Below are 46914 nucleotides of genomic sequence, written 5' to 3' on the forward strand. Positions count from 1 at the left end.
ACGTCCAGCGGTGCCTTGGGGATGTGCAGGATGTCCAGCTCGCCACGGCGCACGCAGTCGAGCAGGGCGGCGCATTCGATCAGATCGTCGCGGGTGGTGGCGAACAACCGGCCCTTGGGTGTACCGCCGACGTGGTGCCCGGAGCGTCCGACCCGTTGCAGGAACGCCGAGATCGAACGGGGCGAGGCGATCTGGCACACCAGGTCGACATCGCCGATGTCGATGCCCAGTTCCAGCGAGGCGGTGGCGATCAGCACCTGCAATTCGCCGCGCTTGAGCCGTTGCTCGGCGTCGAGGCGAAACTCCTTCGCCAGGCTGCCGTGATGGGCCGCCACCGCGTCTTTGCCCAGGCGCTCGCTCAAATGCCGGCTCAAGCGTTCGGCCAGGCGTCTGGTGTTGACGAATACCAGGGTGGTGCGGTGTTCCCGGGCCAGTTCGGCCAGACGGTTGTAGACCAGCTCCCAGACATCGTTGGCCATCACCGCCGACAGCGGCACCGGTGGCACCTCGATGTCCAGATCCCGCGGGCGCGCATGGCCGATGTCGACGATGTCGCAGGTTCGCCCTTCGCCCACCAGGAAACGCGAAACCGCTTCGATGGGTTTCTGCGTGGCGGACAGGCCGATCCGTACCAACGGTTCAGCGCACAGCGCTTGCAGGCGTTCCAGGCTCAAGGCCAGGTGGCTGCCGCGCTTGCTGGCGGCGATGGCGTGGATTTCGTCGACGATGACTGTGCGGGTGCTGGCGAGCATCTGCCGACCGGAATCCGAGCCGAGCAGCACGTAGAGCGATTCGGGCGTAGTCACCAGGATGTGCGGCGCGTTCTTGCGCATGGCCGAGCGGTCTTTCTGTGGGGTATCGCCGGTGCGCACGGCGGTGGTGATGTGCAGCGGCGGCAGGTCCATTTGTCGCAGCTGTTCGGTGATCCCGGCCAGCGGGTTTTGCAGGTTGATCTGGATGTCGTTGCTCAAGGCCTTGAGCGGCGAGACGTAGACCACCAGGGTCTGGTCCGGCAAGCCGCCCTGTTCCAGGCCGCGATGCACCAGATCGTCGAGCACCGCGAGAAACGCCGTCAGCGTCTTGCCTGAACCGGTGGGCGCGGCCACCAGGGTCGAACGGCGCTGACTGATCAACGGCCACGCCTGGGCCTGGGCGGCCGTGACCGCCGGGAATGTCTGGCTGAACCAGGCGCGCACGGCAGGGTGAAAGCCCGCCATGGCGTGGTCGGCTGCGAGGGGCAGATTCATAGGAGCAGTTATGCGGGTGGGGTGGGGAAGATGCAAGTACCGATCGGGATCTCCGTTACCAGGTAGGGCCTCATCGCGAGCAAGCTCGCTCCCACAGTCAACCGAGTTTCGTCAGACAACATGCAGTCGAATGTGGGAGCGAGCCTGCTCGCGATAGGGCCGTCGAGCCGAACCCGAACCCACGATCTGCACTTTACGGATGACGGTTGCGCACTAAACCCGCAAAATGCAACGATTCCGGCGACGCCTGTGGGCGTTGTCGATCCAAATTCTTGTGCCAATAGACTGGGCCTGCTGATTTTATGCGAATGCGCCTTATGTTACTGGGCGGCGGAAATGCCCTTGGGCAGGCGCTGATTCGCCTCGGTGCAGAAGAAGACATCGGTTTTCTTGCCCCCCGCCCGCCCGAAGACGGTTGGGATGCCGCGAGCCTGACGCAACTGCTCGACGACACCCGGCCGGACGCCTTGATCAACCTGGCGTATTACTTCGACTGGTTCCAGGCCGAGGCCGTCAGCGAGCAGCGCCTGGCCAGCCAGGAACGCGCCGTCGAGCGCCTGGCCGAACTGTGCCAGCACCACAACATCGTCCTGGTGCAACCGTCCAGCTACCGGGTGTTCGACGGTTCCCGTGCCACCGCCTACAGCGAGAAGGACGAACCGGTGCCCCTGGGCCTGCGTGGCCAGGCGTTGTGGCGGATCGAGCAAAGCGTACGTGCGACCTGTCCGCAGCATGTGCTGCTGCGTTTCGGCTGGCTGCTGGACGACAGCGCCGACGGCATCCTTGGCCGTTTCCTGGCCCGCGCCGAACAGCCCGAGGAGCTGCCGCTGGCCGACGACCGCCGGGGCAATCCGACGCCGGTGGACGATGCGGCACGAGTGATCATCTCGGTGCTCAAGCAACTCGATTGCGCGGCGCCGCTGTGGGGCACCTATCATTACGCCGGGCACGAAGCGACCACGCCACTGGCGCTGGGTCAGGCGATCCTCACCGAAGCCCGCGCCCTGCATCCGCTGGCGATCGAGTCGCCCACCGCCCAGGCTCACGCCGCACGGCCGGACGCCGCCGAAGAACCGCAGCATGCGGTGCTGGCCTGCAAGAAAATTCTGCACACTTTCGGGATCAAGCCCCGCGCCTGGCGCGCCGCGCTCCCGGGCTTACTGGATAGGTTCTATCGCCATGGCTGAAGGTCCTGTTTTAATCACCGGCGGTGCGGGTTTCATCGGCTCGCACCTGACCGACGCCCTGCTCGCCAGGGGACATTCGGTGCGCGTCCTCGATGACTTGTCCACCGGCAAGCGCAGCAACCTGCCATTGGATAACCCGGCGGTCGAACTGATCGAAGGCGACGTCGCCGACGCGGCGCTGGTGGCCCAGGTCATGGCCGGTTGCAGCGCTGTGGCGCACCTGGCGGCAGTGGCCTCGGTGCAAGCCTCGGTGGATGACCCGGTACGCACGCACCAGAGCAATTTCATCGGTACCCTGAATGTCTGCGAAGCCATGCGCCAGACCGGCGTGAAGCGCGTGTTGTTCGCCTCCAGCGCCGCGGTCTACGGCAACAACGGCGAAGGCCAGTCCATCGACGAGGACACGCCCAAGGCACCGCTTACACCCTATGCCTCGGACAAACTGGCCAGCGAGTTCTACCTGGATTTCTATCGCCGCCAGCACGCCCTGGAGCCGGTGGTGTTCCGCTTCTTCAACATCTACGGTCCACGTCAGGATCCGTCTTCGCCGTACTCCGGGGTCATCAGCATCTTCAGCGAGCGGGCACAGAAAGGCTTGCCGATCACCGTGTTCGGCGATGGCGAGCAGACCCGGGATTTTGTCTATGTCCAAGACCTGGTGGACCTGCTGGTGCAGGCCATCGAAAAGCCAGAAGTGGAAGTCGGCGCAGTGAACGTCGGCTGGAACCAGGCGACGACCCTCAAGCAAATGCTCCAGGCCCTCGAGCAAGTGGTCGGCAAGTTGCCGCCGATCAGCTACGGCCCGGCGCGCTCTGGTGACATTCGCCACTCGCGGGCGGACAACCAGCGGCTGTTGCAGCGCTTCAGTTTTCCGACGCAAACGCCGATGAGCGTGGGGCTGGCGCGGTTGCTGGGCCGCTGAACCACGGACACCGGAACCTAATGTGGGAGCGAGCCTGCTCGCGATAGCGGTTTGTCAGCCAACATAGAGGCTGACTGATCTACCGCTATCGCGAGCAGGCTCGCTCCCACAGGGATTTGCGCAAGTTTGAAAGTATGGGTCAGAACTTGTAACCCAACCCCACCATATAGATCCACGGATCCACATCGACATTCACCTTGGCCCGTGTCCCGCCGGCCACGGCGTTGTTGTCGACGTAGGCGCTGGTGTCGATGTCGATGTAGCGAATCTGGCCGTTGATCATGATGTTATCGGTCAGCATGTAGTCGGCGCCGACCTGCCACGCCATGCCCCAGCTGTTGCTTGCACGGAAGTTGCTGAAACCGTTGGCGCTGGCGCCACTGCCGACGTGTTCGTCGTAGATCCAGGTGTAGTTGATACCGGCGCCGACGTAGGGTTGAAACGCCGACTTGGCGTCGAGCGGGTAGTAGACCAGGCTCAGGGTCGGCGGCAGGTGCTTGAGGGTGCCGAGTTTGCCGTTGGCCGCGCCGAGAGCGGTGCCTTTGAGCTTCACGTCATGCTCGAACGGCGAAGCCGCCAGCAGTTCGATCCCCAGGTTGTTGGTCAGCATGTAGGCGAAGTTCAAGCCCAGTTGGGTGTCGCTGCTCATGGTCGCCTTGCCGCCCAGGTCGGCGCCGGCCAGCGGGCCACGGTCGACCTTGACGCTGCCGCTGTCGGCCTCTGGATTGACGGTAATGGCGCCGGCGCGAACGATGATATCGCCGGCCGTATGGGCCTGGGCGAGCGGGGCGGCGAGCGCGAGGGCAACGAGCGAAGCGCTGAGCAGAGACTTGTGCATGGGAGCTCCAAAGGGCATTCAAAAAGGATGGCCTATGGTACGAAGCGCTCTGGGGCGGTCTTTTGACTCAGCTCAATGAAAGTGTGATGAGACTTCAGAGGCCTCATCGTCGGATCGCCGCCCGGAGCAAGCTCGCTCCCACCGGGACGGTGCATGCCGATCCAATGTGGGAGCGAGCCTGCTCGCGATGACTATTTAACTGGCGATACGATAATTACCGGACTCACTCCGGCAGCTCATACACATAAATCTTCTCAGCCTCCATCTGATACCCGGCATCGGCCAGTTCGCTGGTGGACGGCTTGACCTGCATCGGCCCTTCGACCCAGTACGGCTGGTACAACTCATCGAGCTTGACCCCGACTTCGCTCTTCACATGCACGATCTGGTTCGACGGCGGTGGTGGTACATGGATGCAGGCGCCGAAATACGGTACCAGCAAGAAATCCGTGGTGCGGCCTTCCTCGCTGACTTCCAGCGGCACGATGTAACCCGGCAAACGAATCTGCTGCCCATCGAGCGCCTTGACCACCGGCGCGTTGGGCATCTCCTGCCTGGCTGCCGGCGCGGACTCGGCGGCCAGGGCGTCGCTCATCTTCGACAGGTCGTGCAGCGGGGTCATGTTCGGCACTTCCGGCGGCGCGTCGGGCGGGATCATTTCCGACCAGGCCAGGTCCCTCGGCTCGGCCGCCCACAGCGGCAGGGCGACCATCATCAACAACGCAAGCAGGGCGCGGAGCATCTTCAATGTCCTCATAAACGGATCGACAGACCATCGGCCAGCGACTGGCGATAGGCGCGCCAGGCCGGCACGCTGCCCATCAGCAGGGCGGCGAGCAGGATGCCAGCCATTAGCGTCCATTCATACTCGCTCGGCCAGCCCAGCGGCAGATACAAGCCATAGGCCGACTGCACATAGCCCTGGGCTGCAGCGATCCCGACGTACAGCAGCGCCAGGCCCGATGCGACGCCGGCCAGCGCCAGCGCGAAGGCTTCAAGCACCAGCAGGCTTGCAATGTGCCACGGCGGCGCACCCACCGAACGCAGGATCGCCATTTCCCGGCGGCGCTCGTTGAGGCTGGTGAGGATCGCCGTGAGCATGCCGATCAACCCGGTCAGCACCACGAACAGCGAGATCACGAACAGGGCTTTTTCCGCCGTGCCCATCAGGCTCCACAGTTCCTGCAACGCCACGCCGGGCAGGATCGCCAGCAACGGTTCGCCGCGGAACTCGTTGATCTCGCGTTGCAAGGCAAAGGTCGAAATCTTGCTGTTGAGGCCGAGCATGAACGCGGTGATCGCCTGAGGCGTGAGGTCCATGTTGCGGGCCTGGTCGGCGCTGATGCGGCCGTTGCCCTGGGCTGGCGCACCGTTTTTCCAGTCGATGTGAATCGCCTCCATGCCGCCGAGGCTGATGTGCAAGGTACGGTCCACCGGGGTGCCGGTGCGCTTGAGGATGCCGACCACGGTGAACGGCTTGTCGTCGTGCTTGACCAGGCTGATGGCCGCTACGCCGTGAGCCAGCACCAGTTGGTCGCCGAGCTTGTAATGCAGCGCTTCGGCCACTTCGGCGCCGAGCACCACTTCGAACGGATCGGTGGCGAACGCCCGGCCATCGGCGAGCGCCAGGTGTTGTTGGCGACCGTATTGGTAATGCTCGAAGTAGGCTTCGGTGGTGCCCATCACCCGATAACCGCGATGGGAATCGCCCAGGGACATGGGGATCGCCCATTTCACTTTCGGGTTGCTGGCGAAGTGTTCGAAGCTGTCCCAGCGGATGTTATTGGTGGCATTGCCGATGCGAAACACCGAGTACAGCAACAGGTTCACCGAGCCCGAGCGGGCGCCGACGATCAGGTCGGTGCCGCTGATGGTGCTGGCGAAACTGGCCCGCGCCTCGGTGCGCACCCGCTCCACCGCCAACAGCAGGCAAACGGACAGCGCAATGGCGAAAACGGTGAGGATCGCGGTGAAGCGGCGGTTCGCCAGGCTGGCCATGGCTAGACGGAACAGATACATCTCAGACCTCGAGTGGCTTGGCGGTGCGATTGAGATCGGCCAGCGAGAGGTTGCGGTCAAACAGCGCTGCCAGGCTCTGGTCATGGCTGACGAATAGCAGGCTCGATCCGGCGTCGCGACATTCAGCGAACAACAACCGCAGGAAGTTTTCCCGGGCGTCATAGTCCAGGGCCGAGGTCGGTTCGTCGGCGATCACCAGTTCCGGTTGGCCGATCAAGGCCCGGGCGGCGGCGACCCGTTGCTGTTGGCCAATGGACAGCGAGTCGGCGCGCCGTCCGAGCAGGTTCGGATCGGTCAGGCCCAGGTGGGCCAGCAAGGTCGCGGCGGCCTGATCGACACTGCCGTGGCGCTGTACGGCCCGCTGCGCCCGTAGCTTGGAAAAGTGGCAGGGCAACTCGACATTCTCGCGTACCGAGAGAAACGGCAGCAGGTTGAACTGCTGGAAGATGTAGCCGGTGTGATCCACGCGAAACCGGTCGCGACGGCCGGCGCCCAGCGCGCTGAGCTCCTGGCCAAGCAGGCGGATGCTGCCGCGATCCGGCACCTGCACCCCACCCAGAAGCCCCAGCAGCGTGGTCTTGCCACTGCCGCTGGGCCCCTTGAGAAACAGCGTTTCACCGGACTCCAGCCGAAACGCCGGGATGTCCAGTAATGGCGGATGCCCGGGCCAGCTGAAAACCAGGTCGGACAGTTCGATGAGAGCTTGGGTCATGTTGGCCGATGTCAGGATGATGGGAATAGCCCCTTGTGGGAGCGAGCCTGCTCGCGAAAGCAATGGGTCAGGCGACATCTATGTTGGATGTGCCGGCCTCTCGCGAGCAGGCTCGCTCCCACATTGGATATGTGGTGAATGCAGATTCTGCTTCACATCAGATCCCACAGGGTTTTGCAGTGTACTCAGAACTTCAGGGCCGGTGCCTCGGCCGTCACTTCCCCGCCTTGCTGGCCGTTCGGGCCGATCAGTTGTACCAGGATTTTCCGAGTGGCCGGGAAGGCCTTGAACAGGGGCGCCAGGTCCAGATGCGTCAAGGCGCCGGGCGCGACACAACGGAACTGGTAGTGGGCGTGGATTTCGCTGTGTTCGTGGTGCTCGTCGCCATCGTCATCGGCGTCTTCGGCATGGTCCGCGTGTCCCGGTTCGTCGCCGAACAACGGGCTTTCCAGTTCCTGCTGCTCCAGGGAGCACTTGGCATCGGCGAGGTTGATCAACGCCGCCGGTTTCTCCAGTTTCGCCCGCACCGCGGCCACCTTGGCTTTGTCGGCGGCGCTGGTGGCGGCGTGTTCGAAGCCCACCAGGTTCATCGCCGGGCTGTCGAGCTCCAGCTCCAGGGTCTCGCCGTCCAGTGAGGCATTGAGCCGGCCAACGCCATGTTCATGGGCGCCCAGGCTCCCGTGCTCATGGTCGTGATCGTGATCATGCTCGACAGCCGCATGGGCGACAGCCAATGGCAGCAGGGCGAACGGCAGGGCGAGAAGCAGACGGCGCATGACGGATCTCCGGAAATACATGACGTGTTATGTGATCTTATAACAAAACTGCGCAGAGTTTGACCGTCTGCTTGGCGTCGCGCAAGGCCCATGGGAGCATGGGCAGATGAAATTTTCAGGAGCACGGTAATGTTGCGGATACGCGGAACCGTCGGTGATTGGCCGGTGGACTTGACGATTGAAATGGATGAGGGCGACTGGGCGCAGCTCGGCGCGCAACTGCAGGCGGTCAAGCCCGAGAGCGCTGCAACACCGATGGCCAAGCCGGTAAATCAGGATGATGCCCAGTGGCAGATCGCCAAGGAACTGCTGCGCAAGGCCGGGCAGTTGAGCGGTCCGGACCTGCTCGAACAGCTCGAAGGCCTGACCGGCAGCGCCTCGGCGGGCAAGCGCCTGCTGGTGCGCTTGCGCCATTGTGCCGAGGTCAAGGTGCTGAGCGGCGGGGATACGCCGCTCTATAGCTGGATCGAAGCGACGAGCTCCAAGCCGCAAGCTGCAAGCTAAGACAGTCTTGCAGCTTGAAGCTTGAAGCTTGAAGCTTGAAGCTTGAAGCTTGAAGCTTGAAGCTTGCAGCTGCTCCTCTAATACAGCGCCGCAAACAGCTTGCGACGATAAGTCGTCACCAGCGGATGATCATTGCCCAACAGTTCGAACACTTGCAGCAAGGTCTTGTGGGGCAGGCCTTCGCTGTAGCTGCGGTTGCGCATGAACAGCTTGAGCAGCGCGTCGAGGGCCGGTTCGTATTGCTGACGGGCCAGTTGCTGGATCGCCAGTTGGTACACCGCTTCGTCGTCTTGTGGGTCTTTTGCCAGGCGCGCCTTGAGCTCGGCGGCATCCGGCAGGTCTTTCGCCAGGCCGAGGAACTGGATCTGCGCCTTGGCACCCGCCAGGGCGGCCTTGTGTTCGTCGCTTTTCACCGCGTCGAGCACCGCCTGGGCTTCACCCAGTTCACCGCGTTCAGTCAGGCAACGGGCATACAGGATCAGCGCCTTGGCGTTGGTGTTGTCTTCGCCCAGCAACACCGTGAGCAGCGCTTCGGCGTCCGCGAAACGACCGTCGTCGAACAGCGCCTGGGCCTGCTCGAACGGGTCGGCGGCGGTTGGCGGAGGCATCTGCACGTGCGGCTCGAGCATCGCCCTCACGGCTGATTCCGGCTGGGCCCCGGCGAAGCCATCGACCGGTTGGCCGTCCTTGAACAGCACCACGGTCGGCAGGCTGCGGATGCCGAAGCGCGCGACGATGTCTTGTTCGATGTCGCAGTTGACCTTGGCCAGCAGCAATTCACCCCGATAGCTCTCGGCAATGCCTTGCAGCATCGGCATCAGCGCCTTGCACGGTGCACACCACTCGGCCCAGAAATCCACCAGCACTGGTTTGTGGAAGGAGTTGGCGATCACCGACTGGTCGAAATCGGCGGTGGTGGCGTCGAAGATGTAGGGCGTGTCCTGGGTCATGGGAATCTCGTAGAACGCTTGGATGGGGCAACTATAAGGCTTGGTGGGATCGGCTGAAAGCGCAGGCGATGCTCAGGGATATGTGTCGACTGGCAGGGCCTCATCGCGAGCAAGCTCGCTCCCACAGAAGGAGCGTCGTGCGCAAATGATGTGAACAACGGGAAACCCTGTGGGAGCGAGCTTGCTCGCGATGCTTTTGGAGCTAACGCCGCGCGTGATACAGGCTCACATGCCGAAACTCCTCAGGCTCAGCCAGGTCCGGCAAGGTCATGGCCTGGAGCATCTCGATGCGTCGGTACAGCGGATGCTGAAAATCGCGCACCCGGGAATCAGCCACCAAGGACTCGCGGCCGCGACTGAGAAAGTGGTCGAGTAACGGCAGGTTGGCCCGGTCGTAGAGCACGTCGGCGACCAGGATCAGGTCGAAGCGGTCGGCCTCGGCGAAAAAATCCGCCGAATATCCCAGCTCCACGCCATTGAGCGCGGCATTGGCTTGGCAGGCTCCAATCGCCAGCGGATCGAGGTCGCACGCCACCACTTCCAGCGCTCCGGCCTTGAGCGCCGCGATGCCCGCCACGCCGGAACCGGCGCCAAAATCCAGCACGCGCTTGCCCGCCACCCACTGCGGCCGCTCGGCCAGGTAGCGCGCCATCGCCAGGCCGCTGGCCCAGCAGAAGCTCCAATAGGGCGGCTCATGAAGGATGCGCCGGGTTTCTTCCGGGCTGAAGGCGCGGTCCATGTTGTCGCCGTCGATCAACCACAGCTTCAGGTCAGTGCCGGGCAGCGGGCAAGCCACCAGGCGCGCATCGCCGAGCAACTCGCCCAAGGCGCGTTGCAGGTCGTGTGGTGCATTCACGGTGCTTTGACGAATTGCAGGGCGCCCAGGGCCTGGGTGGTCGGTTGGCTGATGCGTTGTTCCGGCAGATGCAGGATCAATTGGCCGGATTGGCTGGCGCGACCGCGCAGTTCCACCCGGGCGCCGGCAGGAAAGGCTTCGGGGTTGAAGCGCAGGCGGAAGGGCAGGGCCTGGTTGGTACCGATCAGGCTGGAGCTGGCGAGCAACTGTTGCGGACGGTCCTTGTCGTCGATCACCAGCAGCGCCAGTTCAACTTCCGCGCCGGCCGGGACGCCTTCGAGGGTGCCGCTCAATTCACGCTGATATGCTGGCAATGGCCCCAGCTCAGCGGCGTGGCGGGCTTTTTCCTGGGCCTGTTTCGGCGCCGGTGCCGGTGCCGGTGCGGGCGCGGCGGGCTTGGGCGCGTCGCTGCTGCACGCCATCAGCAGGCTGAAAAGACTGAGCAAAACGAGCGATCGTAGCGGCATGTGTGGCTCCGGCAAGGTAAATTCCATGGATCAGGTGGTAAGCCCGTCTGTATACCGTAAACCCTATGGCTTGTCTTGCCAGTGGGATGCGCTACCATGGCCCTCCCTTTTTTTGTTGCCTGCCACCATGCACTGTCCCTTCTGCGGTGCCAACGACACCAAAGTCATCGACTCGCGACTGGTCGCCGAGGGCGAACAGGTCCGCCGCCGCCGCGAATGCCTGGCCTGCGGCGAACGTTTCACCACGTTCGAGACCGCTGAACTGGTGTTGCCGCGCCTGATCAAAACCGACGGCAGCCGCCAGCCGTTCGACGAAGACAAACTGCGCGCCGGCATGCAGCGCGCCCTGGAAAAACGCCCGGTGAGCGTCGAGCGCCTGGAAGCGGCGCTGGTGCACATCAAGCACAAGCTGCGGGCCACCGGCGAGCGCGAGGTCAAGTCCCTGGTGGTCGGCGAGCTGGTGATGGCCGAGCTGCAGAAGCTCGACGAAGTCGCCTACATCCGCTTCGCCTCGGTGTACCGGCGCTTCCAGGACCTGAATGAATTCCGCGAGGAAATCGACCGCCTGGCCCGTGAACCGGTGAAAGAATGACCGGCCCGGCGCAACAGGCGGTGCTCGACGCCCACTACATGGCCCGCGCCCTGGAACTGGCGCGGCGCGGCCATTACACCACTCACCCCAATCCCCGGGTCGGTTGCGTGATCGTGCGCGACGGGCAGATTGTCGGTGAAGGCTGGCACGTGCGTGCCGGTGAACCTCATGCCGAAGTCCACGCCTTGCGCGCAGCCGGTGAGCTGGCCCGAGGCGCCACCGCCTACGTCACGCTGGAACCTTGCAGTCATCACGGGCGCACGCCGCCCTGTGCCGATGCGCTGGTCAACGCTGGAGTGGCACGGGTAGTCGCGGCGATGCAGGACCCGAACCCGGAGGTCGCCGGTCGCGGCCTGCAACGGCTGACCCAGGCCGGTATCGCCACCCAAAGCGGCGTGCTGGAGGGCGAAGCGCGCCAGCTCAATCCGGGCTTCCTCAAGCGCATGGAGCACGGCCTGCCGTTCGTGCGGGTCAAGCTCGCCATGAGTCTCGACGGTCGCACCGCCATGCAAAGCGGCGAAAGCCAATGGATCACCGGTCCGGCTGCGCGCTCGGCGGTGCAACGGCTGCGGGCCCAGGCCAGTGTGGTACTGACTGGCGCCGACACGGTGCTGGCGGACAACGCCCGGCTGACCGTGCGTGCCGATGAACTGGGCCTGGACGCGGAGCAAACCGCGCAGGTAATGAGCCGTCCGCCGTTGCGGGTGCTGGTAGACGGACGCCTGCGGGTGCCGCTGGACGCGCCATTCTTCAAGGCCGGCCCGGCGCTGGTCGCCACGTGCATGGCGGTGGAAGAACAGTACGCCAATGGCCCTGAATGCATGATCGTTGCGGGAGATGACGGCCAGGTCGACCTGCACCGTTTGCTCAAGGAACTGGCGGCCCGTGGCGTCAACGAGGTGCTGGTGGAAGCCGGTCCGCGCCTGGCGGGAGCCTTTGCCCGGCTGGGGCTGGTGGATGAGTTCCAGATTTTCTTCGCCGGCAAGTTCCTGGGCTCCACCGCGCGACCGTTACTGGACTGGCCACTGGCGCAGATGAAGGACGCCCCGGCGCTGAAAATCACCGAAATCCGCGCCGTGGGCGATGACTGGCGAGTCATCGCCGTTCCCGTCTCGCCGGCCAGCGTATAATTCCCGGCCTTCGCTCAAGCGGCGGCCCGTTCTCGAGGAGGACTCCATGTTTACCGGCATTATCGAATCCATTGGCAGCATCCGCGCACTCACCCCCAGGGGCGGCGATGTGCGGGTCCACGTCGAAACCGGCAAGCTCGACCTGAGCGACGTCAAACTGGGCGACAGCATCGCGGTCAACGGTGTATGCCTGACCGCGGTGGAACTGCCCGGCAATGGTTTCCTGGCCGATGTCAGCCGCGAAACCCTCGACTGCACCGCCATGAATGACCTCAAGAGCGGCAGCCCGGTCAACCTGGAAAAAGCCCTGACCCCCACCACCCGTCTGGGCGGCCATCTGGTCAGTGGCCATGTGGACGGCGTCGGCGAAGTGGTGTCGCGTAGCGATAACGCCCGGGCTGTGGAGTTTCGTATCCGCGCCCCGAAAGAGCTGGCCAAATACATCGCTCACAAGGGCTCGATCACAGTCGACGGCACCAGCCTGACGGTCAACGCGGTGGATGGCGCCGAGTTCCTGCTGACGATCATCCCGCACACCTTGAGCGAGACCATCATGGCCTCGTACCGGCCGGGGCGCCGGGTCAACCTGGAAGTCGACCTGCTGGCCCGCTACCTGGAGCGCCTGTTGCTCGGTGACAAGGCCGCAGAGCCGGCCTCCGGCAGCAACATCACTGAAAGCTTTCTGGCCGCCAACGGCTATCTGAAATCCTGACCCAAGGGGGTGCCGCGTGGCGCTCAATAGCATCGAAGAACTGGTTGAAGACATCCGCCAAGGCAAGATGGTCATCCTCATGGATGACGAAGACCGCGAGAACGAAGGCGACCTGATCATGGCCGCCGAATGCTGCAAGGCCGAGCACATCAATTTCATGGCCAAGCACGCCCGTGGTCTGATTTGCATGCCGATGACCCGCGAACGTTGCGAGCTGCTGAAACTGCCGCTGATGGCCCCGCGCAACGGTTCGGGCTTCGGCACCAAGTTCACCGTGTCCATCGAGGCCGCCGAGGGCGTGACCACCGGTATCTCCGCAGCCGACCGTGCGCGCACCGTGCAGGCTGCGGCCGCCCGGGACGCCAAGGCCGAGGACATCGTCAGCCCCGGTCACATCTTTCCGCTGATGGCCCAGGCCGGCGGCACCCTGGCCCGCGCCGGCCATACCGAAGCGGCGTGCGACCTGGCGCGCATGGCCGGTTTCGAGCCTGCCGGCGTGATCTGCGAAGTGATGAACGATGACGGCACCATGTCCCGTCGCGCCGAACTGGAAACCTTCGCCGCCGAACACAACATCAAGATCGGCACTATTGCCGACCTGATCCACTACCGGATGATCCACGAGCGTACCGTTCAGCGGATTGCCGAGCAGCCGTTGGACAGCGAACTGGGCCAGTTCAACCTGGTGACCTACCGTGATTCGGTGGAAGGCGACGTGCACATGGCGCTGACCCTGGGCACCGTGTGTGCCGAAGAGCCGACCCTGGTGCGCGTGCACAACATGGACCCGCTGCGCGACCTGCTGATGGTCAAGCAGCCCGGCCGCTGGAGCCTGCGGGCCGCCATGGCCGCGGTGGCCGAGGCCGGCAGCGGCGTGGTGCTGCTGCTCGGGCACCCGCTGGATGGCGACGTGTTGTTGGCGCATATCCGCGAAACCGGCGATCAGGCGGCGGTGAAAAAACCGACCACCTACAGCATCGTCGGTGCCGGTTCGCAGATCCTCCGCGACCTGGGTGTGCGTAAAATGCGCCTGATGAGCGCACCGATGAAGTTTAATGCGATATCCGGTTTCGACCTGGAAGTTGTAGAATACGTGCCCTCCGAATAATGGCCCGGGATTTCGGCATCGTTGTTCAGACTTGTGATTGATTGTGGCGAGGGAGCTTGCTCCCGCTTGGGTGCGCAGCGCCCACAAGAAGGGCCGCTTCGCAGCCCAGCGGGAGCAAGCTCCCTCGGCACGACTTACGCAAGTGAACGACATGGCGCAGTCGAGGCTCTGTATTCAAGGCTAAATATCACCAAGGAGCGCGTACCGAAACGCGCTCTGGCTCTTTAAGAGATCTGACGAATGACCCTGAAGACCATCGAAGGTACCTTCATCGCCCCTAAAGGCCGCTACGCTCTGGTAGTGGGCCGTTTCAACAGTTTCGTGGTCGAGAGCCTGGTTGGCGGTGCGGTCGATGCCTTGGTTCGCCATGGCGTGAACGAAAGCGACATCACCATCATCCGCGCCCCTGGCGCCTTCGAAATTCCGCTGGTTGCGCAGAAAGTCGCTCAAAAGGGCGAATTTGCAGCGATCATCGCCCTGGGCGCGGTCATTCGTGGCGGTACTCCGCACTTCGAATACGTGGCCGGCGAATGCACCAAGGGCCTGGCCCAGGTGTCCATGGAGTTCGGCGTACCGGTCGCCTTCGGTGTACTGACCGTCGATTCCATCGAGCAAGCCATCGAACGTTCCGGCACCAAGGCCGGTAACAAAGGCGCCGAAGCTGCCCTGTCCGCCCTGGAAATGGTCAGCCTGCTGGCGCAGTTGGAGGCCAAGTGATTAGCGACGAAAGCGATCGTTTCAACCCGCGCGATCCCAAGCCGGCCGATGCCGGCAAGCCATCGAAAAGCGCCAAGCGCCGCGAAGCCCGTCAGCTCGCGACTCAGGCGTTGTATCAATGGCACATGGCCAAGCAGTCGTTGAACGAGATCGAGGCGCAGTTTCGCGTCGACAACGATTTCGCCGATGTCGACGGTGCGTATTTCCGCGAGATCCTTCATGGGGTACCGCAGTTCAAGACCGAGATCGACACCGCGCTCGCGCCTTGCCTGGACCTGACCATCGAAGAGCTGGACCCGGTCGAACTGGCGGTCCTGCGCCTGTCCACCTGGGAACTGCTCAAGCGCGTCGACGTACCGTATCGCGTGGTGATCAACGAAGGGATCGAACTGGCGAAAGTCTTCGGCTCCACTGACGGCCACAAATTCGTCAACGGCGTCCTCGACAAGCTCGCCCCGCGCCTGCGTGAAGCCGAAGTGAAAGCGTTCAAGCGCTGACCGACGCTCGCACCGGTGTCCTGCCTCGCCAATGCGTTCGTTTTTGTCGAGTGACTGTTGGTGCCAGGCAACGCAGTATGGCGCCAACAGGCGCCGACAAAAAAAAGAACAGCATGGGTGAGACAGGATACTTGATGGGCGAATTCGAGCTGATCCGCAACTACTTCGCTGCCGCGGCCTGCGCGCAGGGCGGCGAGGGCGTTGCGCTGGGGATCGGCGACGACTGCGCATTGCTGGCCGTTCCTGCCGGGGAACAGTTGGCGGTGTCCACCGACACGCTGGTGGCCGGTGTGCACTTTCCCGACCCTTGCGACCCGTTCCTGCTCGGCCAACGTTCGTTGGCCGTGGCGGTCAGTGACCTGGCTGCCATGGGCGCTACGCCCCTTGCCTTTACCCTTGCCCTGACCTTGCCGACGGTGACCGCCGATTGGCTGCAAGCCTATGCCCGTGGCTTGAATCAAATGGCCCAGGCCTGCGGCGTGGCGCTGATAGGGGGGGACACCACGCGTGGGCCGTTGAGCCTGACCATGACCGTGTTTGGCCGCGTGCCGTCCGGTCAAGCCTTGACCCGCAGCGGCGCACAGCCTGGCGATTTATTGTGTGTCGGCGGTGAACTGGGCAATGCCGCCGGTGCCTTGCCGCTGGTGCTCGGCCAACGCAGCGCTGAACCGGATGTCGCCGAACCGCTGTTGGCCCACTACTGGTCACCGCGCCCGCAGCTCGACCTGGGCCTGGCGTTGCGCGGCAAGGCCAGTGCGGCGATGGATATTTCCGATGGCCTGCTGGCCGATTGCGGCCACATCGCCCTGGCGTCCGGTGTCGCATTACAAGTGGAACGGGACCGGCTGCCGCTGTCCAACGCTTTACAGGCGTTTCTTGGTCGCACGCTCGCGCAGGACGCCGCCCTGAGTGGCGGTGATGACTATGTGCTGTTATTCACCGTGCCGCCGGTCCCATTGTCGGTATTGCAGGCCGAGGGCTGGCCGGTCCACGTAATCGGCTCGGTCATGGCCGGAGAGGGCGTCACACTGGTTGACGGCTCCGGGCACGACATCACCCCGACCATTCGGGGTTATCAACATTTTCGGGAGACACCGTGACAGATCATCCCAATCAGGTCCCGGCAGAGTTCGTTCCGCCCTCGGTCTGGCGCAACCCATGGCATTTCATGGCATTCGGCTTCGGTTCGGGCACCTTGCCCAAGGCTCCGGGCACCTGGGGCTCGCTGGTTGCGCTACCCTTCATACCGTTGTGGCAGATGTTGCCGGACTGGGGCTACTGGCTGATGCTGGGCATCACCATGCTGTTTGGCTTCTGGTTGTGCGGCAAAGTGGCGGATGACCTGCGAGTGCACGATCATGAGGGTATCGTCTGGGATGAAATGGTCGGTATGTGGATCACCCTATGGCTGGTGCCTGAAGGCTGGTACTGGCTGTTGACGGGTTTTGTGGTGTTCCGCTTCTTCGATATCCTCAAGCCGTGGCCGATCCGCTGGATCGACCGGCATGTGCATGGAGGTGTCGGGATCATGCTCGACGATGTACTGGCCGGGGTCTTTGCCTGGCTGGCAATGCAAGGATTGGTGTGGTGTTTCACCTGAGGGAGTCAGGAATGGGCGTGAGTCGCGCACTGTTGCTGTTGCTGTTGTTGTGTCTGGGGATCTGTCTCGGTGTTCGGGCGGCCGACCAGGCGCCGCTGCCGGGCAAGGTCCGCGCCGCCAGCGAAGAGTGGGCGGCTTATACCCAGGCCGACGGCCAGGGCATGGGCTGGGATATCTTGCGCGAGGTGTTCGAACCCGAAGGCGTCAAGCTGGAGATCCGCAGCGTGCCCTATACCCGTTCCACAGGGCTTGTGCAGCGTGGCGAAGCCGACGTCCAGGTCGGCGCCTACCGCGATGAAACCGAAGGCGTGCTCTATCCGAAGTGGCATTACGACGTCGATCACATCTACGCGCTGGGGCTGATGAGCAAGCCGGCGCCCACGTTGGCGACATTGGGCAATTACCGCCTGGTCTGGATGCGCGGCTACGAGTACAACAGCTACCTGCCCAATGTCCGTCGCTTCAATGAAATCCACCGTGCCGTGGGTATTCTGCCAATGCTGGTGCACGATCGCGCCGACTTCTATATCGATGCGTTGATGGAAATCCAGGACGTGCTCTCCAAGACCGACAACCCTCAGCAGTTCAGGCTCACGCCGCTGATCAATCTGCCGCTCTACCTGGGGTTTGCCAACACCGAGAATGGTCGGGCATTACGGGCGTTGTATGACCGGCGCATGGAGGTACTGGTCAAAAGCGGCCAGTTGAAGCCGATTTTCGAGCGTTGGAAGCAACCTTACCCATTCGACGAGAACGGCAAGCCACCCAAGCCGTAATCAAACTTTTCGATGGTAATGGACGACAATTCAGCCTAAGCGTCCGCCCGGACCTGCTGTTACAATGCCTGCCTCTGCGAATCTCCAGTACTAGATCAGGAGCACACCGGTGCCTGTCGTTTTTGTTGCCGCTTCCAAGCTGCCAACGCCCTTTGCGCAATTCACCATGCATGGTTTTCTCGATGAAGCCACCGGCCGCGAGCACGTGGTGCTGAGCCTGGGGGATATCGCCGATGGCGCGCCGGTGCTTGGCCGCCTGCACTCCGAATGCCTGACGGGCGATGCCCTGTTCAGTCAGCGCTGCGATTGTGGTTCGCAACTCGAAGCCGCGTTGCAGGCCATCGCCCGTGAAGGCCGTGGCGTGCTGCTGTACCTGCGCCAGGAAGGGCGTGGCATCGGCCTGTTGAACAAGATCCGCGCCTATGAGTTGCAGGATGGGGGCGCCGATACGGTGGAAGCCAACGAGCGCCTGGGCTTTGCCGCTGATTTGCGCGACTACAGTATCTGCCTGCCGATGCTGGAACATCTGGGTGTCAAGTCGCTGCGACTGATGACCAACAACCCGCGCAAGGTCAAGGCGATGACTGACATGGGCATCGTGGTGGCCGAGCGCGTGCCGCTGCACACCGGGCACAATCCCCACAACAAACTCTACCTGGCGACCAAGGCCAGCAAGCTCGACCACATGATGGGCAACGAGCATCAGGGCGAGGTTGACCGGGCGTGACCCGTGGTCAGGTCCGGCGGCGATTGGCCGTCAAATGGTGGCAATACCTGGCGCTGGCCTTGCTGCCGTTGTTCGTGATCAACGCAGTGTTCGGTCAGGGCGAAGCGATTCTGCCAATGTTGGCGATGCCGCTGTTCATCGCGGGTCTGGCCTCGATGTTTGTCAGCCTGCGATTTTTCGGGCCTTACAAGAATGCCTTGGTGTCCACCCAGAAAGCCCTCGACACCCCCCAGGAGCCTGAAGCCTGGATCACCCTGGCAGCCCGTCGCCGCGCTGCGCTCCTGGTTGCGGGGCTGCCGGCCTGGATCGGTGCGCTGGCGGTATTCGTGGGGTTGGAAGCGGTGCCGTTGATCCTGTTGGCGCTGTCGACGGCGGTGCTGTTCTACCTGTATCGCATCCCGCGTCAGCTCGGCTGATAGCACAACTCCTGTGGGAGCGAGCAGGCTCGCTCCCACAGGTTTTTTGTTGCTTGAAAATTATCGGCCCAGCAACTGCAACCGCTGGCGCACGGATGCTTCGATCCCGGCTTCATCCAGCCCACATTCCGCCAGCATCTGCGCTGGCTTCGCGTGTTCGACGTAGATATCCGGCAGCCCCAGGTGCAGCACGGGCTTGAGAATGTTGTCGCGGGCCAGGAATTCGCTGACCGCCGCGCCGGCACCACCCATGATGGCGTTTTCCTCGATGGTCACCAGCAGTTCGTGGCTGCCGGCGATCTCGCGTACCAAGGCTTCGTCCAGGGGTTTGACGAAACGCATGTCCACCACGGTGGCGCCCAGGGTCTCGGCGACTTTCATGGCTTCGGCCAGTTGTACGCCAAATACCAGCAGGGCAGTCTGCTTGCCTTGGCGGCGAATGACACCCTTGCCGATCTCAATGGGTTCGAGGTCGGCGTCGATGGTGGCGTTCGGGCCGGTGCCGCGTGGGTAGCGCACCGCCGCCGGGCCATTGAACAGGTGGCCGGTGGTGAGCATCTTGCGCAATTCGTTCTCGTCGCTCGGGGTCATCACCAGCATGCCGGGGATGCAGCGCAGGAACGACAGGTCGAAGCTGCCGGCGTGGGTCGGGCCGTCTTCGCCCACCAGGCCTGCGCGGTCGATGGCGAACAGCACGTCGAGGTTCTGCACCGCCACGTCATGTATCAACTGGTCATAGCCGCGTTGCAGGAAGGTCGAGTAGATCGCCACCACCGGCTTGGCGCCTTCGCAGGCCATGCCGGCGGCGAGCGTCACGGCGTGTTGCTCGGCGATCGCTACGTCGAAGTAGCGCTGCGGGTAACGCTCGCTGAAGGCCACCAGGTCCGAGCCTTCCTTCATCGCCGGGGTGATGCCCACCAGGCGCGGGTCGGCGGCGGCCATGTCGCACAGCCACTGGCCGAACACGCCGGAATACTTCGGTCCACCGGCCTTTTTCGGTGCGGCGGCGGGGGCGTCCAGCGGTTCGAGCTTGGTGATGGCGTGGTAACCGATGGGGTCGACTTCCGCCGGGGCGAAGCCTTTGCCCTTCTTGGTGACCACGTGCAGGAACTGCGGGCCCTTTAGATCGCGCATGTTGCGCAGCGTGGCGATCAGCGTCGGCAGGTCGTGGCCGTCGATCGGGCCGATGTAGTTCCAACCCAGCTCTTCGAACAGCGTGCCGGGCACCAGCATGCCCTTGGCGTACTCCTCGGTGCGGCGGGCGATTTCCCAGGCACCGGGCAGGCGCGACAGCACCTTCTTGCTGCCTTCGCGCATGCTGGCGTAGGTGCGGCTGGAGAGGATCTTCGCCAGGTAGTTGGACAATCCGCCGACATTGCGCGAAATCGACATGTCGTTGTCGTTGAGGATCACCAGCATGTTGGCGTTGACTTCCGGCGCGTGGTTCAGCGCCTCGAACGCCATGCCTGCGGTCAGTGCGCCATCGCCGATCACCGCAATTGCCTTGCGCTCGCTGTTCTGCAGGCGGGCGGCAATCGCCATGCCCAGGGCGGCGCTGATGGAGGTGCTGGAGTGGCCGACGCCAAAGGTGTCGTATTCGCTCTCCGAACGGCGCGGGAATGCAGCCACGCCATCCTTCTGGCGCAGGGTGCTCATGCGCGCACGGCGGCCGGTCAGGATCTTGTGTGGATAGGCCTGGTGCCCGACGTCCCACACCAGCCGGTCGTCCGGGGTGTCGAACACGTAATGCAGGGCGATGGTCAGCTCGATGACGCCCAGGCCCGCACCGAAGTGCCCGCCGGTCTGGCCGACCGTGTAGAGCAGTTCCAGGCGCAACTCATCGGCCAGGGTTTCCAGCTCGGCTTCACCCAGCCGGCGCAGGCCGTCCGGCGTGTTGGCGCGGTCCAGCAGCGGCGTGGTCGGGCGTTTGCGGGGAATCTCTTGAAACGTCGTGGGCATCAGGCGAATCGTTATAGGTATAGAAAGAGGCGGCAGTTTACCCTATGCATCGCAAGCTGCCCACGCGTTGGCCGGAACTTGGCCGATACGCACTTATGAATGGGTTGACCCTGTATCAGCTGCGTCGTTCGACGATATAACGCGCCAAGTCGCGCAACGGCTCGGCCGCCGCGTCAAACGGTCGCAATGCTTCCAGGGCCTGGTCGCGCAATTCCAGGGCGTAGGCCTTGGCGGCATCGAGGCCCAGCAGGGCCGGGTAGGTCGGCTTGTCGCGGGCGATGTCGGCACCCTGGCGTTTGCCCAGGGTCTGGGTATCGCTTTCCACGTCGAGGATGTCGTCCTGCACCTGGAACGCCAGGCCAATGGCCCGGGCATAGGTCTGCAAGGCTTTCAACTGGACGGGCGTGGCCCGGCCGCTGGCCAGGGCGCCGAGTTTGACGCTGGCCTCGATCAGCGCGCCGGTCTTGTGCCGGTGCATGTATTCCAGGGCGCTCTGATCCAGCTTCAGGCCTACCGAACCCAAGTCGATGGCCTGGCCGCCGACCATGCCAGCAGGGCCTGCCGCCAATGCCAAGGCGCTGACCATGTCCAGGCGAATCTGCGCCGGGCAATCGCTAAGGGTCGGGTCCAGCAAGGCGCTGAAGGCCAGGCTCTGCAAGCCATCGCCGGCGAGGATTGCGCAGGCTTCGTCGAATTGCTTGTGGGTGGTCGGCTGGCCGCGACGCAGGTCGTCATCGTCCATCGCCGGCAAGTCATCGTGAACCAGCGAATACGCGTGAATCAGCTCCACCGCGCAGGCCGCGCCGTTGGCCTGTTCGGCCACGCCGCCCAAGGCTTCACAGGCGGCGTAGGCGAGCAGTGGACGTACACGCTTGCCGCCGTTCATCACGCTGTAGCGCATGGCTTCGTACAAGCGCCCCAGCTCCGGACTCGGGGCGGTGAACAGGGTGTCCAGCGCAGCATTGACCCGGGCCTGGCTGCTGGCCTGATAAGCATCGATCATTCAGGCTGTTCCGCGTCGAAAGGCTCTTCGGTCAGTTCACCGTCGCGCTCGAGCAGCAACTGCACCTTCTGCTCGGCCTGGGCCAGCGCCGCCTGGCAGTCGCGAGTCAAGCCGATACCCTGCTCAAAGGCGGTCAGCGAGTCTTCCAGCGACAATTCGCCGTTCTCCAGCCGTTCGACCAGCGCTTGCAGGTCGGCCAGAGATTGTTCGAAATCCAGTGCAGCTTTTTTGCGGGCCATGGCGGCTATTCCGGTTGACTGTTAAACCGGCGCGACACTAGCAGACATGGGGTATTGGGGCAAATCAGGGGCGGGGACAAATCATCTGGATCTTGAAGCTGCGAACCTGTGGCGTGGGCATGCGTCTTGATGAGCTGGCACTGAGGACCGCTCCTGTGGCGAGGGAGCTTGCTCCCGCTGGGGCGCGCAGCGGCCCCGAGTCCGGCTAACCCGGTTTGTCAGGCGAAACGCATTCAGCTTCGGGGGAGCCTGCTGCGCAGTCCAGCGGGAGCAAGCGCCCTCGCTACGGTTTGTGCGTTGAAGTAGCTCAAATTTTGAACAGTTTTGGTTGCTCGGCTCATTTGATGAGCCGAATAGCCGTCCTATTCGGCTCACACCACCCTCAGTACGTGATTTCCCACACAGATTCGCGTGTTCCCCGATTGTGAATAATTGGCCGAATCGCTAATCTTCGCGCCATCTACAGCCCCTTTGTAACGGGGCCTTCAGACGAAACCCGAATAATGACAAACAAGCGCCGAGGAAGGGCGCCGGGTTGCGTTGTGCATGGCAGGAGGCAGACGTGCGTTTTCTTTCATTGTTGATCGTGTTGTTGAGCGCGTCCCAGGCGTGGGCCGAGCCTTCGGCCGAGCTGTCGGAGCCGGTGGGTGGCTGGCGCTTCAACGGTTTGCTCGATCGCAGCGAAAATCCCCAGGTTGCCTATCCCACGCCGCCCATCGACCGTGGCGTGCAGCGCAATCGCACGATGATCGAGGGCCGGATCAAGGCCATGGGCACGATGCGCCAACCCCACAGCCTGGCGGTCAACGGCAATCCGCTCAATCTTTATACCGACGAGCAAGGGCGTTTCGCCCGGCCGTATGCGTTCGGTGCCGGCTCCAACAGCGTCGAGGTGCGCAGCTCCGAGGGCAAGTCCCTCAAGCGGGTGCAGTTCTATGAAGCCAACAATCTGCGCACCCCGGCGCAAATCCGCGTGGTGCTCGGCTGGGATGATCCCAAGGCCGAGCTCGACCTGCATATCGTCACACCGGACGGCCAACATGCATTCTTCGGCCAGCCGGCGCTGAGCAACGGTGGTGGCCTCGACCCCGATGGAGTCGATGGCCCCGGCCCCGAGATGTTCACCATGACCGCGCCGATGCACGGCACCTACCTGGTCTATGTGAACTACTGGGGAAACTACGGCGACGGTGGGTACAACTTCGACGAAACCAGCAACCAGAACGAGGTGATCACCTCGCAGATCAACCTGGTGCTCAACGAAAACACCGTCGATGAAAAACGCGAGACCTTTGTCGTGCCCCTGCGCGCCATTGGTGATCTGCTGCTGGTCAAGACCTTCAACTATTAAGTACTCCGCTCCACGGATGAATAGGCCCTTGTGAATATGAGCGACAACACTGCTTCCCCGACCACGCCGACACCTGTCGCTAAACCCGCGCGCCGCTGGCCGGCGCTGCTGATCGGGCTGTGCCTGGTGGCCGGTGTCGCCGCCGGCCTGGGCTGGTTCATGCACAAACCCAAGGCGCCACCTTCGGAGCTGGCGTTGGAAAAGCTCGGCCTGAGTCGTCCCGACGGTTTGCTTGAAGCCCATTCGCTGAGCCAATTGCCCAAGGACCTGCTGACGGTGCCGTTCCTCAAGGCCACGCTCACCGAGGATTTCGTCTTCTATTACGAAACCCACGCCGACCGCCTCGGGCTGATGGGCAGCTTGCGCCGGATCATCTACGAGCATGACCTCAAGTTGCAGGACAGCCTGATCCAGGAACTGCTCGACCAGCCGGCCGACGTGGCGCTGTGGCGCGGGGCCGATGGTCGTCTCAAAGACTTTTTGCTGGTGATGGACCGTGGCGGGCTGGCCAAGGTGCTGGAGCCACTGGCGAAAGTCGCGCTGGACGATACGCAGTTGAGCAAGCTCAGCGACCTACGGGTCGGTGGCGATGACGTGGCGCTGTACCAGCTCAGCTACAACGCCAGCAAATCCCTGGTCTTCGCCTCCCATGGCGACAAACTGGTGGTGCTGTCCAACCCGACGAAACTCTATGACCCGGCCAACGGCCCGTCGGAGGAGCGCGGCAGCGTGTCGACCACCGCCCTGGCCGCCCTGCTCAACGGCGACGAACTGTTCCCCGAGGCCTTCGGCCTGCCGCCCAAGGCGCCGGAGGTCAAGCAACGCATTTCGGTCAACGCCAATGTGCTTGCCATGGGCTACCAACGGTTCATCCCGAATTTCGCCGGCTTGCGTTTCGACATGGATGACAAGGGCTGGCACAGCTTCCTGGCGATGGACGAGCTGGAGAACCAGCCGGACTTCGACTTCAAGCCGATCTGGCAAGCCATGCCCATGGGCGCCAGCGCTTGCGTAGCCTTGCCCCTGGCCGCCGAGCCGCAGAAACCGCTGCTGGTCAAACTTGGCGCCGACGAAAAAGCCGCCCAGGCTATGGTCGAGCATGCGGCCGGTGCAGCGGGCCTGTGCTGGTATGCCGACTCGCGCCTGTATACGCCGCTGCTGGTGGCCAGCCTGAACGACAGCGACGGCAAGATCGACGCTGACCTGGGCAAACTGTTCGGCTCGATGGTCGGTGCCTACGAGAACAACGTCGCCGAACACGCATTCCCAGTGGTCGAAAAACAGGAAGGCGCGATGCACCAGTGGCAGCGCCAGGTGAGTTCGAACTTCGGCCCTTATCTGGCCAAGGATTCGCTGCAACCCGACGCCATCACCGGCAAGGCATTCCTGCGGGTCAGCTTGGCGCGCCACGGTTCGACCCTGCTGTTTTCCCTAGACGACAAGCTGGTGGACAAGGCCCTCGGCACTCTCGACAAGCGTTTCCCGCCGATGGCCGACGTAGTGCCCAAGGACGTGCTGATGCCGATCTACTTCGGCCCGGACGCCATGGCGCAGCTGATGCAGCGTGAAACCCTCGACAGCTTGCCCCAGGACATGGAGCCGGTGTTCTACAACGCCGCGCAAACCTACCTGATCCCGAAACTGCGGACCCTCGGCGGCTACGGCAAGTACGCCCTGACCTTGCCTGAAGGCAGCGAGCCGGACGGTCACTGGCAGTGGCTGCCGCTGGAATGGAAAGCGCTGTGACAGGACTGATCCGCAACCTGGGACTGCTGGCATTGCTGCTGGGCGGCCGGGCGTTTGCCGTCGAGGCGCCGATGCTGGACGTGCAGCAGTCCCAGGTCTTTCGCGCCTGGTTCGTGCGCATTGCCGAAGAGCAACTGACCCGAGGCCCGAGCCCGCGCTGGTATCAGCAGGATTGTGCCGGGCTGGTGCGTTTTGCCGCCAATGAAGCGCTGAAGGTCCACGATGAAAAATGGCTGCGCAGCAATGGCCTTTCCAACCGCTACCTGCCGCCGGAATCAACGCTGACCGACGAACAGCGACGCCTGGCCCAGCAATGGCAGCAGGGCGGCGGTAAGGTCGGGCCCTATGTCAATGCGATCAAGCTGATCCAGTTCAACAGCCGCCTGGTGGGCCGCGATGTCGCCCAGGCGCGTCCCGGCGACCTGATGTTCTTCGACCAGGGCGACGACCAGCACCTGATGATCTGGATGGGCCGCTACATCGCCTATCACACCGGCACCACAACCCCTACCGACAACGGCATGCGCTCCGCAAGCCTGCAACAACTCATGAACTGGAAGGACACCCGATGGATACCCGACGCAGCCAACCCCAACTTCATCGGCGTCTATCGACTCAACTTTCTCTCCCAATGACCGGTGCCCGCATGCTGCGCTTGTGTTCAAAACTACCCCTGCTGTTCGTCCTGTTGCTGGCACCCCTGGTCAACGCCGAAGATACGGTGCAGCCCAGCGGCTACACGCCAGTGTCCGGTGAAAGCTTCTTCCTGCTGGCCGACAGCAGCTTTGCCAGCGATGAGCAGGCCATGGTCCGCCTCGAAGCCCCCGGTCGCGACTACCGCCGGTTCCGCATGGAGCCCTACGGCGGCGCCGATATCCGTGTCTATCGCATCGAAAAACCACTGGACTTCCTCAAGCGCCAGAAGAATCTGCACCGCGTGGTCAGCGACGGCCAGTTCAAGGGCGAAGGCCTATCGAACACCCTCGCGTATCTGTGGGACAACTGGTATCGCAAGTCGCGCCGGGTGATGCAGCGGGCGTTCTCCTATGAGTCCCGCCAGCAGGTCACCGAAGAAGTGCCTGAGCTGAAAGTCGGTGATGCCCTGGTGGCCCCGACCCCGTACGACGCACCGGCGCAATTCGCCCTGATTCCGGGCCTGCCGGTGGTCAGCCAGTTCCGTTATCCACTGTGGCAGGCCAAGCCGATCCAGCCGCCGGCAGGCGTCAACCTGGCCGGTTCGTCCAGTGAGTTCGTCAGCGTCGCGCCGGGCAACGTCTATGTGCCGCTGGGCCAGCTCAAGCCGGGCCTGTACCTGGTGGAAGCGCTGATCGGCAAATACCGGGCGACCACCATGGTCTTCGTTTCCAACACCGTGGCCGTGAGCAAGATTGCCGGCGACGAGCTGATGGTCTGGGCCGCGCGCAAGCATGAAGGTCGTTCGGTGCCCAAGGTCAATGTGCTGTGGACCGACGGGCTGGGCGTGATGAGCAGCGGTGCCACCGACGAAGACGGTCTGTTGCGCCTCAAGCACGTCAGCCCGGAGCGTTCGTTCGTCATCGGCGAAGACGAGGAGGGCGGGGTATTCGTCTCGGAAAACTTCTACTACGACAGCGAAATCTACGACACCAAGCTCTACGCCTTCACTGACCGACCGCTGTATCGACCGGGGGATTGGGTGTCGATGAAGATCGTCGGGCGTGAGTTCAAGAATGCCCGTGATTCGGTGCAACCGGCCGCCGCCGATGTGAATGTCAGCGTGCTGGATGCCACCGGCACCGTGCTGCAGAACCTGGCCTTGAAGCTCGATTCCAAGGCCGGCACCCAGGGCCGTTTCCAACTGCCGGAAAACGCCGTGGCTGGCGGCTACGAGTTGCGCTTCAGCTATAAGGACCAGGTCTATAGCAGCGCCTTCCGCGTGGCCGAGTACATCAAGCCGCACTTCGAGATCGCCTTGAATCTCGCCAAGCAGGATTACCGTACTGGCGAGCCGGTCAAAGGCAACCTGGTGCTGCTGTACCCGGACGGCAAGCCGGTGGTCAACGCCACCGTGAGCCTGAGCCTGCGCGCCCAGCAACTGTCCATGGTGGACAACGAGCTGCAATACCTGGGGCAATTCCCGGTCGAGCTGACCAGCAGCGAAGTGACCACCGATGACAAAGGCAACGCCACGCTTGACCTGCCCGCTGCCGACAAACCGAGCCGCTACACGCTCACTGTGTTTGCCAGCGACGGCGCGGCGTATCGGGTCAAGACCACCAAGGAAATCCTCATTGACCGTGGCGCGGCGAATTTCCGCCTGAGCGCCCGCCAGCGTTTCAGTGCCACTGGCGAGAAGGTTGCGTTCAGCTACAGCAACGAAGGCGCCAGCGAACAAAGCAAGGCCGTGACACCGGCCAGCTACGCCTGGGTACGCCTGGAAGACCAGAGCACCGGCGAAGGCAAACTGACGGCCAAGGACAAGGGTTTCAGCGTCGCCTTCGAGCGTCCCGGTACCTACAACCTGACCCTCAAGGACGATCACGGCCGAGTCATCGGCGCTGCCGGTCACTCGGTGACAGGCGATGGCATCAAGGCTGTGCCGGGCACCGTCGAGATCGTCCTCGACAAAGCCGAATACAAGGCCGGTGATGAAGCCCTGGCGTTGATTACGTTCCCGGAACCGGTCAGCGATGCGCTGCTGTCCCTGGAACGGGACAAGGTCGAGGCCACGGCGCTGCTGTCCAAGGGCGGCGACTGGCTGAAAATGGAAAAGCTCAGCGACACCCAATACCGCGCGCGCATTTCGGTGAAGGACGCTTTTGCGCCGAATATGACGTTCTCGGTGTTGTACACCAAGGGCGGCCAATACAGCTTCCAGAACGCCGGCATCAAGGTGGTGACGCCGCAGGTTGATGTCGCCGTGGTCACCGACAAGGCCACCTACCGTCCGGGCGACACGGTCACCGTGGACCTGAGCACCCAGTTCGCCGGCAAGGCGATCCCGGCGCACCTGACCGTCAGCGTCGTCGATGAAATGATCTATGCGTTGCAGCCGGAAGTCGCGCCGACCATCGACCAGTTCTTCTACCATCCGCGTCGCAACAACGTGCGCACCAGCGCCAGCCTGTCGTTCATCAGCTACGACGTGGCCCTGCCGGGCAGCCCTGGCGCGCCGGGCAAGGCCAACCGCAGCGAACGCGGCGTGAAGGTGCTGGAGCGGCCACGGCGTGAAGACGTCGACACCGCCGCCTGGCAGCCGGAGCTGGTGACCGACGCCAGCGGCAAGGCGCGCTTCACCTTCAAGATGCCGGACTCCCTGACCCGCTGGCGCATCACTGCCCGGGCCATCTCCGACGACGGGCAGGTCGGGCAGAAGAAGCAATTCATCCGTTCCGAAAAACCGCTGTACCTGAAGTGGAGCGGCCCGACCCGTTTCCGCAGTGGCGACAAGCCGCAACTGGGCCTGTTCGCGTTCAGCCAGTCCGAGAAACCAGTGGCGACTGAGCTGCTGATCCGTTACGCCGGCACCGAACAACGGGTTGCGGCGCAGCTGAAGAATGGCATCAACTACGTGGCGTTGCCGGCCCTGGCGCTGAGCAGCGGTGACTTGAGCGTGCAGTTGCAAGTCAACGGCGAGACCCAGGACACCCTGGCCGTGCGCCTGGACGCCAGCGGCAACGGTTGGCAAGTCACCCAGAGCCAGCGCCTCGACGTAGCGAGCGGGGATACACCGTTGTCCTTGCCGACCGACGCCAGCGATATCCGTCTGCGCCTGGACGACAGCCCGCAAGCGCTGTTCCGTTCGGCCCTGGATGACCTGCTCGGCTACCCCTACGGGGGTGTCGAGCAGACCGCCAGCCAACTGCTGCCGTTGAGCATTGCTTATCCGTCGCTGGCGTCGAACCCACAGGTTCGCGACCGCTTGCGCCTGATCATGCAGAACAGCCGCTTGCGTCTGGTGCAGATGGCCGGTCCGTCGGCGGCCTTCACCTGGTGGGGCCAGGATGGCGAGCCGGATGCGTTCCTCACCGCCTACGCCTATTACGCCGACTGGTACACCAGCAAGGCCCTGGACGTCAGCCTGCCGCCGGAGCACTGGCAGCGGGTGCTGGAAACCTATGCCAAGCAGGCCGGTGATACACCTCTGCTGCAACGTGCGCTGATCCTGTCGTTCGCCAAGCAGATGCAACTGCCGGTGAACACCTTGCTCAGCGGCCTGATGGAGGATCTGTCGAAGGCCGGTTCAGGCGCCACCGAGAGCGTCATGGACGGCGGCGAAGACAGCCTGATCATGAATGCCCCGGATTCGGCCCTTGGCCTGGCGAGTGCTCGCGTGTTGACGGCATCCCTGGCCAAGCAAGCGAAAGTGCCAATGCCGGACGCGTTCAGCCGTCAAGTGGAGGCTGCGCAACAGCAACTGGCGGTCAGTTCCGATCCGTTCGCCGAAGCCTTGCTGCTGTCGTTGCAGGCCTTCGATCAGGCCCGTGCCAAGGCCCTGTTGGAGCGGGTTCTGCCGCAGCAGTCCACCCTGGAGCGCGCCTTGGTCCTGAGCTGGTTGCAGCGCAGCATCGAACAAGCCGCGCCGGCGGTCACCCTGGCACCGGGCGAAGGCTGGAAAGCCAAGCAAGGCGCGACTGGTGAAACCTACTGGCAGTGGCAGGGCGCGCAGCTCCCTACAATGCTGACCCTGACCGGCGCCCAGGAACGTCCGTTGCAAGCGGCCCTGAGCTTCCAGAGCCAGCAACCGCCGCTGGCGTCGATGGCGGTATCGATCACCCGGCGCCTGTCGCGTCTGGTGCCGGGCGACGAGGCCTTCACCTTCAAGCTCGAACCGGTGGGCAACAAGCCGTTGTCCAGCGATGCCCTGTACCTGGATGAGGTGATCATCAACAGCAAGGCGCCGACGCCGCTGCGCTACGGCATGCTCGAAGTGCCGCTGCCGCCGGGCGCCGATGTGGAACGCACCACCTGGGGCATCCAGTTGATCGGCAAGGCTGACAGCGAGCCGAGCGCCCTGGAAAAAGCCCGTTTCGAGCCGGGGCAGATGGCTTATGCGGTGCCGGTGGATGCCCTGAGCGGCGAACTGCGCCTGCGCCACCTGGTGCGTTTCTCCCAGAAAGGCCAGTTCAACCTGCCGCCGGTGCGCTTCACCCAGGTCTACGCGCCGCAGAATCAGGCGCGGGAACAGAAACCGGCGCTCGGTCAGGTGACGGTCAACTGACATGCGCGTGCGGTGGGTTGGGTGGCTGCTGTGCTTGATCCCTGCGCTGGCGACAGCGCAGGACGAGCCGTTGCGCCTGGCGTTCGACGGGCAGTTGCTGCGAGTGAGCCAGACCCAGGTGTTGGATCGCCAGCCGTTGCCGGACTCGTTGCAGGCGCCGTTGGGCAGCCTGTGGAAGCTGTTTGTCTACGCCTGGCTGGTGGACACCAACGCCCGCGAGCCGGCTTATGAATGTCGCGGCGAGTCGAAAGAAGAGGTCTATTGCTGCAACGCCGGGCAAAGCATTGGTCGCGATCAGGCGCTGGTGAAGTCCTGCGGCTTGTACTTCGAGCCGCAGCGCCTGGGGCTTTCGGCCAATGGCTGGCGCGATTACTGGCAGGCCCGTCAGGCGCCGACGTGGCTGATGGATTTGCCGTCGCTACAGCCCCAGACCCAAGTGCCGGTCGCGGAACTGCTCAAGGCGCTGGCAACCTTGCCGGCCCAGGATCAGGCCCGTCGTGTGCTGCTGGACGTGGTGCTCAACGCGGCGGACGGGCGACTGGTCGGCGAGTTGGGCAGCCGCCTGCGGGCCAAGACCTGGAGCTGGCTGGGTGACCAGGGGCCGGCTTCACGTCAGGGTGGTTTTGCCGGTTGGCTGGTCGACGGCACCCCAGTGTGGGCCGGTGGCCGTGGCACCAGCCAGAAGGTCCTGAAGGTGTACGCGCAGGGCTTGGCAGCGGCATTGCCGGCGCGCTGGCCGGCGGAAACCGGGCGCTGTGTCGAGGTCGGCCTGTTCGCCCGCTATCCGTTGCAGCGGGTGATGGCGGGCGAGCGTGCGGCCACACCGGGTCAACTGCGCGGCGACTACCGGGTCGAGTTCACCAACGGCAATCGCCTGGATATCCACAGCGATGGCGAGCTGTTCCTGACGCCCGGCAAGCTGGTGGCGCGACTGGATCGGGAAGAATATGTCGCCCGGGTCCTGCAACGCGAAGCCAAGGCTGAGCCGGTCGAGGCCGCCAAGGCGTTGGCCGTGGCGATTCGCACATACCTGTTGCAAAACGCCCAACGCAATGGCGACTGCCTGAGCATCGACGACAGCAGCCACCGCCAACGCGTCGCGCCTCGCCCGGCAGCGCCTGAAACCCGCGCCATTGCGGCCTGGACCAGCGATCTGGTGCTGGCCGGCACCGACGTTACCTACCACTCTGACCAGGCCGGCCCTGACAAGCTGTCCTGGCTGCAAGCGGTGGAACAGGCCAACGCCGGTCAGCGCTACGACGCCATCCTGCTGCACGCCTATCCCCGCGCCAGCCTCAGCCGTTGGGACAACCCGGTGGCGTCCTGCGAAGCGCTGCCTGCGGCCCAGGACTGGCTGCTGAAGCAGCGGCGTGGCTGGCGTTCGCGGCTGGAAAGCGAAGTCGGCTACAACGAAATCAGCGCTTTCGCCGTCTGCCGCGTCGCCTTCGGCCGGCCCTATGTCGACCGCGAGCGCCAACGCATCTACGTGCGTGGCGTGCTGTCGCTGCAAGACCGCCTCGACCTGACACATGAATACCTGCACCTGGCCTTTGAAGCGCATCCCAACGGCCAGGACGAAGAATATATCGAAGGGCTCGCCCGTCACCTCTTGCTGGAATAGACCATGACACTCCGTTATCCCCAGGTCTTGCTGTTGCTCTGCGCCCTGACCGCCTTGCCACAGGCCTACGCCGCCGACACCATCAAGCTCGATACCCCCATCGGCGGCTGGCGCAGCGGTGCGCCGGGCGGCGAGGGCGAGAACTACAGCCAGACCGTCAACTACCCGGCCTCGTCGGTCAATACGCCCTTGGGCCAGGCCGACACCGCCCGCATCCGTGGCCAGATCCAGGCAGTGCCCAAGGACACCCGCGAACCGGGCAAGCTGATCGTCAATGGCATGAGCATGCCGTTGAAACTCGATGCCGAAGGGCGTTTCGACCGGCCGTATTCATTCCCCAACGGCAGTAACAGTGTCGAAGTGCGCAGCCCCGATGGGCAGCATCGCCACCGCACGCAGTTTCTCAACACCAGCGGCGGCGCCACGCCGGCCAAGTTGCGGGTACTGCTGACCTGGGACAGCGACGGCACCGACATCGACCTGCACCTCGTCACCCCGGATGGCGCCCACGTCTGGTACGGCGACCGCGTCGCCCCCAACGGCGCCGCCCTCGACATCGACGTCACCACCGGCTACGGCCCGGAAATCGCCTCCATGCCGGCGCCGATCAAGGGCCAGTACCTGGTGTATGTGAACTACTTCGGCGGCGGTTACCGCAATGTCGATGATGAGGGCGGCGACGAAGGTGAAGAGGGCGAAGAAAGCGGTAGCCGCCAGGAACCCGAACAGGCCCTGACCACCGCGCAGGTCACCATCATCACCGAAGAAGGTACCCCGAACGAGAAGATGGAAACCTTCCTGGTGCCGATGCGGGCGGTGGGGGAGCTGACGTTGGTCAAGAGTTTCAGTTATCCGTGAAGGCCAATTGTCCAACGGTTGTTGGACAATTCAGATGGACGAGATGCGCTCCTGCGCATCTTGATAGGCCGCTTCACGTTCGCGTTTTCCAATTGCAACTACGAACACAACGACTTCGTGATCAATGACCTGATAAATAAGGCGATACCCGGCGCTGCGTAGTTTCAATTTGTAGCAGTCAGGAAGTTGTCGGAGTCGGTTGGCTTCGATGCGAGGGTTTTCAAGAATTTCGATGAGCTTCTTTTTGAACTGCTGTCGCAGTGTTTCGCCTAGCTTGTTCCACTCCTTCAATGCGCGTCGATCAAATTCAAGGCTATAGGTCATCCAGGCTGACCTTCACTCGTTGAGGGTTGGCGAGACGTTCCGTAACCACTGCGATGAGCGCTTCGTCTTCCTCGCTGACCAATGAGGTCTTGAACGGTAACTTGCCTCGTTCTGCCACGTACTGGAGAGTCTGACGCAGCAGTTCGGAAGGCGTGACACCGAGCTTTTCCAGTTCGGCAAAGGACCGCTGCTTGAGGTCATCGTCAATGCGGATGTTGATGGAGGCCATGGGTTGATACCTGTAATGACGTTTGGCGTTACGTTAGCAGCTGCGCTTCTCGCCCTGCAAACTGATTTTGCTGTTTTCAGACGAGCCGAAAAAATCTCACGCGTGAGTATTGTGAGCTTTGCAGGTTAGGCGTAGTGTCTCTCACGCGTGAGTTTTTCACAGTGGGGTCAGCAGCATGCAATCCAGCTCTGCGACAGACTCGCCTGACGAGTCTGTCACCGATTCAACGAGCCTTAAGGGAGAGCGCTCCAAACCTGCCGCAAAGAAACCGTCGAGCTTCTACATGAAGCAGATGCGTGCGGGCCTGAGTGCCGCCGGGTATGTGAAACACGAGGCTTGGGTGCTTCCCGAAAATCGAAGCCTGCTCAAGCAGATGGAGAAACAGCTACGCCAACCGATTCTGGCTGGCTCATTCATGTCGGAGGATTACATGAGCGCAGGTAACAACTGGAACATCGATCGCCTCTACAGCGCGCTGCAGGCGCTGGACGAAGTGGTTGCCAATGACATCACCCTTTCCCTCGTCCAAGGCTCCGAATCCAGCATCAAGCTGGAAATGAACGATTTCGGCGGCTTGCCGATTTACATCGCCGTGGTGGGTGACCAGATCATCGTCGACACCGTGCTGGTGGATGTCGAATCGATCAACGATGTCGCCGCTTTCAATGACGCGGTCCTGCGCAGCCGGGAAATGTTCCCGCTGTCCTCGATCGGCATCGAGTCCATGCCCAACGGGCAGGTGGTCTACAACATGTTCGGCGCGTTGAGCTCCGACTCCAGCCTGACCAACGTGGTGACCGAGGTCAAAACCCTCGTCGACAACGTCCAGCGCGCCAGCGAAGCCTTCGAACGCTTCTTCATCTAATTCGCCGAACAGGAACCTATCCAATGACACAGTCCATCTGGAGCAAATTGTTCACCGCGCTGCGTGGCGGTGCCAACGAAGTCGGCGAATCGATTGTCGACCAACAGGCCCTGCGCATCCTCGACCAGGAAATCCGCGACGCCGACAGCGCCCTGGCGAACGCCAAGCGTGAGCTGGTGACCATCATGGCCAAGCACAAGCTGTCCACCGATCGCGTCGGCGAATACAACGCCAAGATCAAGGACCTGGAATCCAAGGCCCTGGCCGCGATCCAGGCCAACCGCGAAGACCTGGCGCTGGAAGTGGCTGAAGCCATTTCGACCCTGACCAGCGAGTTGGACGCCGAGCAGAAGCAAGCCGCTGAGTTCGGCACCTACGCCGAGAACATGCGCAAGGACATCACCAAGGCCGAAAGCCGTATTAAGAGCCTGCGCCAGCAAGTGGACATGGCCAAGGCCCGTGAAAGCGTACAGAAAGCCCAGGTCAGTGCCTCCATCGCCAGCGGCGGCGCCAACGGCAAGCTGGAAACCGCCGTCGGCACCCTCAACCGCTTGCAAGCCAAGCAGCAGCAACGCGCCGCCGAACTGCAAGCCCAGGATGAACTGGCCGACGCTTCCACCGGCAACGACCTGGAGCGCAAACTGCGCGAGGCCGGCATCACGCCGAACGAAGGCAGCGCCAATGCGATCCTGGAGCGGCTGAAGAAAAAATCGGCGGAGTAATCCATTCAGGCGTTCGCAGTACCCGTGGCGAGGGAGCTTGCTCCCGCTGGGCCGCGAAGCGGTCCCAAAAAATGATGGGCCTGCTGCGCAGTCCAGCGGGAGCAAGCTCCCTCGCCACAATGTTGCGCGGCGTTCGTCGGATTTAATTGTTGTGCAGCTACTTTTATCTGCGCCGCGCAACAGGTTTAATGCTGCCCGGTCACCGCATTCGATGTCATCCAGACATCAGTGTAGTGACCCACCAGGAACCAAGCCCCACGGAGTCAGGGACGCAATGTCGATCTTCCTTTTGTTGCGCACCTACGCAGCGTCCTTTTTCCATCGGTTCGGCTGGGCGGGGCTGGTGATTGCGATGGGCGTGCACCTGTCCACGGCCTGGATCGGCCTGGTGCTCCTGGGCGAGCAGCACCTCATCGCTGCCGCCACGTTTACTTACTTCTATCTCACCACCACCCTCACGGTCGGTTACGGCGACCTCGCGCCACAGACTGCGGCGGGACGGATTTTCGTGGCGACCTGGGTCATGCTCGGGGGCATTGCGCTGCTGACGGCGGCCATCGGCAAAACCACCAGCAGCGTCATCGATGTATGGAGAAAAGGCATGAAGGGCAAAGGCGATTTCACCGGCAAGAGCGGCCACACCGTGCTCATCGGTTGGGAAGGAGCGTCCAGCGAGCGGGTCATCGAATTGCTGCTGCAGGACGAAACGTCCAATGACAACCTGATCGTCATCTGCGACTGCGATCTCGAAGAAAATCCCATGCCCGGCAAGACCACGTTCATCAAGGGCGAGAGCCTGTCGTCCGTCGCGCTTCTGCAACGTGCCGGTGTGCCGGGTGCCGAACGGGTCCTGGTGCGTACCCATTCCGATGACCTGACCCTGGCCACCGTGCTGGCGGTCAATCAACTGGGCCCGGTCGGCCACGTGGTCGCCCACTTCAACGACAGCGAAATCGCCGCCCTTGCCAGCGCCTACGCGCCAAGCCTGGAATGCACCTCCAGCATGGCCATCGAAATGCTGGTGCGAGCCTCCCAGGACCCGGGCTCCTCAGTGGTCATCAACGAACTGCTCTGCGTCGGCGAAGGTGCCACCCAGTACCTGATGAAACTGCCCGACACATTTGAAGCGACGTTCGGCGACCTCTACACCCGGATGAAAGCGCAACACAACGCTACGCTTATCGGCTATCGCGCCCGAGGCGCCCGACAGCCGTCGATCAACCCGCCCGGCGCGACTCGCGTCGAGGGTGGCGAACTCTTCTATATCGCCTCCACGCGTCTCAAGGACATCTCCAATGGGATGGTTTAAACAGTTGATGGGGCTTGAGGCCCCGAATGCGCAGAAGAACTCGAGCACCCGCGACAGTTCGCCAATCGTCGGGCCGCTGGGCCTGGCGTCCGGCAAGCAGGTCACGTTCGACGCCACGCTGAAATTGCTGCTCGACGGCAACAGCGCGGTGGTCATCCCCGGCCCCCAGCAGATCTGGGCCCTGGGCGTCGTTGACCTCGGGCAGTCGAACTGGCTGTCGCGCTGCTACATGGACGACGAGGACTACTGGCTGCAGGTGCACACCAGCGGTGAGATCGCCGGGCAGGTCGAGTCGGTGATCCTGTTCAATTACCTCAGCTACGTCACGATCAACAGCGAAGCCGAATTGCGCCGCCTGGCCGGCCCTGAAAGCCTGATCGGCCTGCCGACCTACACCCACGACGGCGTCGAATACCAGCGGGAGTGGGGCACCGAGCCGGGCCAGACGGAGCTGGTGACATTGAGCGAGCGGGTGACCAATCCCGAGGAATCCTACAGCGTCGAACACCGTTCGATGTTGTACGCCCGCGACACCGGCCTGACGGATCGCCGGGAATTCCTGCTGTTCTCCGTTGAAGAGGACGCTGAAGGCACCGTCAGCTTGAGTACTTCGCTGGGCATTTCGCTGTACACCACTGACCTGAACACTTTTTGAACAAGGATAAAATCCATGCTTGAAGCGCTCTCCGTTTCCCTGAACAAGCCCGCCGTGCTCGGCTTCGTTCTGTACATCCTCGGCGCGGCCGTGCTGTTCGCGCTGTTCCAGTTCATCTACACCCGCATCACGCCGCACAAGGAATTCGAGCTGATCCGTTCAGGCAACGTGGCCGCCGCCATCGCCCTGGGCGGTGCGATCATCGGTTTCGCCATCCCGGCCAGCAACGTGATTGCCTACTCGGTCAGCATCCTCGATTTCGTGGTCTGGGCAGTGATCGCCGCGTTTGTCCAATTGCTGGCCTTCCTGATGACCAGCCTGGTGCTCAAGGGCGCTTCGGAGCGCATCAAGAAAGGTGAGATCGCCGCGGGCATTTACATTGCGGCGGTGGCCATCAGCGTTGGCATGTTGAACGCCGCGTGCATGACGCCGTCCCCGAACTGATCGCGCCAGGAGACCCCGATGAAACGAAGCAAGTACGTTCAGCTCTCGCTGGCCGCGTCGGTCGCCATGGCGATATCCGGCTGCGGGCCGACGGAAAAAACCTACCCGTTGCAGAAGAAATACAACTTCCAGTCCGTGCAGCAATGCGTCGACGAAAAGCTGCCGGTGGATGTCTGCTCCGACGCGTTCATGAACGCCATGGCCGAGCATCGTCGTATCGCGCCGGTGTACGACAACCAGGCCGATTGCGATGCCGACTTCGTCGCCGATTGGTGCCAGCAGGACTCCACCGGCAAGTTCATCCCTAAACTGGGTGGTTTCGAACTGACCGCCAATGGCGAAGTCACCCAGTCCCAGGTGGACGCTGCCGCGGCCCAGTTGCCGGCTTCGGAAGCAAACACCGGCGGTTCGGGTTTCTCCGGCAGCAGCCTGCTGACCGGATTGCTGATCGGCAACATGCTGAGCAACAACCGCAACAGCTATTACTCCGAGCCGGTCTACCGTTACCGCGATGATCGCGGCGGCTTCGGGTCTTCGACGCTGGCCCAGCGAGTGGCGAAGGGCTCGACCTTCAACAAGTCGAACCAGGCGCGCTATGGCAGCTACACCGACACGGTTCGCTCCGCCAACAAGTCGATCTCCGTCGCCTCGTCCACCTCTCGCGGTGGCTTCGGCAGCAAGGCCAGCGCCCGCAGCGGTTGGGGTGGTTCCAGCAGCAGCTTCGGCGGCTGAGGAACGAGGGCGATGAAGAAGATCCATTGCGCCGAACGCCCGGACTGGAAGCAGACCGCCGAGAGCCTCGGCTTTCTGTTCCACACCATCGACGGCGAACCCTATTGGGACGAGAGCGCGTACTACCAGTTCACGCTCAAGCAGATCGAAGACGATCTGGAAGACCCCACCACCGAGATCCATGACATGTGCATGGACCTGGTGGCCCGGGTGGTACAGAACGAAGAGCTGCTGGAGCGCCTGAGCATTCCCGCGCCGTTCTTCGACCTGGTGCGCACCTCCTGGCTCGAAGGCCACCCGCATCTGTACGGGCGCATGGACTTCTCCTACAACGGCACCGGCCCGGCCAAGCTCTTGGAGCTTAACTACGACACCCCGACCAGCCTGTACGAGGCCGCGGCGTTCCAGTGGGGCTGGCTGGAACAATGCATCGAGCGCGGCCTGTTGCCGGCGCATGCCGACCAGTTCAACAGCATCGACACCAAGCTGCACCAGGCCTTTGCCCAGTTGCAGATCAAGCAGCCGTTCTACTTCGCCTCGATGAAAGACTCCGTCGAAGACAAGGGCACCACCGACTACTTGCGCCTGATCGCGGAAACCGTCGGCATCGAATCGCGGCACATCGACATCGAGGATATCGGCCTGAACAGTGAAGGGCGCTTCGTCGACCTGGAAGAACGCTGGATTCCCCACCTGTTCAAGCTGCACGCCTGGGAGTTCATCTTCCACGAACCCTTCGGCGCAGCGATTGCCCAGAGCGATACGCAGTTCTTCGAGCCGGCGTGGAAGTCGATCATCTCCAACAAGGGCATCCTGCCGCTGTTGTGGGAATTCAACAAAGGCCACCCGAACCTGCTCGCCGCGCACCTGGACACCGACCCCGGCAAAGCGGTGCCCAAGGGCTGGGTGCGCAAGCCGTTCTTCTCCAGGGAAGGCGCCAACATCGAGCTTCAGACCGCTGAGGGCTTGATCGTCAAGGAAGACGGGCCTTACACCGACGCGCCGTACATCCTCCAGGAATTCGCACCGCTGCCCAGGTTTGACGACAGCTACACACTGATCGGTTCCTGGGTCATTGGCGACCAGGCGGCCGGCATCGGCGTGCGGGAAGACAACAGCCTGATCACCAAGGATTCGAGCCGGTTCCTGCCGCATTTGATTCTGGATTGAGTGGATCGCTGCACCGAAACCTGTGTGGCGAGAGCGCTTTTGTGGCGAGGGAGCTTGCTCCCGCTGGGCTGCGCAGCAGCCCCAAAACCATCCACTGCGGTGTGTCAGGCAATGCGCATCAACTTGGAGAGGGGCTGCTGCGTACCCCAGCGGGAGCAAGCTCCCTCGCCACAGGGAAGGTGTTTGCCTGAGTCTGTTCACCGCCCGTCGCTTCTGCGGAATTCCCTCGCTTGCGACTTAGTCGATTTCAAGAGACCCGACTCAAAAACGAAACACACGCCATACCTGCGAAAAGGAGGCCATTCATGCGCGTCCACCATTTGAACTGCGGTTGCATGTGCCCGGTGGGCGGGGCGTTGTTCGATGGCTATAGCCGGGGGCTGACGGCGTGCCTGGTGTGTCACTGCCTGCTGATCGAAACCGACAGCAACGGCCTGATCCTGGTGGACACCGGCTTCGGCCAGCGGGATATCCAGACGCCGCAACGCTTGAGTCGCTTTTTCCGGGTGTTCAACAACATCCAGTTCGAGCATCGCCTCACGGCTTTGGAACAGGTCCGGCGCCTGGGTTTCGATGCCCACGATGTGCGGCATATCCTCCTGACCCACTTGGATTTCGATCACGCCGGCGGGCTTCAGGATTTTCCTCAGGCGCGGGTGCATGTCATGCGCGACGAGATGGCGGTGGCACGTAGTGCCGAGAGCTGGATCGCTCGTAGACGGTTCCAGGCCCGGCAATGGCAGGGTGTGGACAGCTGGGAGTTCTATGCGCCCGAGGGTGATACCTGGTTCGGCTTCGACTCGGTGCGGGCGCTGATCGGCGCGGAAGAGGAGGACATCTTCCTGGTGCCGCTGCACGGTCACACCGCCGGCCACGCCGGGATCGCCCTGCGTACATCGGACGGCTGGATGCTGCATGCCGGCGATGCGTATTTCTTCCACGACGAAATCCACCAGCCCGAACGCCATTGCCCGCCGGGCATGCGTTTCTATCAATGGATGATGGACACCGACCGCCCGGCCCGGATGCGTAACCAGAACCGCCTGCGGGAGTTGGCGCACAGCCATGAGCAGAAGCTGGAAATCTTTTGCAGCCACGACGCCCGGGAATGGGAGCGGGCGATGGCCCGGGCGAATACCGTGCGGACGGATTCGAGTATCCGGCAGGTGTAGCCCAATCCCGTGGCGAGGGAGCTTGCTCCCGCTGGGCCGGTCCGACGCTTCGGGCGAAGCAGCCCCAAAACAGACACCGCGGGTTGTCAGGCATGAAACATTCAAGTTGGGCAGGGGCTGCTGCGCAGCCCAGCGGGAGCAAGCTCCCTCGCCACAAGAGCTTTGTTGGGTGTCAGTTACTTACGGCTCTCTTCAGGTCCACCAATACCGAACCAGATGAAAGAAGATCGGCGCGGCGAAGCACACCGAGTCCAACCGATCGAGCATGCCGCCGTGGCCTTCGATCATGTGCCCCCAATCCTTGACGCCACGGTCGCGCTTGATCGCCGACATGACGATGCCGCCGGCAAAGCCCAGCAGGTTGATCAGCAAAGCAATGAGAAACGACTGCCACGGGTTGAACGGGGTGATCCACCACAACGCGCCGCCGATCAGCGAGGCCAGCAGGATCCCGCCGACGAAGCCCTCGGTGGTTTTCGACGGTGACAGGTTCGGCGCAATCTTGTGTTTGCCGAACAACTTGCCGCACACGTACTGCAACACATCCGACAGCTGCACGACGATCACCAGGTAGGCGATCAGCAGCAGGTTGCGGCCCTCGAATCCGGCGATGTCCAGCGTCAGCAGAGCCGGCACGAAAGAGATGCAGAACACCGCGATCATCAAGCCCCACTGAACCTTTGAGGCGCGCTCCAGAAAGTGCGTGCTGTCGCCGCCCAGGGACGCCAGGATCGGCAGCAGCAGGAACACGTACACCGGAATGAAGATCGAAAACAGCCCGTACCAGTCGGAGTAGATCAGCAGGTATTGCAGCGGCAGCGCCAGGTAGAACGCGGCCACCAGCGCCGGATAATCACTGCGCCGGGTCGGCGTCAGGGTCATGAATTCCCGCAGGGCATAGAACGACACGGCGTAGAACAGCAGGATCACCGCCGCATTGCCGAGCCAGAACGCGATGCCGATCACCAGCACCATGACCCACCAGGCGTTGATCCGTGCGTTGAGGTTATCGATCACCGAATTCGGTGTGCCCTTGGTTTTTTGCTTGAGAATGAAACCGATCAGCGAAGCCAGCACCAGAATGGCGCCGATGCCGCCGAACAACATCAGGGTATATCGATCCATGTCAGACGTGCTCCGGGGCCAGTGCCAGCAGCGCGGCGCGGCTGCGTTCGAGAAATTGCTCTTTGCTTTCACCCTCTTCGATGCACAAAGGCTTGCCGAAACTGGTGGTGCACAACAGCGGCAAAGGCAACACCCGGCCCTTGGGCATGACCCGGTTGAGGTTGGCGATCCACACCGGGATCACCTCGACCTCGGGATGGCTTTTCATCAAGTGATAGATCCCGCTCTTGAACGGCAACAAACCCTCGTCGGGGTTGCGCGTACCCTCGGGGAAAATGATCAGCGAGTCGCCGTTTTCCAACGCTTCAAGCATCGGTTGCAAAGGGTTATAGGAAGGATCCTTGCGCTCGCGGTCCACCAGCACGCCGTTGAACACCCGGGTGATGATGTAGCGGCGCAACGGACTCTTCTGCCAATAGTCGGCCCCGGCCACCGGGCGGGTCAGCTTGCGCAACGCCGGCGGCAGCGAGGCCCAGAGCAGCACGAAATCGCCATGGCTGCTGTGGTTGGCGAAGTAGATCCGCTGCACCGGCTGCGGCGCACAACCGAGCCACAGGCTGCGGGCGCCCGTGACCATGCGGGCGGCGGAGGTGATGAGGTTGGCGACCACGGGTTCGAACATGAGGATTCCTTATCCCGAGAATTAAACAGCGACGCAGTTTTCAAGTGGACCGTGGCGAGGGAGCTTGCTCCCGTTGGGCTACGAAGTGCCCCCATGAATCTGGCTGACCCCAGGCATTTTGGAGAGCCATTTTGGGAGGGCCATCTAGGGAGGGCTTTGCCCTCCAGCGGGAGCAAGCTCCCTCGCCACAAAAACAGTTTTGTTATCAGGTGTGCTTGAAGCAAAAACTATGTCTGGAAGGCTAGCCAGGGGCTGCTCAAGATAAAGCCCAGCGTCACGATAACTTGCGCGGCCAGCAGCAGCGATTGCCGACGCAACAACCGCAACGCGCCATGGCTGCGTTCGGTCCAGAGCCGCCCGCCACGCTCGGCCGGTTGCAAGCCTAAAGCGCTCAGGGCACAGTCCAGGGCCTCGGTGCGCTCGGCCAATGGTTGGGTGCCGTCGGCCACGCGTTGGAACAGATCGGCATCGAACGCCACGCGCAGCGCCCAGTATTTTTGCAGTACGCCCAGGGTGAACAATACGGCGCTGAACAGCAACAACCAGGGATCCATCCGGCCCAACAGCCACTGACCCAATCCCAGCAGCGCCGCCAACAGGGTCAGGCCGGTGGAGAACTGATCCAGCGAATGGCCCCGGCGCAACAGACTCGCCACGGCGTGCAACTGCATGTCACTGCTCATGGACTAACGGCTCCAGTGCCTGACGGTGCGCCTGATGCAACACGACTCGCGGACGAGCGCGTTGGATCTGCCCAATGGCCTCGTCCACACTCGCCGCCCGACCGCTGTGCAGCAACCACGCGGCCAGCGCGGTGGCGCTGCGCGAATAGCCCAACGCGCAACAGACCAGCACCGGCCCATGCTGGCGCAGGCTTTCAATCGCTTGCGCGGCTGCCAGGCATTGCTCGGTGGTGGGCGCAGTGAGGTCGAGCACCGGCAGCGCGCGATAGGCGATCCCGGTGCTGTCCATGGACAACTCGGCACACAGATCGAGCACACCGGCAAAGGTGCCATCCTTCAATTCCGACGAGGTAGGAATACGCCCCAGCCAGACGTTATCCAGTACGTGATCCGGTTGCGGATGCTCACGCGTCCACAACCGAGAATTCACCCAGGCTGCCGCCAGATACGGCGCCAGCATCCAGCGCACGGCCGGGCTCAATCGGCCATCGGCGCGCTTCTGGAAGCCGCTGGCACCGAACATCAGGTAATTCAGCGCCACCCACAGCACGGCTACCGCCGGCCAGATCAACCACAGCCACGCGCCGCCGAAAGCAAACGCCGGGATGAACAGCGCCGCTGCGCCCAAGGCATAACGCAGGGCCAGTTGCAGGCGTTTCGGATCTGGCGTGAGGCGGGCACTTTGCAGCGGGTTGGGCCGGTCCAGCGGCCACAGCCAGACACACAACCATCCGGCCAACGCACCGGTGGGCAAGTCAATGAAGTGATGCTGATAAGTCGTCAGCACCGACACGCCAATCAGCGCGAACCAGCCGTGCATCAGCCAGCGCCAGACACCTTGCAGATGCCGCTGATAGCAGACCCAGAGGATCACCAGCAACGCGATGTGCAGTGACGGCGCCTGATTGAATGGTTTGTCGAACCCCGCCAGCACCTCGAACAGCCAACCGAACACCCCGTCCATTTCCGGACGCGGAAAGGTAAAACGCAGCGGCCAGAGCAAGAAGCAACTGACTGCAATCACTTGGGCCGTGAGCAAACGCAGGGCGTGGCGCTTGAGTTCGTCGCGACTGCTGGGCAACAGCAGGGACAGGCCGTACAGCAGATCGATCGACCAATAGGGCACGATGGTCCAGGCCATGAACGGCATGTGGCTTTCCCAGCCGAACACCAGCGTGCCGACATCGTCACGCTGGGACGTGACCCAGGTAGCGAAGCCATAGGTGCTGAAGAACAGCGGCGCCAGCAACAGCAGCCACAGCACCGCCGGTTTCAGCAGGGCGGGCTCGCGGGTCGGTGCGATGACGGCATTCATTACTGCACGCGCTGAGCCAGCGAAACGCTGAAGATGCCCCACTCATCGACCCGCAAGGTGATCTTGCGGAAACCGGCGGCCTCGACCAACTGATCCATTTCTGCCTGGCTGCGCCGACGCATCACCCAGGCCTGGCCGGCGCGGTGGCTGGTCAGGGCGCGGGCAATCAGCTCCAGCTGCGGGTGCCATGGCTGGCCGGTGTAGACCAGGAAACCGCCGGGCTCCACCGCCTCCGCCAGGCCGGCGAGCGAGCCGCTGACCAACTGGTTATCGGCAAACAGTTCATACAAACCGGACACCACCGCAAGGGTCGGCTTCGGCTCCAGGGCCGCCAGATCCTCGCGGTCGAAGGCATCGCCTTTGACGAAACGCGCGATCTCGCCCAAGCCTTTTTCAACGATCAGCGCACTGCCGTCCCGCACGTTGATGTCGCTGTAGTCGCGCAGCAGGATCGATTCTGGCAACGGGCTGACCCCTTGCAGCGCTTCGAGAATGTAGCGGCCATGGCCGGCGGCGATGTCGACGATGCGCACTTCGCGATTCTCTTCACGCAGCTTGCCCATCGCCAGGCGCAGCAGCTCTTCGACGTGCAATTTGCGCTGGCGAATGCCGCGCCAGCCGATGGAGTTCAGGTAATTCTTGTCGATCATCCGGCCCACCGCCGAGGTGCCGGTGGGGCGGTTGCGGTAGACGTAATCCAGAGTGCTGCCGGAGTCGAACCCGGTGTCGAAGCCCAGCTTGACTCCGGCCGACAAGCCGCTGCCGAAACGCATACTGGCGCGGGTCATGCGCCAGTACAGGTCGCGCAACGAGTTGTGCGGCAGCGGCGTCGCCAGGCACTCGGCTTCGGCGCAGGTCGCACCGATGCGGTCGGCGTCCAGCAGGGAAGGGCGCTCCAGCGGACGCTCGAAGTTCTGCAGGATGAATCGCCGCGCACTAGCGATGGCCGGTGCACGGTTCTTCTCGCCCAGGGTGTCGTGGAAGAACCCCGGCAGGATGTGTTTTTCTTTGCGCAGGCTGCCCAGCCGCTCGAAGAACTGCTCCTGGGGTTTGCGATGCACCACAAAGTCCGAACCTGAGATCAACAGCTGGGTCGGCACCTGGATCGCCTGGGCGTCGGCGACCACGCGGTCGGCGGCTTCGTACAGGCCCAGCAGCACGTTCACCGAAATCGCCTTGGTGATCAGCGGATCGCTGTCGTAGGACGCCACGCGCTCCGGATCATGGCTGAGGAATTTCGCCTTGACGTAACTGTTGACGAAAAAGTTGCCACGAAACTTGCGCATCAGTGCCAGCCCCGGTCGGGCGAACGGCACGTAGAGCTTGACCTTGAACGCCGGCGACGCCAGCACCAGCGACCGAATGCGCGGCGCATAGTCGTGGACCCAGGTCGAGGCGATCACCGCGCCGACGCTTTGCGCCACCACGGCGATGTTCTGTTCGTCGATCTGGTGAGCCGCGCCGATGTGATCGCAGAAGGTCTGCACATCCCGCGCACTGGTGGCGAAACTCGGGCTGTCGCCCCGCTCGCCAGGGGACTGGCCGTGGCCGCGTGCGTCCCAGGCAAAAAATTCGAAGCCGGGCAAATCCAGCTCATCCACCAGGTGCGCGATGCGCCCGGAGTGTTCGTGACCACGGTGAAACAACAGCACCGCCTGGCGCGGTTCGCCTGGGGTTTCGGCCACGGCGGGCCAGTGCCGGTAGAACAACTCCACGCCATCATGGGTGGTGAATGTCCGGTTTTGAGCTTCGCGCATTGCAAGTTCCTTTATGCTGAGGGAGCGTTTTCCTTCACCTGGCCCAGGCCCTGACGCACCCGGTTGACCAAGGTATAAACCAGCAGGGCGGCCACCACCGCCATCACACCGTCGACCCACAGCGCCCCGAGCCAGCCCAGGGCAATACCGGTCGCCAACACGCCAAACACAAAGGCCCGGTCACTCTTGCCCATCGGCCCGTCATAACGCCGCGAAGCCCCGACCATCGGCCCCAACACACCGGCGTATTCGCTGAACAACGCCAACAGCGTGACCAACAACACCAGCAACAGACTGGCATCGGGAATCAGGGCAAACGGCAGGATCAAGGCAGCGTCGGCGATGATATCGCAGAGCTCATTCAGGTACGCGCCCAGATGCGATTGCTGGCCGAACTCCCGGGCGAGCATGCCATCCACGGCGTTCAGAGCCATGCGCAGGAACATCCAGATCGGCACCAGCACGAAGATCCATGGGTGCTGGGCAAACCCGGCAACCACCGCACCGACCAGCACCGAAACCACACCGGCCAGCAACGTGATCTGGTTGGCGGTGGTGCCGTTGTCGTAAAGCCGCTGGACCGCAGGCCGTAGCAGGTTCTGGAAGGCGGGTTTGAGTTGGTAGATCGAGGGCATTTGAACGGAATCTCAGGCCGGTTTTTCGGATGAACGGTGTGCAGTTGCGAGATTACGACAGGTTGGGGGATCGCTGGGGGGAATTTCGTGGGAATGCGTGAGAATAGGCATTTGCTGACGGAAAATTCCCTAGCCGTGCCGTTCTTTGATCTACCTCCTGTAGGCGCAAAGATTGCTCGCGAGACGGCGTCATAGCCGACCAGTCTCTTGCAGTCGTATCCCAATCCAACTGTGGGAGCTTGCCCGCGAAGACGGCCTCATGCCGAACTGTTTCTACCGGCTGTACTGCGATCCAATTGTGGGAGCGAGCTTGCTCGCGATGGCGGCCTGGCAGGCTGGATGGTTTTTTTGACCGGGTGCATATCCATTGCTGCGGTAACGGCCACTTAGGGTTCCGCCCTGACGGCGGCTCACTTTTTTTCAGA

General features: G+C 62.9%; 48 protein-coding genes (1 of these 48 only partly in view). 28 read left to right on the top strand and 20 right to left on the bottom strand.

Features of this window, described 5'->3' with window-relative positions:
* A protein-coding gene (locus tag ACLEJQ_RS20530; protein ID WP_440797870.1) for an Lhr family helicase crosses the window boundary here: on the bottom strand, positions 1 to 1247 show its beginning. The gene continues 3067 nt to the left of window position 1, outside the view; only the first 1247 of its 4314 coding nucleotides appear in the window; the start codon lies at positions 1245 to 1247; its stop codon lies beyond the left edge, outside the window.
* 302 nt (positions 1248 to 1549) lie between these two features.
* Here ACLEJQ_RS20530 and ACLEJQ_RS20535 point away from each other — a divergent pair, with 302 nt between their 5' ends.
* On the top strand, positions 1550 to 2434 hold the full coding sequence (locus tag ACLEJQ_RS20535; RefSeq protein ID WP_440797872.1) for a sugar nucleotide-binding protein: 885 nt from the start codon (positions 1550 to 1552) through the stop codon (positions 2432 to 2434).
* On the top strand, positions 2427 to 3356 hold the full coding sequence (locus tag ACLEJQ_RS20540; protein ID WP_440797874.1) for an NAD-dependent epimerase/dehydratase family protein: 930 nt from the start codon (positions 2427 to 2429) through the stop codon (positions 3354 to 3356). The genes ACLEJQ_RS20535 and ACLEJQ_RS20540 overlap by 8 nt, the downstream gene beginning before the upstream one ends.
* A gap of 139 nt (positions 3357 to 3495) precedes the next feature.
* On the opposite strand, the gene ACLEJQ_RS20545 is transcribed toward ACLEJQ_RS20540, so the two are convergent.
* From ACLEJQ_RS20545 to ACLEJQ_RS20565, 5 genes are all read right to left on the bottom strand, one after another.
* Positions 3496 to 4194, bottom strand: coding sequence for an OmpW/AlkL family protein (locus ACLEJQ_RS20545; protein ID WP_440797876.1), 699 nt, complete (start codon positions 4192 to 4194; stop codon positions 3496 to 3498).
* A 223-nt stretch (positions 4195 to 4417) separates the two neighbouring features.
* Positions 4418 to 4936, bottom strand: coding sequence for a DUF3299 domain-containing protein (locus ACLEJQ_RS20550; RefSeq protein WP_440797878.1), 519 nt, complete (start codon positions 4934 to 4936; stop codon positions 4418 to 4420).
* An 11-nt stretch (positions 4937 to 4947) separates the two neighbouring features.
* Positions 4948 to 6213, bottom strand: a complete 1266-nt coding sequence (locus tag ACLEJQ_RS20555) for an ABC transporter permease (protein WP_440797880.1) — start codon at positions 6211 to 6213, stop codon at positions 4948 to 4950.
* A 1-nt stretch (position 6214) separates the two neighbouring features.
* Positions 6215 to 6925, bottom strand: a complete 711-nt coding sequence (locus ACLEJQ_RS20560; protein ID WP_440797882.1) for an ABC transporter ATP-binding protein — start codon at positions 6923 to 6925, stop codon at positions 6215 to 6217.
* Between the two features lie 185 nt (positions 6926 to 7110).
* Entirely contained in the window at positions 7111 to 7701 is a 591-nt protein-coding gene (locus ACLEJQ_RS20565; protein WP_440797884.1) for a DUF2796 domain-containing protein, read from the bottom strand.
* 129 nt (positions 7702 to 7830) lie between these two features.
* Between ACLEJQ_RS20565 and ACLEJQ_RS20570 the strand changes: the two genes are divergently transcribed.
* Positions 7831 to 8205, top strand: coding sequence for a hypothetical protein (locus tag ACLEJQ_RS20570; protein WP_440797885.1), 375 nt, complete (start codon positions 7831 to 7833; stop codon positions 8203 to 8205).
* A 77-nt stretch (positions 8206 to 8282) separates the two neighbouring features.
* On the opposite strand, the gene trxA is transcribed toward ACLEJQ_RS20570, so the two are convergent.
* From trxA to ACLEJQ_RS20585, 3 genes are all read right to left on the bottom strand, one after another.
* Entirely contained in the window at positions 8283 to 9155 is an 873-nt protein-coding gene (gene trxA / locus ACLEJQ_RS20575; protein ID WP_440797887.1) for a thioredoxin, read from the bottom strand.
* A 202-nt stretch (positions 9156 to 9357) separates the two neighbouring features.
* A complete protein-coding gene (locus ACLEJQ_RS20580; RefSeq protein ID WP_440797889.1) occupies positions 9358 to 10011 on the bottom strand; it encodes a class I SAM-dependent methyltransferase in 654 nt (217 codons plus the stop codon).
* Complete coding sequence (locus ACLEJQ_RS20585) at positions 10008 to 10478, bottom strand: YbaY family lipoprotein (RefSeq protein ID WP_440797891.1); 471 nt, start codon at positions 10476 to 10478, stop codon at positions 10008 to 10010. Before ACLEJQ_RS20585 ends, ACLEJQ_RS20580 begins: the two co-directional genes overlap by 4 nt.
* Positions 10479 to 10605: 127 nt before the next feature.
* Between ACLEJQ_RS20585 and nrdR the strand changes: the two genes are divergently transcribed.
* From nrdR to ACLEJQ_RS20640, 11 genes are all read left to right on the top strand, one after another.
* Entirely contained in the window at positions 10606 to 11070 is a 465-nt protein-coding gene (gene nrdR, locus ACLEJQ_RS20590) for a transcriptional regulator NrdR (RefSeq protein WP_024778359.1), read from the top strand.
* Positions 11067 to 12200 (top strand): bifunctional diaminohydroxyphosphoribosylaminopyrimidine deaminase/5-amino-6-(5-phosphoribosylamino)uracil reductase RibD, encoded by a 1134-nt coding sequence (ribD, locus tag ACLEJQ_RS20595; RefSeq protein ID WP_440797893.1) that lies wholly within the window; start codon positions 11067 to 11069, stop codon positions 12198 to 12200. Before nrdR ends, ribD begins: the two co-directional genes overlap by 4 nt.
* Positions 12201 to 12246: 46 nt before the next feature.
* On the top strand, positions 12247 to 12912 hold the full coding sequence (locus ACLEJQ_RS20600) for a riboflavin synthase (RefSeq protein ID WP_440797895.1): 666 nt from the start codon (positions 12247 to 12249) through the stop codon (positions 12910 to 12912).
* Between the two features lie 16 nt (positions 12913 to 12928).
* Positions 12929 to 14020 carry a bifunctional 3,4-dihydroxy-2-butanone-4-phosphate synthase/GTP cyclohydrolase II gene (gene ribBA, locus ACLEJQ_RS20605; protein WP_440797897.1) on the top strand — a complete coding sequence of 364 codons (1092 nt, stop codon included), beginning with the start codon at positions 12929 to 12931 and terminating at the stop codon, positions 14018 to 14020.
* Positions 14021 to 14260: 240 nt separating this feature from the next.
* Positions 14261 to 14737 (top strand): 6,7-dimethyl-8-ribityllumazine synthase, encoded by a 477-nt coding sequence (gene ribH, locus ACLEJQ_RS20610; protein WP_440797899.1) that lies wholly within the window; start codon positions 14261 to 14263, stop codon positions 14735 to 14737.
* Positions 14734 to 15234 carry a transcription antitermination factor NusB gene (gene nusB, locus ACLEJQ_RS20615; RefSeq protein WP_440797901.1) on the top strand — a complete coding sequence of 167 codons (501 nt, stop codon included), beginning with the start codon at positions 14734 to 14736 and terminating at the stop codon, positions 15232 to 15234. Before ribH ends, nusB begins: the two co-directional genes overlap by 4 nt.
* Before the next feature lie 134 nt (positions 15235 to 15368).
* The gene (thiL, locus tag ACLEJQ_RS20620) at positions 15369 to 16334 is read left to right on the top strand and encodes a thiamine-phosphate kinase (protein ID WP_440797903.1); all 966 of its coding nucleotides are present in this window, start codon (positions 15369 to 15371) and stop codon (positions 16332 to 16334) included.
* On the top strand, positions 16331 to 16834 hold the full coding sequence (locus ACLEJQ_RS20625) for a phosphatidylglycerophosphatase A family protein (protein ID WP_440797904.1): 504 nt from the start codon (positions 16331 to 16333) through the stop codon (positions 16832 to 16834). Before thiL ends, ACLEJQ_RS20625 begins: the two co-directional genes overlap by 4 nt.
* 11 nt (positions 16835 to 16845) lie before the next feature.
* Entirely contained in the window at positions 16846 to 17610 is a 765-nt protein-coding gene (locus ACLEJQ_RS20630) for a substrate-binding periplasmic protein (protein ID WP_440797906.1), read from the top strand.
* A gap of 109 nt (positions 17611 to 17719) precedes the next feature.
* Positions 17720 to 18337 carry a GTP cyclohydrolase II gene (gene ribA / locus ACLEJQ_RS20635; RefSeq protein ID WP_440797908.1) on the top strand — a complete coding sequence of 206 codons (618 nt, stop codon included), beginning with the start codon at positions 17720 to 17722 and terminating at the stop codon, positions 18335 to 18337.
* On the top strand, positions 18334 to 18753 hold the full coding sequence (locus ACLEJQ_RS20640; protein WP_440797910.1) for an MFS transporter: 420 nt from the start codon (positions 18334 to 18336) through the stop codon (positions 18751 to 18753). Before ribA ends, ACLEJQ_RS20640 begins: the two co-directional genes overlap by 4 nt.
* Before the next feature lie 60 nt (positions 18754 to 18813).
* On the opposite strand, the gene dxs is transcribed toward ACLEJQ_RS20640, so the two are convergent.
* The 3 genes from dxs to ACLEJQ_RS20655 form a co-directional block, all read right to left on the bottom strand.
* Entirely contained in the window at positions 18814 to 20712 is a 1899-nt protein-coding gene (dxs, locus tag ACLEJQ_RS20645; RefSeq protein WP_440797912.1) for a 1-deoxy-D-xylulose-5-phosphate synthase, read from the bottom strand.
* A gap of 115 nt (positions 20713 to 20827) precedes the next feature.
* Positions 20828 to 21715 (bottom strand): (2E,6E)-farnesyl diphosphate synthase, encoded by an 888-nt coding sequence (gene ispA, locus ACLEJQ_RS20650; protein ID WP_440797914.1) that lies wholly within the window; start codon positions 21713 to 21715, stop codon positions 20828 to 20830.
* Entirely contained in the window at positions 21712 to 21954 is a 243-nt protein-coding gene (locus ACLEJQ_RS20655) for an exodeoxyribonuclease VII small subunit (RefSeq protein WP_305498501.1), read from the bottom strand. Before ACLEJQ_RS20655 ends, ispA begins: the two co-directional genes overlap by 4 nt.
* A 562-nt stretch (positions 21955 to 22516) precedes the next feature.
* Between ACLEJQ_RS20655 and ACLEJQ_RS20660 the strand changes: the two genes are divergently transcribed.
* The 6 genes from ACLEJQ_RS20660 to ACLEJQ_RS20685 are packed head-to-tail and all read left to right on the top strand — an operon-like array spanning position 22517 to position 32730.
* On the top strand, positions 22517 to 23305 hold the full coding sequence (locus tag ACLEJQ_RS20660; RefSeq protein ID WP_440797917.1) for a YfaP family protein: 789 nt from the start codon (positions 22517 to 22519) through the stop codon (positions 23303 to 23305).
* Between the two features lie 36 nt (positions 23306 to 23341).
* Positions 23342 to 25051 (top strand): DUF2138 domain-containing protein, encoded by a 1710-nt coding sequence (locus ACLEJQ_RS20665; protein ID WP_440797919.1) that lies wholly within the window; start codon positions 23342 to 23344, stop codon positions 25049 to 25051.
* Positions 25036 to 25686 carry a DUF1175 domain-containing protein gene (locus ACLEJQ_RS20670; RefSeq protein WP_440797920.1) on the top strand — a complete coding sequence of 217 codons (651 nt, stop codon included), beginning with the start codon at positions 25036 to 25038 and terminating at the stop codon, positions 25684 to 25686. The genes ACLEJQ_RS20665 and ACLEJQ_RS20670 overlap by 16 nt, the downstream gene beginning before the upstream one ends.
* The gene (locus tag ACLEJQ_RS20675; RefSeq protein ID WP_440797955.1) at positions 25683 to 30251 is read left to right on the top strand and encodes an alpha-2-macroglobulin family protein; all 4569 of its coding nucleotides are present in this window, start codon (positions 25683 to 25685) and stop codon (positions 30249 to 30251) included. Before ACLEJQ_RS20670 ends, ACLEJQ_RS20675 begins: the two co-directional genes overlap by 4 nt.
* Before the next feature lies 1 nt (position 30252).
* Positions 30253 to 31872 carry a DUF2300 domain-containing protein gene (locus ACLEJQ_RS20680; protein WP_440797922.1) on the top strand — a complete coding sequence of 540 codons (1620 nt, stop codon included), beginning with the start codon at positions 30253 to 30255 and terminating at the stop codon, positions 31870 to 31872.
* 3 nt (positions 31873 to 31875) lie between these two features.
* Positions 31876 to 32730, top strand: coding sequence for a YfaP family protein (locus tag ACLEJQ_RS20685; protein WP_440797924.1), 855 nt, complete (start codon positions 31876 to 31878; stop codon positions 32728 to 32730).
* A 30-nt stretch (positions 32731 to 32760) separates the two neighbouring features.
* Here ACLEJQ_RS20685 and ACLEJQ_RS20690 read toward each other — a convergent pair whose 3' ends face one another.
* Together ACLEJQ_RS20690 and ACLEJQ_RS20695 are read right to left on the bottom strand one after the other, a co-directional pair.
* Complete coding sequence (locus tag ACLEJQ_RS20690; protein ID WP_440797926.1) at positions 32761 to 33054, bottom strand: type II toxin-antitoxin system RelE family toxin; 294 nt, start codon at positions 33052 to 33054, stop codon at positions 32761 to 32763.
* Positions 33044 to 33283, bottom strand: a complete 240-nt coding sequence (locus ACLEJQ_RS20695; RefSeq protein WP_440797928.1) for a type II toxin-antitoxin system RelB/DinJ family antitoxin — start codon at positions 33281 to 33283, stop codon at positions 33044 to 33046. The genes ACLEJQ_RS20690 and ACLEJQ_RS20695 overlap by 11 nt, the downstream gene beginning before the upstream one ends.
* A gap of 283 nt (positions 33284 to 33566) precedes the next feature.
* Between ACLEJQ_RS20695 and ACLEJQ_RS20700 the strand changes: the two genes are divergently transcribed.
* From ACLEJQ_RS20700 to ACLEJQ_RS20735, 8 genes are all read left to right on the top strand, one after another.
* Positions 33567 to 34148: a YjfI family protein gene (locus ACLEJQ_RS20700; RefSeq protein WP_440797929.1), complete on the top strand. Its 582-nt coding sequence runs from the start codon at positions 33567 to 33569 to the stop codon at positions 34146 to 34148.
* Positions 34149 to 34171: 23 nt separating this feature from the next.
* The gene (locus ACLEJQ_RS20705) at positions 34172 to 34870 is read left to right on the top strand and encodes a PspA/IM30 family protein (protein ID WP_440797931.1); all 699 of its coding nucleotides are present in this window, start codon (positions 34172 to 34174) and stop codon (positions 34868 to 34870) included.
* Positions 34871 to 35144: 274 nt separating this feature from the next.
* Positions 35145 to 36179, top strand: a complete 1035-nt coding sequence (locus ACLEJQ_RS20710) for an ion channel (RefSeq protein ID WP_440797933.1) — start codon at positions 35145 to 35147, stop codon at positions 36177 to 36179.
* Complete coding sequence (locus tag ACLEJQ_RS20715; protein ID WP_440797935.1) at positions 36166 to 36834, top strand: DUF2491 family protein; 669 nt, start codon at positions 36166 to 36168, stop codon at positions 36832 to 36834. The genes ACLEJQ_RS20710 and ACLEJQ_RS20715 overlap by 14 nt, the downstream gene beginning before the upstream one ends.
* Before the next feature lie 15 nt (positions 36835 to 36849).
* Positions 36850 to 37278 (top strand): DUF350 domain-containing protein, encoded by a 429-nt coding sequence (locus tag ACLEJQ_RS20720; protein WP_440797937.1) that lies wholly within the window; start codon positions 36850 to 36852, stop codon positions 37276 to 37278.
* An 18-nt stretch (positions 37279 to 37296) separates the two neighbouring features.
* Positions 37297 to 38010: a DUF1190 domain-containing protein gene (locus ACLEJQ_RS20725; protein ID WP_440797939.1), complete on the top strand. Its 714-nt coding sequence runs from the start codon at positions 37297 to 37299 to the stop codon at positions 38008 to 38010.
* A 12-nt stretch (positions 38011 to 38022) separates the two neighbouring features.
* Entirely contained in the window at positions 38023 to 39180 is a 1158-nt protein-coding gene (locus ACLEJQ_RS20730) for a glutathionylspermidine synthase family protein (RefSeq protein ID WP_440797941.1), read from the top strand.
* A gap of 305 nt (positions 39181 to 39485) precedes the next feature.
* Complete coding sequence (locus tag ACLEJQ_RS20735; protein WP_440797943.1) at positions 39486 to 40352, top strand: MBL fold metallo-hydrolase; 867 nt, start codon at positions 39486 to 39488, stop codon at positions 40350 to 40352.
* Positions 40353 to 40544: 192 nt separating this feature from the next.
* Here the strand turns inward: ACLEJQ_RS20735 and ACLEJQ_RS20740 are convergent, their stop codons facing one another.
* The 6 genes from ACLEJQ_RS20740 to ACLEJQ_RS20765 form a co-directional block, all read right to left on the bottom strand.
* Positions 40545 to 41477, bottom strand: a complete 933-nt coding sequence (locus ACLEJQ_RS20740; protein ID WP_440797945.1) for a phosphatidate cytidylyltransferase — start codon at positions 41475 to 41477, stop codon at positions 40545 to 40547.
* Position 41478: 1 nt separating this feature from the next.
* On the bottom strand, positions 41479 to 42099 hold the full coding sequence (locus ACLEJQ_RS20745) for a lysophospholipid acyltransferase family protein (RefSeq protein ID WP_245141492.1): 621 nt from the start codon (positions 42097 to 42099) through the stop codon (positions 41479 to 41481).
* Between the two features lie 227 nt (positions 42100 to 42326).
* Positions 42327 to 42782, bottom strand: a complete 456-nt coding sequence (locus tag ACLEJQ_RS20750) for a hypothetical protein (protein ID WP_440797947.1) — start codon at positions 42780 to 42782, stop codon at positions 42327 to 42329.
* A complete protein-coding gene (locus ACLEJQ_RS20755) occupies positions 42772 to 44097 on the bottom strand; it encodes a phosphatase PAP2/dual specificity phosphatase family protein (protein ID WP_440797949.1) in 1326 nt (441 codons plus the stop codon). Before ACLEJQ_RS20755 ends, ACLEJQ_RS20750 begins: the two co-directional genes overlap by 11 nt.
* The gene (locus ACLEJQ_RS20760) at positions 44097 to 45854 is read right to left on the bottom strand and encodes a bifunctional alpha/beta hydrolase/class I SAM-dependent methyltransferase (RefSeq protein WP_440797951.1); all 1758 of its coding nucleotides are present in this window, start codon (positions 45852 to 45854) and stop codon (positions 44097 to 44099) included. The genes ACLEJQ_RS20755 and ACLEJQ_RS20760 overlap by 1 nt, the downstream gene beginning before the upstream one ends.
* An 11-nt stretch (positions 45855 to 45865) precedes the next feature.
* Positions 45866 to 46489 (bottom strand): CDP-alcohol phosphatidyltransferase family protein, encoded by a 624-nt coding sequence (locus ACLEJQ_RS20765; protein WP_440797953.1) that lies wholly within the window; start codon positions 46487 to 46489, stop codon positions 45866 to 45868.
* Between the last annotated feature and the right edge of the window lie 425 nt (positions 46490 to 46914).

Origin of the sequence: Pseudomonas sp. SMV71 (assembly GCF_052042015.1) — a bacterium.
Classification (GTDB): Bacteria; Pseudomonadota; Gammaproteobacteria; order Pseudomonadales; family Pseudomonadaceae; genus Aquipseudomonas.

Coding starts and splice junctions, on each gene's coding strand:
- ACLEJQ_RS20550 (WP_440797878.1), bottom strand. CDS start 4,936: ATGCTCCGCGCCCTGCTTGCGTTGTTGATGATGGTCGCCCTGCCGCTG.
- ACLEJQ_RS20705 (WP_440797931.1), top strand. CDS start 34,172: ATGACACAGTCCATCTGGAGCAAATTGTTCACCGCGCTGCGTGGCGGT.
- ACLEJQ_RS20765 (WP_440797953.1), bottom strand. CDS start 46,489: ATGCCCTCGATCTACCAACTCAAACCCGCCTTCCAGAACCTGCTACGG.
- ACLEJQ_RS20565 (WP_440797884.1), bottom strand. CDS start 7,701: ATGCGCCGTCTGCTTCTCGCCCTGCCGTTCGCCCTGCTGCCATTGGCT.
- ACLEJQ_RS20600 (WP_440797895.1), top strand. CDS start 12,247: ATGTTTACCGGCATTATCGAATCCATTGGCAGCATCCGCGCACTCACC.
- ACLEJQ_RS20555 (WP_440797880.1), bottom strand. CDS start 6,213: ATGTATCTGTTCCGTCTAGCCATGGCCAGCCTGGCGAACCGCCGCTTC.
- ACLEJQ_RS20665 (WP_440797919.1), top strand. CDS start 23,342: ATGAGCGACAACACTGCTTCCCCGACCACGCCGACACCTGTCGCTAAA.
- ACLEJQ_RS20755 (WP_440797949.1), bottom strand. CDS start 44,097: ATGAATGCCGTCATCGCACCGACCCGCGAGCCCGCCCTGCTGAAACCG.
- dxs (WP_440797912.1), bottom strand. CDS start 20,712: ATGCCCACGACGTTTCAAGAGATTCCCCGCAAACGCCCGACCACGCCG.
- ACLEJQ_RS20680 (WP_440797922.1), top strand. CDS start 30,253: ATGCGCGTGCGGTGGGTTGGGTGGCTGCTGTGCTTGATCCCTGCGCTG.
- ACLEJQ_RS20720 (WP_440797937.1), top strand. CDS start 36,850: ATGCTTGAAGCGCTCTCCGTTTCCCTGAACAAGCCCGCCGTGCTCGGC.
- ACLEJQ_RS20540 (WP_440797874.1), top strand. CDS start 2,427: ATGGCTGAAGGTCCTGTTTTAATCACCGGCGGTGCGGGTTTCATCGGC.
- ACLEJQ_RS20735 (WP_440797943.1), top strand. CDS start 39,486: ATGCGCGTCCACCATTTGAACTGCGGTTGCATGTGCCCGGTGGGCGGG.
- ACLEJQ_RS20750 (WP_440797947.1), bottom strand. CDS start 42,782: ATGAGCAGTGACATGCAGTTGCACGCCGTGGCGAGTCTGTTGCGCCGG.
- ACLEJQ_RS20570 (WP_440797885.1), top strand. CDS start 7,831: ATGTTGCGGATACGCGGAACCGTCGGTGATTGGCCGGTGGACTTGACG.
- ACLEJQ_RS20730 (WP_440797941.1), top strand. CDS start 38,023: ATGAAGAAGATCCATTGCGCCGAACGCCCGGACTGGAAGCAGACCGCC.
- ACLEJQ_RS20700 (WP_440797929.1), top strand. CDS start 33,567: ATGAAGCAGATGCGTGCGGGCCTGAGTGCCGCCGGGTATGTGAAACAC.
- ACLEJQ_RS20675 (WP_440797955.1), top strand. CDS start 25,683: ATGACCGGTGCCCGCATGCTGCGCTTGTGTTCAAAACTACCCCTGCTG.
- ACLEJQ_RS20725 (WP_440797939.1), top strand. CDS start 37,297: ATGAAACGAAGCAAGTACGTTCAGCTCTCGCTGGCCGCGTCGGTCGCC.
- ACLEJQ_RS20695 (WP_440797928.1), bottom strand. CDS start 33,283: ATGGCCTCCATCAACATCCGCATTGACGATGACCTCAAGCAGCGGTCC.
- nrdR (WP_024778359.1), top strand. CDS start 10,606: ATGCACTGTCCCTTCTGCGGTGCCAACGACACCAAAGTCATCGACTCG.
- ACLEJQ_RS20670 (WP_440797920.1), top strand. CDS start 25,036: ATGGAAAGCGCTGTGACAGGACTGATCCGCAACCTGGGACTGCTGGCA.
- thiL (WP_440797903.1), top strand. CDS start 15,369: ATGGGCGAATTCGAGCTGATCCGCAACTACTTCGCTGCCGCGGCCTGC.
- ACLEJQ_RS20545 (WP_440797876.1), bottom strand. CDS start 4,194: ATGCACAAGTCTCTGCTCAGCGCTTCGCTCGTTGCCCTCGCGCTCGCC.
- ribD (WP_440797893.1), top strand. CDS start 11,067: ATGACCGGCCCGGCGCAACAGGCGGTGCTCGACGCCCACTACATGGCC.
- ribH (WP_440797899.1), top strand. CDS start 14,261: ATGACCCTGAAGACCATCGAAGGTACCTTCATCGCCCCTAAAGGCCGC.
- ACLEJQ_RS20760 (WP_440797951.1), bottom strand. CDS start 45,854: ATGCGCGAAGCTCAAAACCGGACATTCACCACCCATGATGGCGTGGAG.
- ACLEJQ_RS20740 (WP_440797945.1), bottom strand. CDS start 41,477: ATGGATCGATATACCCTGATGTTGTTCGGCGGCATCGGCGCCATTCTG.
- ispA (WP_440797914.1), bottom strand. CDS start 21,715: ATGATCGATGCTTATCAGGCCAGCAGCCAGGCCCGGGTCAATGCTGCG.
- ACLEJQ_RS20560 (WP_440797882.1), bottom strand. CDS start 6,925: ATGACCCAAGCTCTCATCGAACTGTCCGACCTGGTTTTCAGCTGGCCC.
- ACLEJQ_RS20535 (WP_440797872.1), top strand. CDS start 1,550: ATGCGAATGCGCCTTATGTTACTGGGCGGCGGAAATGCCCTTGGGCAG.
- ACLEJQ_RS20585 (WP_440797891.1), bottom strand. CDS start 10,478: ATGCCGCTACGATCGCTCGTTTTGCTCAGTCTTTTCAGCCTGCTGATG.
- ACLEJQ_RS20710 (WP_440797933.1), top strand. CDS start 35,145: ATGTCGATCTTCCTTTTGTTGCGCACCTACGCAGCGTCCTTTTTCCAT.
- ACLEJQ_RS20745 (WP_245141492.1), bottom strand. CDS start 42,099: ATGTTCGAACCCGTGGTCGCCAACCTCATCACCTCCGCCGCCCGCATG.
- ACLEJQ_RS20715 (WP_440797935.1), top strand. CDS start 36,166: ATGGGATGGTTTAAACAGTTGATGGGGCTTGAGGCCCCGAATGCGCAG.
- ACLEJQ_RS20690 (WP_440797926.1), bottom strand. CDS start 33,054: ATGACCTATAGCCTTGAATTTGATCGACGCGCATTGAAGGAGTGGAAC.
- ACLEJQ_RS20630 (WP_440797906.1), top strand. CDS start 16,846: ATGGGCGTGAGTCGCGCACTGTTGCTGTTGCTGTTGTTGTGTCTGGGG.
- ACLEJQ_RS20685 (WP_440797924.1), top strand. CDS start 31,876: ATGACACTCCGTTATCCCCAGGTCTTGCTGTTGCTCTGCGCCCTGACC.
- trxA (WP_440797887.1), bottom strand. CDS start 9,155: ATGACCCAGGACACGCCCTACATCTTCGACGCCACCACCGCCGATTTC.
- ACLEJQ_RS20655 (WP_305498501.1), bottom strand. CDS start 21,954: ATGGCCCGCAAAAAAGCTGCACTGGATTTCGAACAATCTCTGGCCGAC.